48 protein-coding genes and 4 tRNA genes (2 of these 52 cut by a window edge) are annotated in these 57,671 nt (G+C 49.3%); 37 read left to right on the forward strand and 15 right to left on the reverse strand.

The features are described from left to right. Both R3187_RS11960 and R3187_RS11965 read left to right on the forward strand, forming a co-directional pair. Nucleotides 1-1,387 carry the 3' portion of an insulinase family protein gene (locus R3187_RS11960; RefSeq protein WP_318967288.1) on the forward strand. The gene continues 1,376 nt to the left of window position 1, outside the view, so the window shows 1,387 of its 2,763 coding nt (coding positions 1,377-2,763); the start codon falls outside the window, past its left edge; it ends in the stop codon at nucleotides 1,385-1,387. Nucleotides 1,388-1,622: 235 nt separating this feature from the next. Beyond that, entirely contained in the window at nucleotides 1,623-3,695 is a 2,073-nt protein-coding gene (locus R3187_RS11965) for a putative bifunctional diguanylate cyclase/phosphodiesterase (RefSeq protein ID WP_318967289.1), read from the forward strand. A gap of 43 nt (nucleotides 3,696-3,738) precedes the next feature. On the opposite strand, the gene maoP is transcribed toward R3187_RS11965, so the two are convergent. After that, complete coding sequence (maoP, locus tag R3187_RS11970; protein ID WP_318967290.1) at nucleotides 3,739-4,086, reverse strand: DUF413 domain-containing protein; 348 nt, start codon at nucleotides 4,084-4,086, stop codon at nucleotides 3,739-3,741. A 129-nt stretch (nucleotides 4,087-4,215) separates the two neighbouring features. Here maoP and hdfR point away from each other — a divergent pair, with 129 nt between their 5' ends. Continuing rightward, a complete protein-coding gene (hdfR, locus tag R3187_RS11975; protein WP_318967291.1) occupies nucleotides 4,216-5,076 on the forward strand; it encodes an HTH-type transcriptional regulator HdfR in 861 nt (286 codons plus the stop codon). Between the two features lie 7 nt (nucleotides 5,077-5,083). On the opposite strand, the gene R3187_RS11980 is transcribed toward hdfR, so the two are convergent. The 3 genes from R3187_RS11980 to fadI all read right to left on the reverse strand — a co-directional run bounded on the left by R3187_RS11980 (nucleotide 5,084) and on the right by fadI (nucleotide 8,825). After that, on the reverse strand, nucleotides 5,084-5,281 hold the full coding sequence (locus R3187_RS11980) for a hypothetical protein (RefSeq protein WP_318967292.1): 198 nt from the start codon (nucleotides 5,279-5,281) through the stop codon (nucleotides 5,084-5,086). 98 nt (nucleotides 5,282-5,379) lie between these two features. Then, a complete protein-coding gene (gene fadJ, locus R3187_RS11985; protein WP_318967293.1) occupies nucleotides 5,380-7,515 on the reverse strand; it encodes a fatty acid oxidation complex subunit alpha FadJ in 2,136 nt (711 codons plus the stop codon). Further along, on the reverse strand, nucleotides 7,515-8,825 hold the full coding sequence (gene fadI / locus R3187_RS11990) for an acetyl-CoA C-acyltransferase FadI (RefSeq protein WP_318967294.1): 1,311 nt from the start codon (nucleotides 8,823-8,825) through the stop codon (nucleotides 7,515-7,517). The genes fadJ and fadI overlap by 1 nt, the downstream gene beginning before the upstream one ends. A 210-nt stretch (nucleotides 8,826-9,035) precedes the next feature. On the opposite strand from fadI, the gene R3187_RS11995 reads away from it, so the two are divergent. From R3187_RS11995 to R3187_RS12030, 8 genes are all read left to right on the forward strand, one after another. Continuing rightward, nucleotides 9,036-9,989 (forward strand): MoxR family ATPase, encoded by a 954-nt coding sequence (locus R3187_RS11995; protein WP_318967295.1) that lies wholly within the window; start codon nucleotides 9,036-9,038, stop codon nucleotides 9,987-9,989. 8 nt (nucleotides 9,990-9,997) lie between these two features. Continuing rightward, nucleotides 9,998-10,945, forward strand: a complete 948-nt coding sequence (locus R3187_RS12000; protein WP_318967296.1) for a DUF58 domain-containing protein — start codon at nucleotides 9,998-10,000, stop codon at nucleotides 10,943-10,945. Beyond that, nucleotides 10,935-11,429, forward strand: coding sequence for a DUF4381 domain-containing protein (locus R3187_RS12005; RefSeq protein ID WP_318967297.1), 495 nt, complete (start codon nucleotides 10,935-10,937; stop codon nucleotides 11,427-11,429). The genes R3187_RS12000 and R3187_RS12005 overlap by 11 nt, the downstream gene beginning before the upstream one ends. Further along, nucleotides 11,422-12,411 (forward strand): VWA domain-containing protein, encoded by a 990-nt coding sequence (locus tag R3187_RS12010; RefSeq protein WP_318967298.1) that lies wholly within the window; start codon nucleotides 11,422-11,424, stop codon nucleotides 12,409-12,411. The genes R3187_RS12005 and R3187_RS12010 overlap by 8 nt, the downstream gene beginning before the upstream one ends. Beyond that, nucleotides 12,395-14,236: a vWA domain-containing protein gene (locus R3187_RS12015; protein WP_318967299.1), complete on the forward strand. Its 1,842-nt coding sequence runs from the start codon at nucleotides 12,395-12,397 to the stop codon at nucleotides 14,234-14,236. The genes R3187_RS12010 and R3187_RS12015 overlap by 17 nt, the downstream gene beginning before the upstream one ends. Continuing rightward, a complete protein-coding gene (locus R3187_RS12020) occupies nucleotides 14,230-15,915 on the forward strand; it encodes a BatD family protein (protein ID WP_318967300.1) in 1,686 nt (561 codons plus the stop codon). Before R3187_RS12015 ends, R3187_RS12020 begins: the two co-directional genes overlap by 7 nt. 134 nt (nucleotides 15,916-16,049) lie before the next feature. Continuing rightward, nucleotides 16,050-17,546: a sodium/proline symporter PutP gene (putP, locus tag R3187_RS12025; RefSeq protein WP_318967301.1), complete on the forward strand. Its 1,497-nt coding sequence runs from the start codon at nucleotides 16,050-16,052 to the stop codon at nucleotides 17,544-17,546. 96 nt (nucleotides 17,547-17,642) lie between these two features. Beyond that, nucleotides 17,643-18,863, forward strand: coding sequence for an EAL and HDOD domain-containing protein (locus R3187_RS12030; protein WP_318967302.1), 1,221 nt, complete (start codon nucleotides 17,643-17,645; stop codon nucleotides 18,861-18,863). A gap of 35 nt (nucleotides 18,864-18,898) precedes the next feature. On the opposite strand, the gene R3187_RS12035 is transcribed toward R3187_RS12030, so the two are convergent. Then, a complete protein-coding gene (locus R3187_RS12035; RefSeq protein ID WP_318967303.1) occupies nucleotides 18,899-19,210 on the reverse strand; it encodes a helix-hairpin-helix domain-containing protein in 312 nt (103 codons plus the stop codon). Between the two features lie 327 nt (nucleotides 19,211-19,537). Here R3187_RS12035 and R3187_RS12040 point away from each other — a divergent pair, with 327 nt between their 5' ends. The 5 genes from R3187_RS12040 (at nucleotide 19,538) to R3187_RS12060 (ending at nucleotide 23,269) form a co-directional block, all read left to right on the forward strand. Then, a complete protein-coding gene (locus tag R3187_RS12040; RefSeq protein WP_318967304.1) occupies nucleotides 19,538-19,795 on the forward strand; it encodes a PepSY domain-containing protein in 258 nt (85 codons plus the stop codon). Continuing rightward, a complete protein-coding gene (locus R3187_RS12045; RefSeq protein ID WP_318967305.1) occupies nucleotides 19,795-20,472 on the forward strand; it encodes a response regulator transcription factor in 678 nt (225 codons plus the stop codon). Before R3187_RS12040 ends, R3187_RS12045 begins: the two co-directional genes overlap by 1 nt. 2 nt (nucleotides 20,473-20,474) lie before the next feature. Then, nucleotides 20,475-21,869 (forward strand): ATP-binding protein, encoded by a 1,395-nt coding sequence (locus tag R3187_RS12050; protein ID WP_318967306.1) that lies wholly within the window; start codon nucleotides 20,475-20,477, stop codon nucleotides 21,867-21,869. Nucleotides 21,870-21,954: 85 nt separating this feature from the next. Next, nucleotides 21,955-22,320, forward strand: coding sequence for a dihydroneopterin triphosphate 2'-epimerase (folX, locus tag R3187_RS12055; protein ID WP_318967499.1), 366 nt, complete (start codon nucleotides 21,955-21,957; stop codon nucleotides 22,318-22,320). A 58-nt stretch (nucleotides 22,321-22,378) separates the two neighbouring features. Beyond that, on the forward strand, nucleotides 22,379-23,269 hold the full coding sequence (locus tag R3187_RS12060) for a TIGR01777 family oxidoreductase (RefSeq protein ID WP_318967307.1): 891 nt from the start codon (nucleotides 22,379-22,381) through the stop codon (nucleotides 23,267-23,269). A 10-nt stretch (nucleotides 23,270-23,279) separates the two neighbouring features. Here R3187_RS12060 and R3187_RS12065 read toward each other — a convergent pair whose 3' ends face one another. Then, complete coding sequence (locus R3187_RS12065; RefSeq protein ID WP_318967308.1) at nucleotides 23,280-25,766, reverse strand: ABC transporter permease; 2,487 nt, start codon at nucleotides 25,764-25,766, stop codon at nucleotides 23,280-23,282. Continuing rightward, complete coding sequence (locus R3187_RS12070) at nucleotides 25,756-26,472, reverse strand: ABC transporter ATP-binding protein (protein ID WP_318967309.1); 717 nt, start codon at nucleotides 26,470-26,472, stop codon at nucleotides 25,756-25,758. The genes R3187_RS12065 and R3187_RS12070 overlap by 11 nt, the downstream gene beginning before the upstream one ends. Here R3187_RS12070 and R3187_RS12075 point away from each other — a divergent pair. After that, nucleotides 26,471-27,061, forward strand: a complete 591-nt coding sequence (locus R3187_RS12075) for an arylesterase (protein ID WP_318967310.1) — start codon at nucleotides 26,471-26,473, stop codon at nucleotides 27,059-27,061. The two genes, R3187_RS12070 and R3187_RS12075, sit on opposite strands and share 2 nt — an antisense overlap. Nucleotides 27,062-27,108: 47 nt before the next feature. Here R3187_RS12075 and R3187_RS12080 read toward each other — a convergent pair. From R3187_RS12080 to R3187_RS12095, 4 genes are all read right to left on the reverse strand, one after another. Beyond that, nucleotides 27,109-27,184, reverse strand: a tRNA-Glu gene (locus R3187_RS12080). Between the two features lie 42 nt (nucleotides 27,185-27,226). Next, nucleotides 27,227-27,302, reverse strand: a tRNA-Glu gene (locus R3187_RS12085). A gap of 31 nt (nucleotides 27,303-27,333) precedes the next feature. After that, a tRNA-Glu gene (locus R3187_RS12090) sits at nucleotides 27,334-27,409 on the reverse strand. A gap of 13 nt (nucleotides 27,410-27,422) precedes the next feature. Next, nucleotides 27,423-27,498 (reverse strand) — tRNA-Ala (locus R3187_RS12095). A 377-nt stretch (nucleotides 27,499-27,875) separates the two neighbouring features. Here R3187_RS12095 and R3187_RS12100 point away from each other — a divergent pair. Beyond that, a complete protein-coding gene (locus R3187_RS12100; RefSeq protein ID WP_318967311.1) occupies nucleotides 27,876-28,868 on the forward strand; it encodes an XrtA/PEP-CTERM system-associated ATPase in 993 nt (330 codons plus the stop codon). A gap of 31 nt (nucleotides 28,869-28,899) precedes the next feature. Here the strand turns inward: R3187_RS12100 and R3187_RS12105 are convergent, their stop codons facing one another. The 4 genes from R3187_RS12105 to R3187_RS12120 are packed head-to-tail and all read right to left on the reverse strand — an operon-like array spanning nucleotide 28,900 to nucleotide 33,661. Beyond that, the gene (locus tag R3187_RS12105; protein WP_318967312.1) at nucleotides 28,900-30,519 is read right to left on the reverse strand and encodes a hypothetical protein; all 1,620 of its coding nucleotides are present in this window, start codon (nucleotides 30,517-30,519) and stop codon (nucleotides 28,900-28,902) included. Next, on the reverse strand, nucleotides 30,494-31,387 hold the full coding sequence (locus tag R3187_RS12110; protein WP_318967313.1) for an XrtA-associated tyrosine autokinase: 894 nt from the start codon (nucleotides 31,385-31,387) through the stop codon (nucleotides 30,494-30,496). Before R3187_RS12110 ends, R3187_RS12105 begins: the two co-directional genes overlap by 26 nt. Next, nucleotides 31,384-32,979 carry an XrtA system polysaccharide chain length determinant gene (locus R3187_RS12115; RefSeq protein ID WP_318967314.1) on the reverse strand — a complete coding sequence of 532 codons (1,596 nt, stop codon included), beginning with the start codon at nucleotides 32,977-32,979 and terminating at the stop codon, nucleotides 31,384-31,386. Before R3187_RS12115 ends, R3187_RS12110 begins: the two co-directional genes overlap by 4 nt. 46 nt (nucleotides 32,980-33,025) lie before the next feature. Next, nucleotides 33,026-33,661, reverse strand: a complete 636-nt coding sequence (locus R3187_RS12120; RefSeq protein ID WP_318967315.1) for an XrtA/PEP-CTERM system exopolysaccharide export protein — start codon at nucleotides 33,659-33,661, stop codon at nucleotides 33,026-33,028. A gap of 182 nt (nucleotides 33,662-33,843) precedes the next feature. On the opposite strand from R3187_RS12120, the gene R3187_RS12125 reads away from it, so the two are divergent. From R3187_RS12125 to R3187_RS12215, 19 genes are all read left to right on the forward strand, one after another. Beyond that, nucleotides 33,844-35,253 (forward strand): TIGR03013 family XrtA/PEP-CTERM system glycosyltransferase, encoded by a 1,410-nt coding sequence (locus tag R3187_RS12125; protein WP_318967316.1) that lies wholly within the window; start codon nucleotides 33,844-33,846, stop codon nucleotides 35,251-35,253. Nucleotides 35,254-35,258: 5 nt separating this feature from the next. Continuing rightward, entirely contained in the window at nucleotides 35,259-36,110 is an 852-nt protein-coding gene (locus R3187_RS12130; protein WP_318967317.1) for an XrtA system polysaccharide deacetylase, read from the forward strand. An 8-nt stretch (nucleotides 36,111-36,118) separates the two neighbouring features. Continuing rightward, the gene (locus R3187_RS12135; RefSeq protein ID WP_318967318.1) at nucleotides 36,119-37,147 is read left to right on the forward strand and encodes a FemAB family XrtA/PEP-CTERM system-associated protein; all 1,029 of its coding nucleotides are present in this window, start codon (nucleotides 36,119-36,121) and stop codon (nucleotides 37,145-37,147) included. Between the two features lie 4 nt (nucleotides 37,148-37,151). Continuing rightward, nucleotides 37,152-38,681, forward strand: coding sequence for an exosortase A (gene xrtA, locus R3187_RS12140; protein ID WP_318967319.1), 1,530 nt, complete (start codon nucleotides 37,152-37,154; stop codon nucleotides 38,679-38,681). After that, nucleotides 38,678-39,820, forward strand: coding sequence for a TIGR03088 family PEP-CTERM/XrtA system glycosyltransferase (locus R3187_RS12145; protein WP_318967320.1), 1,143 nt, complete (start codon nucleotides 38,678-38,680; stop codon nucleotides 39,818-39,820). Before xrtA ends, R3187_RS12145 begins: the two co-directional genes overlap by 4 nt. Nucleotides 39,821-39,824: 4 nt before the next feature. Further along, on the forward strand, nucleotides 39,825-41,723 hold the full coding sequence (locus R3187_RS12150; protein WP_318967321.1) for an XrtA/PEP-CTERM system amidotransferase: 1,899 nt from the start codon (nucleotides 39,825-39,827) through the stop codon (nucleotides 41,721-41,723). Nucleotides 41,724-41,725: 2 nt separating this feature from the next. Further along, nucleotides 41,726-43,645: an asparagine synthase (glutamine-hydrolyzing) gene (gene asnB / locus R3187_RS12155; protein ID WP_318967322.1), complete on the forward strand. Its 1,920-nt coding sequence runs from the start codon at nucleotides 41,726-41,728 to the stop codon at nucleotides 43,643-43,645. Then, complete coding sequence (locus tag R3187_RS12160; protein WP_318967323.1) at nucleotides 43,642-44,868, forward strand: TIGR03087 family PEP-CTERM/XrtA system glycosyltransferase; 1,227 nt, start codon at nucleotides 43,642-43,644, stop codon at nucleotides 44,866-44,868. The genes asnB and R3187_RS12160 overlap by 4 nt, the downstream gene beginning before the upstream one ends. After that, the gene (locus tag R3187_RS12165) at nucleotides 44,865-46,181 is read left to right on the forward strand and encodes a nucleotide sugar dehydrogenase (protein WP_318967324.1); all 1,317 of its coding nucleotides are present in this window, start codon (nucleotides 44,865-44,867) and stop codon (nucleotides 46,179-46,181) included. The genes R3187_RS12160 and R3187_RS12165 overlap by 4 nt, the downstream gene beginning before the upstream one ends. Continuing rightward, on the forward strand, nucleotides 46,178-47,164 hold the full coding sequence (locus tag R3187_RS12170) for a hypothetical protein (protein WP_318967325.1): 987 nt from the start codon (nucleotides 46,178-46,180) through the stop codon (nucleotides 47,162-47,164). The genes R3187_RS12165 and R3187_RS12170 overlap by 4 nt, the downstream gene beginning before the upstream one ends. Nucleotide 47,165: 1 nt before the next feature. Next, nucleotides 47,166-48,521 carry a TIGR04063 family PEP-CTERM/XrtA system glycosyltransferase gene (locus tag R3187_RS12175; protein WP_318967326.1) on the forward strand — a complete coding sequence of 452 codons (1,356 nt, stop codon included), beginning with the start codon at nucleotides 47,166-47,168 and terminating at the stop codon, nucleotides 48,519-48,521. Further along, nucleotides 48,508-49,623 (forward strand): glycosyltransferase family 4 protein, encoded by a 1,116-nt coding sequence (locus tag R3187_RS12180; RefSeq protein ID WP_318967327.1) that lies wholly within the window; start codon nucleotides 48,508-48,510, stop codon nucleotides 49,621-49,623. Before R3187_RS12175 ends, R3187_RS12180 begins: the two co-directional genes overlap by 14 nt. Next, the gene (locus R3187_RS12185; protein ID WP_318967328.1) at nucleotides 49,616-50,968 is read left to right on the forward strand and encodes a putative O-glycosylation ligase, exosortase A system-associated; all 1,353 of its coding nucleotides are present in this window, start codon (nucleotides 49,616-49,618) and stop codon (nucleotides 50,966-50,968) included. Before R3187_RS12180 ends, R3187_RS12185 begins: the two co-directional genes overlap by 8 nt. Next, the gene (locus R3187_RS12190; RefSeq protein WP_318967329.1) at nucleotides 50,961-52,313 is read left to right on the forward strand and encodes a phenylacetate--CoA ligase family protein; all 1,353 of its coding nucleotides are present in this window, start codon (nucleotides 50,961-50,963) and stop codon (nucleotides 52,311-52,313) included. The genes R3187_RS12185 and R3187_RS12190 overlap by 8 nt, the downstream gene beginning before the upstream one ends. Further along, on the forward strand, nucleotides 52,288-53,733 hold the full coding sequence (locus tag R3187_RS12195; RefSeq protein WP_318967330.1) for a polysaccharide lyase: 1,446 nt from the start codon (nucleotides 52,288-52,290) through the stop codon (nucleotides 53,731-53,733). Before R3187_RS12190 ends, R3187_RS12195 begins: the two co-directional genes overlap by 26 nt. A gap of 107 nt (nucleotides 53,734-53,840) precedes the next feature. Beyond that, complete coding sequence (locus tag R3187_RS12200) at nucleotides 53,841-55,376, forward strand: lipopolysaccharide biosynthesis protein (protein ID WP_318967331.1); 1,536 nt, start codon at nucleotides 53,841-53,843, stop codon at nucleotides 55,374-55,376. Further along, a complete protein-coding gene (locus R3187_RS12205) occupies nucleotides 55,373-56,272 on the forward strand; it encodes a hypothetical protein (protein WP_318967332.1) in 900 nt (299 codons plus the stop codon). Before R3187_RS12200 ends, R3187_RS12205 begins: the two co-directional genes overlap by 4 nt. Continuing rightward, the gene (locus R3187_RS12210; RefSeq protein ID WP_318967333.1) at nucleotides 56,272-57,279 is read left to right on the forward strand and encodes a polysaccharide deacetylase family protein; all 1,008 of its coding nucleotides are present in this window, start codon (nucleotides 56,272-56,274) and stop codon (nucleotides 57,277-57,279) included. Before R3187_RS12205 ends, R3187_RS12210 begins: the two co-directional genes overlap by 1 nt. Beyond that, a protein-coding gene (locus tag R3187_RS12215; protein ID WP_318967334.1) for a sugar-transfer associated ATP-grasp domain-containing protein crosses the window boundary here: on the forward strand, nucleotides 57,279-57,671 show its beginning. 708 nt of this gene lie beyond the right edge of the window; the window shows 393 of its 1,101 coding nt (coding positions 1-393); its start codon is at nucleotides 57,279-57,281; the stop codon falls past the right edge of the window. Before R3187_RS12210 ends, R3187_RS12215 begins: the two co-directional genes overlap by 1 nt.

Genomic DNA, 57,671 nt, shown 5'->3' on the forward strand with positions numbered 1-57,671 from the left:
ACTTGCAGAAACCGGTCCGATTGCTCAGATCACCCTGCCAGGTGTCAATCCCTATCTGACCGAACAACTCAGCCTGTTAAATAAAGATCAGCATATGGCTGTGCCAGAGCAGATACATTGCAGTAACCACTTAAGCGTCTGGTATAAAGCGGATACCGAATTTAATACGCCGAAAGGGCATATTTTTCTGCAACTCAGTTTACCGCAGAGCATTGCTGATAATCGCCAGCTGGCCACCAGCAGACTCTGGCTTGAGCTATTTCAGGATCATATTAATCAGCAGTTTTATACCGCCACCAATGCCGGTTTAAGCTATAACCTGCATGTACAGAAACAGGGAATAAGTATTCATACCTCGGGCCTGGCCGCCAACCAAATCCGCTTGTTGCAGAATATTCTGCTGCAAATTAACCAGGCGTCATTCTCAGAGTTGCGGTTCAATGAGCTGAAGCAGCAACTTTGCCGGCATTGGGCCAACAGCAGCAAAAGCAAACCTGTCGCCCGGTTATTCAGTCAGTTATCGGCATTGCTGCAACCGCTTAATCCGGAAATTGAAGTACTGATTGAGCAGCTGGAACAACTGAGCTTTCAGCAATTCTGTCAGTTCTCAGCACGATTGCTGGATGACGTTCATCTGGAGGCGTTGCTGATTGGTAACTGGACCCGGGACAATGCCGCGGCTCTGCAACTGATGTTGCAACAATGGCAGGCAGAGCAGCCATCGCTTGGCAGTAAAATTCAGGCAAAGACATACAGCATTGAAGATACCGGTCCGGTCTGGCTGCAAACCGACACTGACAGTACTGATCACGCATTGGTTGTCTATCTGGCAGCAAAGCATGCCAGCGCTGAACAAATGGCGTTATTTATGCTGGCAAATCATCTGATGTCGCCGCACTATTTTCATCAGTTGCGAACAGAGCAGCAAATGGGATATTTAGTCGGTACCGGTTATGTCCCCATCAACACCCTGCCGGGAATGGCATTCTATATTCAGTCGCCTAATTTTAACTGCACCACTTTGTATCAGGCTACAGTGACATTTTTCCGGGATTTTCTGCAGCAAATTGAAGCAATGCCGGAACCAATGTTCGGTGAACTTAAACAAGGTCTGACAGCGCAACTTGCTGAGCGTGATACCAGTCTGGGCTCGCGGGCAAAAAGGCTGTGGCTGGCATTAGGTCAGGACGACACCGGCTTTGATCTGACCTGCAGAATCATCAGCGCCCTGGCACAATTAGAGAAACACCATTTTATTGATCTGCTGAAACAGCTGTTAGCCAGTGACTACGATATGTTACTGTTGGCTTCTGAAGCGAACAGCGAACTTAACCATATTAAAACAATGAACCGGGCTGAACTGCGCCAGGCCATTGCTGACAGGTAAAATGATTTTGACACTTTTCCCAAACTTGGTTAACGTAGCCAGAATAACAATAAAAATGTTGTAATTTGTGGGCATACGTCGTTTCCATTGCACAAAAACTATCTGTTTACTGCTGGCTGTTCATCCATTCGGGCTCGCTGCGCTGAGTTGGGACAGCGTACAGCCTTATATCTTTTCCGCCGTGTTATTTTTTGCCTGTGCCGCCCTGCTGCTGGCGCACGCCAGCATTGTAAAGATGCGTCGCTATCACAAACGGCTGGCAAAAAGCGAAGAGCGACTGCGGCTGTCATTATGGGGCAGCGGTGACGAACTGTGGGACTGGCGAATTCTGTCCGGCGAGTTGTACCGTTCCAGCTCCTGGTTAAAACCAGTCGAATTAAAACCTGAAACACGTGATTTCCCTCCAAATAAACAACAAATTCATCCGCAGGACTTAGCCCGGGTTATTAATCTGCTAAATGACCATTTAAATGGCAGCAGCGCTTTCTTTGAGGCAACCTACCGCTTGCAAACAGCGGAAGGTCAGTATATTTGGGTGCTTGATCGCGGTAAAGTGGTCGCCTATGCCAGTAATGGCAGTCCTGCCCGGATGACCGGCACCCTGAAAAACATTCATCAGTTAAAAGAAGCCGAAGGCAGAATGCAATTGTTTGCCCGTTGCCTTGAGAATATTTCTGACGCAGTGCTGGTTTGTGATACTCAGTTTACTATTATTGAAGTGAACCCGGCTTTTAGCAGCATCACCGGCAAAGATCGCTCAGAGGTGGTGCACAGCCGGTTTGAATTATCGTTATACCCCAGCCGTTTTATGCAGGACATTCAGTTACAGCTGGCCAAACATGGCCGCTGGAGTGGCGAGATCCGCGAGCAGAAAGACAATGGTGAAATATATCAGGCCGAACTGGCCTTCGATGTGATTAAAGATGAAGAAGGCAATCCACTGCAATATGTCGGTGTGTTATCCGATATCACTGACCGCAAGCTGCGGGAGGCGGAATTAAACCGGTTAGCGAATAACGACACCCTGACCGGCTTGCCCAATCGAGCGGTATTTATGTCGAAACTGGCCAGTCTGGTTACCGTCGATGCGGTTCATGCTTTGCTGGTATTTGACTTAGACAATTTTAAGAAAATTAATGACTCACTGGGCCATGAGCTGGGCGATACGTTACTTTGTAAATTAGCACAGCGCCTGCATACTGATCCCCGCTACCAGAACAAGCTATACCGGCTTGGCGGCGATGAATTCGCGGTATTACTTAACGATACCAATGATATTCATACCATCAGCTCAATGGCGAAAGGCTTACTGGAGCAAATTAACCGGCCATTTTTTATCAGTCAGCATGAACTGGCCGTGACCAGCAGTATTGGGGTCGTGCTGTTTCCGGATGACGGCAATGACCCCCAAGCCTTGCTGCGTAATGCTGACACTGCGATGTATCACGCCAAAAATGACGGCGCCAACCGTTATCTGTTTTTCAATGACAGTATGAACAAGCAAGCCGTGAAACGGCTGCAGGTAGAAAACCTGATTCGCTATGGCTTAAAAGAAGATTATTTCAGTGTCTATTATCAGCCGAAAATGGATATTCTGACCGGCAACGTCGTGGGTATGGAAGCGTTAGTGCGGTTTATCACCCCTAAAGGCGGCCTGGTCAGTCCTGCCAGCTTTATACCGGTGGCTGAGGAAACAGGACAGATCGTAGAGATAGGTGCTGTAGTACTGCGTAAAGCCTGTGAAGACGTAAAAAAATGGCTGGCACTCGGGTTATTTCAGGGCCGGGTTGCCGTAAACCTTTCTGCCAAACAATTTATGCTACCCAATCTGTGTCAGCAGATAGATGACGTGCTGGAGCAATGCGAACTGCCCTCTTATCACCTGGAGCTGGAAATTACCGAGGGCACGGTAATGCAATCGCCCAAACTAGCGATAGATACCATGAAAAAGCTACGGGCACGTGGTATACATCTGGCGATGGATGATTTTGGTACCGGCTATTCATCATTGGCCTATTTAAAGCAATTTCCGCTTAATACCCTTAAAATAGACAAAGCTTTTATCGATGATATGGATAATGCCCGCGGCAGAAATATGGTCGACACTATAGTGACGATTGCCCATAACTTAAGTTTGAATGTGGTGGCCGAAGGGGTTGAAACCAAAGATCAACTGGATATGCTGCGCAAGTTACGTTGCGAAACCATTCAGGGCTTTTACTACAGTAAACCGCTGTCAGCCCCCGACTTTGCCGAGTTCCTGGCAGAGCAGAAACAACGGGCCCGGCTATCAGCAATCCCGGGCTAACCTTAAAACGTAACAGCCACAATAAAAAAAGCCCCGCAGGGCTTTAATCGCTATCAGTTTCGACGTAAGAAAAATCGTCGGCACCGTCAGCTATCCGTTTTTTACCAAAAACAGTATGAAATTTGCGTTTTTCATTCAGGCGCTGTTTGTATTTAATCCAGGTTTTTTCATAGGCAGAGCTTGCTTCCGCCTCGCCCCTGCACACCAGCAGAAAGCGTTGCTCTTCCTCATTTACCGGCTCACGAACACCCTGCTCCAGCTGCTGCATCGCGAAACCATGTTTTTCCAGCAGATTACCTTCTGCCAGGGTAAAGCGCCCGGACCGCGTAAAACCACGAGGGAAATTGCGGTCATCGAAAAAGCGACGGGTAGCGACAAAACTTTGCTGCATCACTTTTTTCCTCTAATGTCGTTGAATATAAAGCCAGCCTGTTTAAACTGTGCGGAGTATGGTTAACAAAATTCCAGTCGTAAAACAAATATTTTTTATTGACACGATAAATTAATTTAAGGCTCTACCTTGGATACTGAACTGCTAAAAACCTTTCTGGAAGTGCAGCGTACCCGCCATTTTGGCAAGGCGGCTGAGAACCTGTATTTAACACAATCTGCTGTAAGCTTTCGTATCAGGCAATTAGAACAACAACTTGGTGTTAATTTATTCAGCCGCTATCGCAACAATATTCAGCTTACTGCTGCCGGCGAGCGCTTATTACCGCATGCTCAGGCGATGTTGACGGCCTTGCAAAGGGCCAAACAGGAAGTAGCACTGAGCAATAAACAAGCGCAACAGCTGTCAATAGCGGCAACAGCTAATGTATGGGACAGTTTTCTGTTGCCTGGCTTTATTCAGGTGCAACAGCAATATCCTGAGCTGGCCTGGCGGGCTGAATCGCTGGGCAGAGAGCAGATCAGCCGATTGCTGCTGGAGCGTAACCTGGATTTAGCAGTGGTATTTGACCCACCGAAGGTTGATGAGATACAGGTAGAAAAGCTGGATGACATTAAACTGATTGCGGTTACCAGCAGTGACTACACCGACGCCACCACCGCTATGGCGCAACACTACATTCTGGTTGACTGGGGTACCTCATTTGATATTCAGCATGCCAAACACTTTGCCGATATGCCACCACCGGCACTTCGAACCGGCAGCGCGAAAATTGCGCTGGAAATGATGCTGCATAGCCCTGCAACCGCTTATTTACCGCAAGTGATGGTGCAGCCTTTATTACAAAGCAATCACCTCAAAAGAGTAGACAGCGCGCCACAGATGAGCAGAGAACTTTTTGCCGCGACATTGCATCAGGCAACCAATGAGCAGTTGTTGCAACAAATCATTAGCCAGCTGCGCAAACATATTAGCAGCCTGGCGGCTTAAGTTTACGCTAGGGACGAAATAAGCTGCTGTTTTTGCCGCGCGCTTTGCACAGCAGCAAACGTTTATGACTACTAAACAAAGGTAATAAAAAAGGCCCGGTAAAAAGTGCCGCCAACGCCCATTGTAACGCCTGCATACCACTGCGCAGCGCGGCAACGTAAACCCCAAGCGCAACCACCAACCAAACCACAGGGACTAATAACACCTAAAACATCCTCAAAAACTACAGAAACGCCGCAGGCGGTAATTATACCGCCTGCAGCAACTGCACACTGTTAAGCTTTCGTTGATTTTTTGCAAAAGCTAATCATAAAAGCGGCTGTTCTGCTCAGCCATCGCTAATAAACGCGGGCATGGCGCAAACCGCTCGCCGTGTTCGGCCTGGAACTGGCGCAACGTTGCCACCAGATCCGTCACGCCTAAGGTGTCAATATAGCGGAACGGTCCACCCAGGAACGGTGGGAAACCAATACCAAAAATTGCACCGATGTCGCCATCCCGGGCTGACGCTATTACGCCTTCATCCAGGCAACGCACCGCTTCATTCAGCATCTGGGCAGTGCAGCGGCTGGCAATCGCATCGCTGCTAAGTTTGCCGGCAGGCGTGACACCCAGCACGTTATAAACGCTGCTGTCGACGGTCTTGCTGCCTTTTTTCGCTGCTTTACCATACAGATAAAAACCTTTTGCTGATTTTTTACCCTTACGGCCATCTGCCAGCAAGGTATCAAATGCTGGCGGTGGCGCAAAACGCTCGCCCAGTTGCTCTGTCAGAATAGGTGATATTTTGGCGCCGACATCAATACCCACTTCATCTAATAATGTGATAGGCCCAACCGGAAAACCGAATTTCACCAGCGCTTTATCGATTTTTTCTACCGGTTCACCAGCCAGCAACAGATTCGCCGCTTCGTTCATATACAGCGCCAGGATCCGGTTGACATAAAAGCCAGCCCCGTCTTTTACTACAATAGGGGTTTTACCCTGTTTGCGGGCAAAGGCAACGGTAGTGGCTATCGTCTGTGCTGAGGTTTTGTCGTGAGCAATGACTTCAACTAACGGCATTTTATCGACCGGCGAAAAATAGTGCAGGCCAATAACGTTTTCTGGTCTGGTCGCTTTTTCGGCGATCTGACTGATAGGTAACGAGCTGGTATTGCTGGCAAAAATCGTATGCGCTGCACAGTGCTGCTCAATATCCGCGACCATTTGCTGCTTTAACGCCAGATCTTCAAATACTGCTTCAATCACTAAATCAACATCATGAAAACCACTGTAGTCGGTGGCGCCGGTTAACAATAGCAACTGCTTTTGCATTTCGGCTTTGCTGATAAAGCGGCGTTTAAATTTTTTCTGCAGCAACTCATAGCTGTATTTCAGGGCGTTGCTGATCCCCTGTTCGTTAATATCTTTAATTCGCACCGGCACTCCGGCCTTGGTGCTGCTGACATTGGCAATACCACCGCCCATCAGGCCGCCACCAAGCACCGCGACCTTGTGTACTTTTTGCGGTTGAGTATCACCGGCACCGGTTTCTTTTTTCATCTGAGTGGTGGCAAAAAACAAACTGCGCAGCGCCGCCGACTCATTCGTCATGCATAACTGACCAAAAGCTGTTGCTTCTGCCGCAAGTCCTGCGGCATAGCCACGTTCCTGCCCTTTACGCACCACATTAATAATCCGGACAGGCGCCGGATAATTGCCTTGGGTTTTCTTCAGTGTTTGTTTTAATGCCTGAGAAAACAGTAAATTTCGGCCCGGGCCGGTATTTTCCAGTAACTTAGTCCATAAGCCCTTAGCTTTTTCTGTCGCTTTGGCTTTGCCCTTTAGTGCCCGCTTTATTGCCGCGTCCAGTAAAATAGTTGCCGGCACCACTTCGTCGACCAGACCGGCTTTTTTCGCCTGCGCTGCCCGTAATTGCTTGCCGGTCAGCATCATATCCAGCGCTTTCTGGACACCCACCAATCGCGGTAAACGCTGGGTACCGCCGCTGCCAGGCAATAAGCCAAGCTGCACTTCAGGCAAACCCAGTACGGTTTTAGCCGAGTCAGTGGCAACCCTGGCATGACAGGCCATTGCCAGTTCCAGGCCGCCCCCCAGACAGGGGCCATTGATGGCTGCCACGACCGGGATTTTCAGCTGCTCTATCCGGTCAAACATTTGCTGGCCCATCCGGGCAATATCTTCAGCTTGCGCTGCTGTCTCACAGCTATCCAGCATTGAGATATCAGCGCCGGCAATAAACGAGTCTTTTTTACCACTGATAAACACCACGCCTTTAACATTGTTGTCGTTTTGCAGCGTGTTCAGAATACCGTCTATCTCCTCGGCAAATGACGCTTTAAGCACATTCATGCTCTCGCCAAGGATATCCATCGTGATAACAGCAATCTGGTCGTCCCGAACTGCCAGGCTGAAACTGCTTTGTTGTTTCGTCATTATTCAGTCTCCACAATCATGGCCGCACCCAAACCACCTGCAGCACAGGCAGTGGTTAAACCCACCCCGCCGCCACGGCGCTGCAATTCATTCAGGGTCTGCACTATTAAACGGGTGCCGGTGGCAGCAAACGGATGGCCATAGGCCAATGAGCCGCCATTAACATTAAATTTGTCCATATCAATTTCACCAATCGCTTTGCTGCGGCCAAGTTTTTCTTCAGCAAATTTTTGGCTGGCAAACATTTTAACGTTGGCCAGCGCCTGGGCAGCAAATGCCTCATGCATTTCAATCAACGTTACGTCGCCAAGGCTCATGCCGGCGCGATCCAATGCTATCGGGGTCGCATAGGAGGGGCCCATCAGCATATCTTCATGCACACCAATCGCCGAAAATGCATAGCTGCGGATAAAACCTAACGGTTTGTAACCCAGCGCTTTCGCCCGGCTTTCAGTCATCATTAATACTGCAGAGGCGCCGTCAGTCAGCGGAGTGCTGGTGGCTGCGGTCACTGTGCCATGATTACGGTCAAATACCGGCCGTAGCTTGGCGTAAGACTCCAGCTTTGAGTCCATCCGGATATTGTTATCGATATCCAGGTATTTATTGTAAGGTTCGACATGGGCGGTCATTACTTCATTCGCCATTAAGCCATTTTGCCAGGCTTTAGCCGCCAGACTGTGCGAGCGGTGCGCCATTTCATCCTGAGCCTGACGGCTGATGCCATGCGTTTTGGCCATTTGCTCGGCAGTGTCGCCCATCGACAGGCCGGTACTGTATTCCGCGACAGCCGGCGGTACCGGCATTAAATCTTTCAGGCCTAAGCGCCGTAAAATACTGAGCTTCTGACCAAAGGTTTTGGCTTTATTCATATCAACCAGCGCCCTGGCCAGTTTTTTACTGACACCAATAGGCAGTACCGAACTGGAGTCAGCCCCACCGGCAATAGCAATTTCAATAGTGCCGGCCATCATTGATTCGACAACACTGGCAACCGACTGAAAACTGGTGGCACAGGCGCGGGTGACACTGTAAGCGTCGGTATGCACATTCATGCCGGTACCCAGCACAATTTCCCGGGCAATGTTTGGCGCTTCCGGCATTTGCACCACCTGGCCATAGACCACTTGCTGCACCAGCTTGACATCAAGCTCGCTGCGGATAAGCAACTCGTTAACAACCAGTTTAGCCAGATCCAGCGCCGAAACGCCGTGTAGCTCGGTAGCTTGTTTGGCAAAAGGCGTACGTAACCCCGAGACAATCGCAATCCGATCGCCGCTACGGGTATGAAGTTTAATGGGCGCTGACATGGCTTTCCTCTTATTAAAAACGAAATCGTCGAAGCAAAACAGGTCTGACCTGTAAAGATAATCTGATTGTAACGACAGTTGCTGTTAATTAAAACACTTGTTTTAATGCAAACTGAACCTTATTTAGGTTATAACGTCATAGCCTAGCTGTTTTTAAAGCTAACTGTGTAGAAAACAACCAAAACTTTCAACCAAAAGACTTATATCATTATGGTAAACGCGTTTTCCGCCTTAAAAACCTATCTCGACAGTCAGGTCTTAGGCCAGCCTGAGCTTACTGAAGGTATTTTGCTGGCTCTGCTGGCCAATGGTCATTTACTGGTGGAAGGCCCGCCAGGTCTGGCTAAAACCCGGGCAGTCAATGCGTTGGCCCACGGCGTAGAAGCCGATTTTCACCGGGTTCAGTTTACCCCGGACTTGTTGCCTGCGGATTTAACCGGTACTGATATCTACCGGCCGGAAACCGGCCAGTTTGAATTTCAATCAGGCCCGCTGTTCCATCATATTATCCTGGCAGACGAAATTAACCGGGCACCGGCCAAAGTGCAATCAGCGCTGCTGGAAGCCATGGCTGAAAAACAAATTACCGTTGGTCGCACCACTTACAAATTACCGGAATTATTTCTGGTGATGGCAACCCAGAATCCGCTGGAGCAGGAAGGAACCTATCCGTTACCGGAAGCCCAGCTCGACCGCTTTTTACTGCACCTGAAAGTCGACTATCCGAATGCCGAAACTGAGCGTCAGATCCTCAGGCTAACCCGTGATGAAGCGATGAATAAAGCGCTGGTTCAGCCGGCTGCCATCAGCCAGCAGGATATTTTCAGTGCCCGCCAGGCGACGTTACAGTTGCACCTGGCTGAGAGCCTGGAAGACTATATCGTGCAGTTAATTATGGCTACCCGTAATGGCGCAGCATACAGTGCCCGGCTGGCCTCCTGGGTGAGCTATGGTGCCAGTCCGCGGGCCACTATTGCGCTGGAGCGTTGTGCAAGGGCCAAGGCCTGGCTGGCAGATCGTGATTTTGTTACCCCCGATGACATTCAGGCCGTGTTTCATAATGTATTACGCCACCGGTTAATCTTAACCTACACGGCAGAGGCAGAAGGTATTAGCACCGATGACGTGCTGACTGAAATCCTTAATTGTGTTCCCGTACCCTGATTAACGCTATGAGCAACGCGTTTTCAGCCAGCCAATGGCTTAACCAGTTAAATGCCGACGGCAGCTCTGTCAGACTGCCGGAATTATTATGGTATCAGCGCCACACCAGGGTGCTGAGCCTGAAACCCACTATCAGTATCCAGAGTAAACTGGCCGGTACCTATCTGGCACGTAGCAAAGGCCGCGGCATGGAGTTTGACGAAGTCAGGCATTATCAACCAGGTGATGATGTCCGGACTATCGACTGGCGGGTCACGGCGCGCAGCGGCAAAGTGCATACCAAATTATTTCGCGAAGAAAAAGAACGACCGGTTTTTATTGTCACCGACTTAACTGACAGTATGCGCTTTGGCAGCAACTTATTATTTAAATCTGTGCAGGCGGCCCATCTGGCCGCTGTCATCGCCTGGCATGTGAAACAGCACGGTGACAAACTCGGTGGTCTGGTCTTTAGTAACCTGCAACATCGGGAATTAAAGCCGCAGGGCCGCAGTCATGGCGTACTACGGTATCTGCAGGCATTGCAGCAATGCCATCAAAGTTCGGCAAATACTAATGGTTTAACCTTATCGCAGGCGCTTGGCCAACAACGCCGGCTAAGCCGCCCGGGCAGTCTGGTGTATATTTTGTCAGATTTTGCCGGGCTCGACGAACAAGCCCTGCGTCATATCAGGGCAATCAGCCAGCATAATGAGGTCACCTGCTGTCAGATCAGTGATCCGCTGGAGCGGGCGCTGCCATCATCTGCCCGGGGCACCGCAGCAGTGCGCAATCAGCAGCTGGTTGTCACGGCAGAGCTGGCCGACGCTGGTTTGCGCCAACGTTACCAGCGACAGCAGCAGCAACAGCAAACTAAACTGGAAACGGCATTACAGCAGGTCGGCTGTAAGTATTTAGATATCAGTGCCGGCATACCTGTGATCAGTCAGTTGGAGCAAATTCATCATGGCCGCTAAGCAGCAGTTACTAGAGCAGCTGGCAGATATCAGTGAGCCAGCCTATCAGCTCTCGTGGCAAATACCGCCGGGCGCTTACATTTTACTGGTTGTTGTCTTTGTAGCACTGGCATACGCCGGCCTGGTATTTTACCGGCGCTGGTGTTATCTGGCAGCAAAACGCCAGGCATTGACGTTACTCAAGCAAACGCAACCTGAGGCAGCAAACCAAATCAATCAGTTGTTAAAGCGGGTCATTAAACATTATGTGCCGGCACACCCGGTACTGACAGCCAGTACGTTACAGTGGCAGCATTTTTTACAGCGGCAACTGCCCGATACCCCCCTGCCGCCGCTTGACACCCTGCTGTACCAGGCCGGACCTGATACTGAGCAAAACCCACAGTTTTATCAGTTTGCCAAACGCTGGCTGCAACAGCTGAAGCCAGCAACCTTGCTCAACAGCCAGAGTCAGGTTTTGACCCGGGAGGTAGCCGATGTTTGAATTGAGCTATCCCTGGCTGCTGCTGCTGATAATTTTGCCGCTATTTTTAAAAAAGCGTAAACAAGACAGTGGCAGCGCCCTTACCCTGCCTGCTCTGGCAAGATTGGCTGGTAAACAACAACAACGCCCCGGCTGGAAACGCCATGTTGCCACCTTACCGCAGGCCTTAATCTGGTTAATGCTGGTGCTGGCGGCCTGTCAGCCGCGCTGGCTCGGCGAGCCCATCACCCTGCCGCAGCAAGGTCGCGACCTGATGCTGGCGATTGATTTATCCGGCTCGATGGATATGAATGACATGGTGCTGGACGGTCAGAGTATGAACCGGCTAGCCGCGGTAAAACTGGTGGTCGGTGACTTTATCGAACAGCGCAAGGGCGACCGCCTTGGTCTTATTTTATTCGCCGATGCGGCTTACCAGCAAACACCACTGACCTATGATCTGGCGACCGTTCAATCCTTTTTAGATGACAGTCAGCTGAAGCTGGTTGGTCAGAGAACGGCAATTGGCGAAGCCATTGGTCTGGCGGTAAAACGTTTAAATAAATATGAAACCAGTAATAAAGTGCTGATCCTGTTAAGTGATGGTGCTAACAACGCCGGCAATATTCAGCCGCTGGAAGCCTTGCAGCTTGCCAAAGCTGCCGGCATTAAGGTGTATACCGTCGGCGTGGGCGCCGAGCAGATGGTGCAGCAAACCATTTTTGGCCGGCGTACCGTCAACCCGTCTCAGGATTTAGATGAGCAATTGTTAAACCATATTGCCAGCGAAAGCGGCGGAAGGTATTTCCGGGCCCGCAACCTGGCGGAACTTGCGCAAATATATCGTTTACTGGATCAACTGGAGCCGATAAGCCGCGACAATCTGACTTACCGGCCGCAGCACAGCCTGCTGCACTGGCCACTGGCTGTGGCACTGTTGCTATCATTTGCGCTGGCTTTGCGGCGGATTAACTGGCGGAGGTTATATGAACCTGCTGGCTGATTTTCATTTACTGCGCCCCTGGTGGCTGCTGGCATTACTGCCGGTGTTGATCCTGTGGCTGCTTATTTTACGCTACCGGCAACAAAGCAGTGCCTGGCAGCGGGTTATTGCCCCGCATCTGCAACCACTGATGCTAAGTGGCAAGCTGTTATTGCAACGCAACCCGCTGGCACTGCCTGTTCTGCTACTATGCTGGCTGCTGACAGTGCTGGCTCTGGCTGGCCCAAGCTGGCAAAAACAACCGCAACCGGCGTTTAGCTTAAATAAAGCCACAGTGCTTGTCGTTGATATGTCAATGTCAATGCGGGCAACTGATATGTCGCCTGACAGATTCAGTCAGCAACGTTTTAAAGCACTCGATTTTATTGATGAACTGGCAGAAGGCGAACTGGCCTTAATTAGTTTTGCCGGCGATGCGTTCGTCATATCACCATTGACCCCGGATTTTAATAATGTCCGGTTGTTGCTCAATGAGCTCAGACCGGAATTAATGCCGGTACAGGGTTCAAATATCACGGCAGCATTGGAACAGGCAGATGATCTGCTGCGTCAGGCCGGTCATAGCCAGGGCGATATTGTGCTGTTTACTGATGGTTTTGCTTCTGCCGATTACGCAGCAATAATGCAGCGACTTGATAACTGGCCGCACCGGCTGTCAGTGCTGGCTTTTGGCACCGAACAAGGTGCGCCGGTGCAACTTGAAAACGGTCAGCTGCTGAAAGACGCTCGCGGTGCGGTGGTTATTCCGAAAGTGCCGTTAGCACAACTGGCCGCGCTGGCTCGCAAAGGCCGGGGCAGCTTTGCTGTCGCAAGCAGTGATAACGATGATATCGCCGGGTTGCTCGCCAATATTAACAGTCAGTTTCAGCAAAACGCTGAGCAAACCGAGCAGTTTGCCGGCGATTTGTGGCAGGACAATGCAGTTTATCTGGTCTGGTTACTGTTACCCTTAGCGCTATATCTGGCCAAACGCGCGCCGGTACTGGTGCTGTTACCACTTTGCTATTTACCGGATGCGAACGCCAATATCTGGCGCGATCTGTGGCAGACACCTGCTGAGCAGGCCATAACCGATTATCAGCAGCAGGACTATCAAAGTGCCAGACAGAAGTTTAATGATCCGCTATGGCAGGGAAATGCAGCGTACCGTCTCGGTGACTATGCCGGCGCTGCCCAGGCATTCAGTGAGGCTGCAACACAGCAACCCAGCGCCGATGCCTACGCCAATCTGGGTAACAGTCTGGCAATGCAGCAAAAATATGATGAGGCTCTGACCAGCTACCAGCAGGCATTGGTGCTTGATCCTGAACATAGCCAGGCAAAGCAGAATGCTGAACTGCTGAAACAGCTGCAGCAGCAACAACAAAATCAGCAGCAACAACAGGGTGAACAGCAGGAAGGTGAACAGCAGGACGGCGAACAACAAGCAGCTGATAGTAGCGACAGCTCAACAGATTCGGCCGGTGACAGTGAAGATCAGGGCCAAAGTGGCACAGAGCAGCAGGATGATGCCACTGAGCAAACAGCACAAAACGCCGCTTCACAGCAACAGGATCCGGAACAATCAGAACCGACTCCGACTGAGCAGCAGCGTGCAGCGGCAGAGCAGGAGCAGCAGGAACAACAGCAGCTGGATGATAGTGAAATGCAGCAAGCGGTGCGGGAAATGTGGCCTAACGCCAACCAGGAAGAGCAGCAGCAACTGGACAATTTATTACGTAAAGTGCAGGACGACCCGGGGCTATTACTGCGCAACCGGATGAGCCTTGAATATCAGAAACGCCGCCAATACGCTTTACCCAAAGGAGCAGAACAAGAATGGTAGGAAGAGGTCTGTCATTATCAGTAGTGCTGCTGAGTGTGCTGCTTGGTGCACTGCTCAGCGCACCGGTATTTGCTGTCAGCCAGCTTCAGGCACGTCTGGACAAAAATCCGGTTATGCTTGGAGAAAGTGTGCTGCTCGAGGTTACCGCAGACAGCAGGCTGCCGGCGAGCAGTATTAATTTCAGGGTGCTGGACAATAACTTTACGGTGATGGTGCCCTCGGTTAATCAAAGTACCAGAGTAGTGAACGGTGATGTCAGTCATAGCACTACCTGGACCGTAACGTTGCTGCCCAAAGCCAGTGGTACTTTCTCCATTCCGGCTTTTACCATTGATAAAGTCAGTAGCAACCCTATCAGTATTGAAGTGCTGCCAGTGCAACAAGGCTCAGGCAACCTGCGCGATGTATTCTTACAAAGTAAACTCAGCAGTAACGAGCTGATGGTGCAGCAGATGGTGTACTACGACGTCACTATTTATTTCAGCGGTGATATTCAGCGTGGCAGCTTGTCTGAGCCGCAACTGGATGATGCGCTGATCCAGCAGGTTGGTCAGGATCAGGAAGGAACTGAGCTTATTGACGGCGAACGTTACCGCTCTATTAGCCGCCGCTACGCCATTACACCGCAACGCAGTGGTGATTATACCATTGCGCCGCCGACGTTTACCGGTGACGTTATTGACCGGGAAAGTGCCCGCCAGAGCTATTTTGCCCGCAGCCGGACCGTAGTCCGGGAGGCAGAGCCACTGCCAATAACGGTGCAGCCCCCGCCCGCGGGTTACAGCGGTGACTGGCTGGTCGCCGCTCTGGTAACCCTGAATGAAGAGTGGCAACCAGAACAGACGCAGCTGGTGCAGGGCGAGCCTGTCACCCGTATCATTACCTTGTCAGCGGTAGATGTCGCTGCCAACCAGTTGCCGGAGCTTAATGTTGCGCTGCCCGATGGCTTCAGAGTGTATCAGGAGCAACCCCAGGTAAAAGGGGCAGAACGATCCGGCCGTTTAGTGGCACAAAAAGTGATTACCTCTGCCATTATTGCCAATACTGTCGGCGAGTTTACCTTACCCGAGGTTAAAATATCCTGGTGGAACAGTCAGACCAATCAACTTGATCAGACGGTTTTGCCCGGGCGGACTGTGCAGGTGTTGCCAAACCCTGACAAACCCAGTACCCCGGCCATTACCAATGCACCGGTGAATGCCTTACCCGGCACAACCCCCTTGCTCCAGCCTGCATCACCCTGGGGTTGGAACTATACCAGCTCAGCGCTGTTATTTGGCTGGCTGCTGAGCCTGGCGGTATTAATCTGGCGCCTGCGCCTGCTTGGTCAACGTCAAACGCTGAAGCAAACTCAGAGCCAACACCCTAATTTACCAGCTTTTAACAGCAAGGCGTTACGCACTGCCTGTCGTAATAACGACAAAACGGCAGCCCGGGAGCAGTTACTGCTATGGGCCCGGCATTATAACATTCTCAGCCAGGGTTCATTAACTGCCCTGAGCCAGCAGGTTGCAGCAGGTGCGTTCAGGGAGCAGCTAATCAGGCTTAATGCAGCCCTGTATAGCGACAGCGCAGCAGACTGGAACGGTGAAGCATTATGGCAGGCCTGGTCAGACTATAAACCCGGTACCATTCAGCCTGAAAACACCCAGCCATTACCGCCACTGTATCCGCAATAGCGGCTAGCCAGCAGGCACCAGAACTTACCCTATCCAAACGCCGGTTATCACCGGCGTTTTTAATCAGGCATAAAGCGCTGGTAAGCCAGGGTTCATCTTGTTAGCATAAAAACAAATAATAAGGAGTCTATGTTTTGGAAACTGCAACTATTTTTGCTTTGGGTATTTATTTTGCGGCCATGATTGGTATTGGTTTGTATGCATACCGCAATACCGACGAGAGTGTTTCGGGCTATATGTTAGGTGGCCGCAAGTTGGGCCCTGGCGTGACGGCCCTGTCAGCCGGCGCGTCGGATATGAGTGGCTGGATGCTGATGGGTTTGCCGGGCGCTATGTACCTGACCGGTTTAAGCAGTGCCTGGATAGCTGTTGGCTTGCTGATCGGCGCCTACATTAATTATCTTGTAGTGGCGCCAAGGCTTCGGGTTTATACCGAAGTGGCTCATGATGCGATTACCATTCCTGACTACTTTGAAAAGCGCTTTGAAGATAAAACCCGGTTATTACGGGTAGTGTCATCGTTAGTTATTGTGGTGTTCTTTACCTTGTACACCTCTTCCGGTGTTGTTGGCGGAGGCAAGCTGTTTGAAAGCTCGTTTAACTTAAGTTATGAACTCGGTCTTTATGTCACAGCAGGTGTAGTCGTTATTTACACGTTGATTGGCGGCTTTATGGCGGTCAGTATGACCGACTTCGTCCAGGGCTGTATTATGTTTGTATCACTGGTACTGGTGCCGGTGGTAGCCCTTGACCACCTTGGTGGTTTTACTGAGGTGAAGCAGGTTGTTGAAACTATCGATCCGCAGCTGATTAACTGGGTCGGCGCCTCATCGCTGATTGCGATTGTCTCAGCGCTGTCCTGGGGACTGGGCTATTTTGGTCAGCCACATATCATCGTCCGTTTTATGGCAATCCGCTCTGTAAAAGATATTAAAACGGCCCGCCGCATTGGTATGAGCTGGATGCTGGTCACCATTGTCGGTGCCCTGATGACGGGTTTTGTCGGCATTGCTTATGTCGCACAAACTAAGATGACCCTCAGCGACCCTGAGACCATCTTTATTGTATTCTCACAGTTTTTGTTTCATCCGTTTATTGCCGGTTTCTTACTCGCTGCCATTTTAGCCGCGATTATGAGTACCATCTCTTCGCAATTACTGGTGACATCCAGCTCGTTAACCGAAGATTTCTATAAAGCCTTTGTTAAACGTGATGCCACCCAACGTGAACTGGTGCTGGTGGGCCGGCTGTCGGTACTAGCTGTTGCATTAGTTGCCATCGCGCTGGCGTACGACCGGGACAGCTCAGTGTTGCAACTGGTCAGTAATGCCTGGGCTGGCTTTGGTGCAGCATTCGGGCCATTGATTATTTTGAGCCTGTACTGGAAAAGAATGACCTTTGCCGGAGCATTAAGCGGCATCATTGTCGGCGCATTGACGGTATTAATCTGGATTTATGCCCCCATTACCATTAATGGCGCCAGCTTAAGCAGCGTGTTGTATGAAATTGTACCGGGCTTTGTTCTGAGCACCCTGGCAATCGTTATTGTCAGTAAATTCAGCCGGGGCCCTGCCCCGGGTGTGCTGGCAATGTTCAGCAAAATGCAGCAACAACTGGCTGCGCAGAGATAGCAGACCTGATCCCCACAACGTAATAAAAAAATTCTATCGCGTTGTGGGGAAAATTTGCTAAATTAGTTTTAACAACCCACTTGAGATACCTGCAATATGTATTTTTATGCTGCCCGCCAACCCATTCTCGATCGAAATAAAGTACTGTTTGCTTATGAATTACTATTCCGGGATGGCCTGAGTAATGTGTTTCCCGAAATTGATGGCGAAGAAGCGACTTCAAGAATGATCGAAGGCAGCCAGTTTAGTTTTGGCTTAGAGGACTTCCTGGGTGACAAGCCGGGGTTTATTAATTTCACGCTGGAGTCGCTGCTAAAAAAATACCCGAGTATGTTACCGAAAGAGCAGGTTGTCGTCGAAATTCTCGAAACCGTGCAGCCAGGAAAACGACTGTTAGCTGAATGCCAGCATCTGAAAGAAATGGGTTATACGCTGGCACTGGATGACTATATCCACCAACCAGTCTGGCGGCATTTTTATCCGTTTATTGATATTATTAAAATTGATTTTCGAAGCACTGACATCGAAACCATCAAAGTGATCCAGCAGGCAATAGAAGATTTTCCACATATTAAACTGCTGGCAGAGAAAGTTGAAACCAATGAAGAGTTCCAGCAGGCACTGGATATGGGCTTCTGTTACTTTCAGGGATTCTTTTTCTCCCAACCTGAAATGATGCAAACCAAAGCCTTGTCACCGGCCCAGATGACGCTGGCGGAATTACTGTACGAGACCTCCAAAGCAGAGCTGGACCTGGTAAAAATCACCAATATATTTCAGCGTGACGTCAGTTTGTCATACAAATTATTACGCTACAGTAATTCTTCCATTTTTAAACGCAGAACTGAAATTGAAACGATCAAACAAGCATTGGTTGTGCTGGGCCAGGTTGAACTTAAAAAGTTTCTGTCATTACTGTTTACTGCACAAATCAGCAGCGATAAACCTGCTGAGCTGATGCGCATGTCGATGACCCGCGCCCGCTTTGCTGAAGCATTAGCTACTATTGATGGTAAAGTTGACACCGGCAAGGCCTTTTTAACCGGTTTAATGTCGCTGATGGACGCCATCTTAGATGAACCCATTGCCAGCGTGATGGAAAAGCTGCCACTGGCCAAAGAAATTAAAGATGCCCTGGTTGACAACAGTGGAGTGCTTGCTGAGTATCTGACACTGATAAAGCATTATGAAGCGGCTCAGTGGCAACAGGCAAATCTGGCAATGAATCAGCTTGGTATTGCAGCCGATAAAGTGCCAGACGCTTATCATACTGCCGTGCAGTGGGCAAATGAGCAAATGAAAGCCTTAGGTGATTAAACCTAAGGCCGAACCGTCGGTGTTTCAACTAACCATTAATCAAAGCTGACATACTGGCCAATTTTTGCGGCCAGTTTATCGCCTATTCCTTTAACTTCTGTCAGCTGCTTCTGGCTGGTAATCGGGCCATTTTGCTGAATATGCGCCAGTATTGCCTGGGCTTTGGCTTTACCAATTCCCGGCACGGCCTCCAGTTGCTCGGCACTGGCTTTATTCAGATTTAATTTCTGCTGTTGCTGCGCAGTTGCCGTTTGTTTATTCACAGTGGCACCCGGTTTAGCTGCCAGGGTTTGGTTTGCAGTTAACGTCAGGCCGGTTAACAACAACGCTATTACGATATTTTTCATGGTTTCTTCCTTAATGTTTGACGGTTGCATCCCTGCAAAACTATGGGTAAAAATTAAGCCACTACAAACTGTTCAGATTGGCCCGTTAAACAGTGACCTGGCATAACCCAGAGAAGCAACATTATTAATACCAATCAAATATAAATTAGGCGATATTTTTACTTTTGCAATATTTATTTAACTTTATTTGAATTTAATGCAGGTGTCTCTATTCAGCGACAATTAATGCTGCGTGACATAGTCTAAGCGTCAATTGTATTACTAAGTTGATTGTTGCGTGCCAGATTGTTAGGTAACATACAACGGATACCGAATGTGGAGAATCAGATGTTGCGTTCATTGCTGTTGCTGGTTTTGCTGGCTGGGTTAAGCCTGACACCTGACGCTATAGCACTTGGTAACAAACAACCCGATATTACAAAAGAGCAGGCAGCCACCCTTGCTCAACAACGTTATCCGGGAAAAATTTTAAAGGTTCAGACCGAAAGCCGGCATTATCGGATACGGATAATTCAGGCTGATGGCAGAGTAATTACGGTACGGGTCGATAATCGCACCGGCCGGGTTGAAAGGGATGATAAATAATGCGGGTACTCGTTGTTGAAGATGAAACGTTATTAGCAGAAAAAATTAAACAGCAGCTGATACAGCAACAGTTCAGTGTTGATATTGCTCAGGATGGCGATGATGGCTGGTTTAAACTGGCTGAATACCCCTATGATTTAGCAGTAATTGATCTGGGCCTGCCGAAAATGGACGGCTTAACTCTTATCCGTAAAGCCAGACAAAAAGAAATTAAAACCCCGATCATTATTTTAACGGCCCGTGGCAGCTGGCAGGAAAAAGTGGAAGGTCTGGACGCCGGTGCAGATGATTACTTAACCAAGCCTTTCCATGGCGAAGAACTGTTGGCACGATGTAATGCATTAATCCGCCGGGCGGCTGGCCAACCTGATCCAACGCTTAGTGCAGGACCGGTGTCACTTAACAGCAGAACGCAGCAAGTCTGGGTTAATGATGCTGAAATCAGCCTGACGGCTTACGAATATAAAGTGCTGGAGTATTTCATGATGAATCCCAGCAAAGTCATTTCTAAAACCGAATTAACCGAGCACATTTATGATCAGGATTTTGATCTGGACAGCAATGTTATCGAGGTTTTTGTATTACGTTTACGCAAAAAGCTCGATCCGGACGGCGATTTGAAGCCGATTGAGACATTACGGGGTCGCGGTTATCGCTTTAATCTGACAATCAGTTAGATATGACTTTGTCACTTAAGCTGCGTCAGGGCCTGGTAAGCATCGTTCTGCTGCTGCTATTGTTACCCAGTTCCTTTATTGCCATCGACCAGGCTTTTTTTACTCAATTGCTGACCAACGCTGAGCAAAAGCTTGAAGTACATATGTACGCTATTTTGTCAGACCTGAAAATTCAGGATGGTAAAGTTGAGTTAGGCAACACGACCTTGTCACCGGATTTTTTCCGGCCTGACTCAGGTTTAAGTGCTTATATTACCAGCCGTGACATCAATCCTGCTGCCACAAATACCAGCAACACAGCGACTGACAACTCTGCTGATGCCAGTTCGGGTGATAACGGTTCAGCCAGCAGTATTGTCTGGCAATCAGACTCCTCGCTAAGTCAGCAATTCAATCCACCTGATACCACGCTTGTGCCGGGTGAACACCTGTTTTACTCTTATGTCAGCGGTTCTGAGCAATATTGGCTGCTGAGCATCGCACTGTTATTTGACTCAGGGGAGCAAACCCGTCCCCTGACCATTCATATTGTGCAAACAGACACCAATTTAACGGCACCCTATCTGAGTTTTCGTAATACTCTGCTTCGCTGGTTTATCTGGATTGGCGCAGCGTTGGTGTTGTTCAGCGTGCTGGCTTACTACTGGACGACCAAACCGCTAAGTAAACTTGACCAGGAAATCCGTAAGTTAGAGGGCGGTGAACAGGACCATCTTAACGGCCGCTATCCGGCCGAGCTGACCAACATTAAAGAAGATTTAAATTTACTACTGGCTAATCAGAACCGGCAGAAACAACGTTATCGCAACCACCTCAGCGACCTGGCCCATGCTCTGAAAACCCCGGTAGCGGTATTAAATACGTCAGTGTTGAGCCAGCAACCTGAATTAAAAGAACAGCTTGATCGGATCAGTGCCATGATTGAGCATCAGCTGAAAAGAGCCAGCAGCTCCGGTCAGGATATCTGGAAAAAGCAATTTGAAATACTGCCCCATGTTGAAAAGCTGTGTAATGCCCTGCAGAAAATTTATCGCGATAAAAATCTTGATATCCAGATAGATTGTCCGGCACATGCGACCTTTCGTGGTGATGAAACAGATTTAATGGAAATACTGGGTAACTTACTTGATAATGCCTGCAAAGCGTGTAAACAGCAGGTGAAACTGACAGTAAGTCAGAATCCGGTTAATTTGATTATTGAAGACGACGGCCCGGGTATTGCCAGAGATGCCAGAAAGAAACTATTTACCCGCGGCACCCGGCTCGACACCTATAAGGATGGACATGGCGTCGGCTTATCGATTGTTGCCGAGCTGGTGACATCATACTCCGGTGGTATGCAAATTACTGATAGCCCGTTAGGTGGCGCCAGATTCGAACTTATTTTTCCGGAATAGACCTTTTAATCGTTAAGCATCAAACAAACACTGATCGCCCCAGCTGCCCCCGCCGTAAAGCGTTTAAATATTCTGAGGATACAGCATTATGGAACTTAACCCGGCAACAATTAAAATTAAAAACCTGCGTTTACGGACCTTTATCGGTATTAAAGATGATGAAATTAACAATAAACAAGACGTCATCATTAACGCAAAGATCCAGTACAGCGCCAATAATGCTGCCAACAGCGACGACATGAGTAATGCCCTTAACTATCGCACTATTACCAAGCAAATTATTGAATTGGTTGAAATGAACCGGTTCAGTTTACTGGAGAAACTAACGGCTGATGTATTAGCGCTGGCCAGTGCTCACCCTGCCGTCCATTTTGCAGAAGTGGAGATAGACAAGCCACATGCCCTGCGGTTCGCTGACTCGGTATCCCTTACCTTATCAGTTAACAAATAATAAGTCGGCGACAACCCGCTATACTTAGCGGCAAGTCGTTGATAAACAGGAGCACCACATGCGTATTTTTGTCACCGGTGGAACAGGTCTGATTGGTTCTGCCCTGCTTAAATACTGGCGTGAACAGCATCAGATCACAGTGTTAACCCGTCAACCTGTCACCAGGCTGCAACAGAACGGGGCTGTGACCTATGTTAATAAATTGCAGGATGTTGATTTTAATCAGTTTGATGCAGTCGTTAATCTGGCTGGTGAGCCTATTGCCGATAAAAGATGGACTGACAAACAAAAGCAACGGATTTGCCACAGCCGCTGGCAGCTGACTGAACAGCTAAGTGAATGCATCCAGACAGCCACGACACCGCCTTCTTGTCTGATTAGTGGCTCTGCCGTGGGTTATTATGGCCGCCAGGGCGCCGAATTTATCACAGAAGAACACAGCGCTTTTTATCCTGAGTTCAGTCATGATATTTGTGCCCGCTGGGAAAACCTGGCACTGCGGGCCGGCAGTGAAAAAACCAGGGTGTGCCTGCTACGCACCGGTATAGTATTGTCTGACGATGGCGGTGCATTGGCAAAAATGCTGCCGGCATTCAAGTTTGGCCTGGGCGGCCCAATTGGCAACGGTCAGCAGTATATGTCGTGGATCCATATTGATGACATCGTTAAACTGATCGACTTTCTGTTGCATTCCCCAACCCTGCAAGGGCCCTTTAATGCTGTCGCGCCAAAACCTGTAACCAATAAGCAATTCAGCCAGGCTCTGGCCGAACGGCTGAACCGGCCAGCTAAATTGACCATGCCAGCCTTTATGTTACGACTGCTGTTTGGTGAAATGGCAGATATCTTGTTGTACGGGCAACGGGTGGTGCCACAGCAAGCGATAGACGCGGGCTTTACCTTTCAATATCCAAAACTGCCAGCAGCACTGGCAGATCTGGATTTATAGAAATGCCGTTTTAATTCTGAATGACCCGCCGGATAAGCACAGCGCCGGGTATTTGCAATAAACGCCGTAACTGCCACCAGCCCAGTAAACTTACTGCTACAATGCCAATCACAGGCCCCATCCACCATAACGCAAAATGAAACTGAAATGGCATTTCAAACACCCGTTGTTGTAGTAGCATCAACAATAACTCGGCCAGAATAGTCGCAAATAGTCCGGCCAGGGCTCCCAGAAAAGCAAACTCCAGCAGCAGCGCATTGCGCAAAAAGGCGTACTTAGCACCAAGCGTTCTCAGTATCGCCAGCTCTTGTTCCCGTTGCTCTAACGTGGCCTGCACCTGAGCAACCAATACCAGTGCGGCGGCCAGGGCAATAATCAGCAAAATAAAACTCAGAGCAATAGTCACCTGAGCAATAATATCGTTTACCTGATTAATGATGGCGTCGACACTGATCACCGTTACGGTAGGCATTTGCCGGGCCAACTGATTAATTAGCTTGCCACTGCCCTGCTCCAGATAAAAAGCCGTAATGTAGGTTGCCGGAAACGTAGCCAGCACATCAGGGCTCAATATCATATAGAAGTTAGGTTGCAAACTGTTCCAGTCAACCTGACGGATACTGGTTACTGTTGCAGCCACCTGCTGGCCACCAATGGAAAAGGCAAGCTGGTCGCCCAGGCTCAGTTGTAACCGCTCGGCAATTTCCTGTTCAACCGATACTTCAGCCTCGGGCTTATCACCAAACCACTCGCCTTCAATAATTTTATTATTAGCCGGTAGTTGCGCCAGCCAGGTCAGATTAAGTTCACGGCCAACACCAACCCGTTGCTCGCTGCGGTCTTCTTTAGAGGCCTCTTGCTGCAGTTGTTCACTGTTAATACTGACCAACCGTCCGCGCACAACCGGATAAAATGGTTCTGGCTGCAAGTTATTGGCCGCGGTAAATGCGCTGACCTTAGCCCGCTGCTCAGCACTGACATTAACTAAAAAATGATTAGGCGCGCCTTCCGGGATCTGTTGCTGCCACTGACCAATCAGCTCTGCCCTTAAAAAATACAGTAGTAAGGTCAGAAAAATAGCCAGACTAAAGGTAATAAGCTGAAAACTGTTGGGCCATAACCTGCGGCGCAAATTAGCTAATGCCAGCCGGCCGGCGCTGCTTTGCCCCGCTGCAACCGGCCGGGCAAGCTTAACCATTACAGCAGCAAACCCGAGCATAATGGCCGCAAACACGCCACAAAGTAAAAACAGACCGAAACTTATCAGCAATTCACCACTGAACAACCACATTAAGCCCCAGATAGCCCCAGCACCGAATAACAGCTGCCACTTATCGAGTTTGATGGCTGCTGCCGGTTGCTTTAACACTTCAATAGCCGGCGTTTTGGCCAGTTGCCACAGCGGCCTGGCAGCAAATAACAAGGCGCAGATAAAACAGGTTAAGGTGCCAAGTAGCAAAGGCCTGATACTGAAAGCGGTGCGGTAATCGCTGATATAGTGACTAATCCCAAGCTCAGCAGCAAATATAGCCAGCTGACCACCCACTAAGCCGAGCACAAGGCTGAATAACACCACCAGCAATAAATGACTGCCATACAACAATCTGGCTCTGGCCGTGGTTGCGCCAAGGGCTTTAATAATCGCCACCGCCTGAGTATGCCGTTGGCTGTAGCGACTGGCCGCGACAGCAGCAGCACAAGCCGCTAAGACGATACCTAACAGACCGGCTAACAGTAAAAAGCGCTCTGCCCGCTCCAGCGCACTGCCAATTGCCGATTCGCGATCAAGATTGCGCCAGCGCTGATGAACTGTCAGTCTTGGGTCCAGGGTAGCTTTAAGGTTTTCCAGCGCGGTTTCATTGCCGGCAAACAGATACCGGTAACTAATCCGGCTACCCGGCTGAACGATATTGGTCGCGGCGACATCATCCAGATGCATAATTACCCGGGGCGACCCGCCGAAAACACTGAGTGGTGCATCAGGCTCATTGACAATAACACCGGCAACAACCAGTTTTGTATCCCCAAGTTCAATCTTATCGCCAGGCTTAACCTGCAGCAAATCCAGCAATCTGGCTTCAAACCAGACTTCCCCCGGGGTTAATTGCCCCGGCGGCCCAGCCATAATGCTGGCCGAGCGGTGCAGAATCAACTCACCCCGCAGCGGATAGCTGTCGCTGACAGCTTTAACGGTAGCCAGTTGCATTTGTTCGCCGACAAATAACATAGAATCAAATTGCATTTGCCGGGCGCTGGCTATATCAAGCTCTGTGGCAACATTAAAAAAGCTTTCATCAAATGGCTGACTCGATCCCAGCACCCTGTCTGCTGCAGTAAACTGAGCACTGCGTTGCTGCAACGCGCTTTTCACACTTTGGGTAATGCCGCTTAAACTGACCACAGAGCCCACAGCCAGAAACAATGCAAAGGCGATAACCCATAACTCACCCCGTCTTAACTCACGCCAGAACAAGCGACCTGCAATACTAGCCCACATTCGCTGCATCCTCTGATACTGAGTCAGCTGCAACAAAACGCCCTGAGCGCATCTGATGCTGATACTGACAACGTTGCGCCAGCTCCGTATTATGAGTCACCAACACCAGCGTTGTCCCCTGGCTGTCATTCAGTTCAAATAGCAAGTCTTCAATCATTTTGCCGGTTACTGCATCCAGATTGGCGGATGGCTCATCAGCAAACAAAATTGCCGGTCGGGTAATAAAAGCCCGGGCAATTGCTACCCGCTGCTGCTCCCCACCCGATAACTGCGAAGGGAAAAAGTCTGCCCTTGCGCTTAATCCCACCTGCTCCAGCAGTTCCAGACCACGCTGGCGAGCGCTTTTGTCTCCCGACAGTTCAGCCGGCAGGGTGACATTTTCCAGTGCAGTTAAACTGGGTAACAGTAAAAAAGACTGAAAAACAAAACCTACATCCCGGGCCCTGACGCCGGCGCGCTCATCTTCCGATAGCTGATGCAATGGCTGGCCTGCCATATAAATTTCACCTTCACTGGGTGTATCCAGGCCGGCCAGCAGACTAAGCAAGGTTGATTTACCCGAACCGGAAGCGCCGACTATCGCCACCGTTTCCCCACGATTGATTGTAAGGCTGATATCATGCAGGATAGTCAGTGATCCCTCCGGGACCTTGACACGTTTAGCAAGGTTTGTTGCTGTTATATGTAATTCAGGTGTTTTAGTCATGCGCATCATCTTTTTGTTGTTGATCAGTTTAGTCAGTCAGGTCAGCTATGCTGACAAATTACTTATCTTAGGTGACAGTCTCAGTGCTGCATACGGTATGCAGCAGCAACAGGGCTGGCCAGCGCTGCTGCAGCAAAATACAGACTGGCAGCTTATTAATGCCAGTATCAGTGGCGAAACCACCTCAGGCGGGCTGGCGCGGCTGCCAGCGCTGCTGGCAGAGCATCAGCCAGACGTTGTGCTTATTGCGCTAGGCGGCAATGACGGTCTGCGCGGCTTTTCGGTAGAGCTTATCCAGGCAAACCTTAATAAAATCATTACTCTGGTCAGGCAGCATAATGCCGAGCCGCTGCTAATGCAAATACGGATCCCACCGAACTACGGACCACGCTACGTCAGACAATTTACCGCACTTTATCCGCAGCTAGCCGAAAAACATGACATTAGCCTATGGCCGTTCTTTATGGACAGCATTGCGATTAACAGTGATTTAATGATGGCAGATGGCATTCACCCCAATGTGGCAGCCCAACTGATAATAAGCGAATTTATGGCAGATTTGCTGAACGAGCTACAGATTAAAGAATAAAAGAAAGGCGATAGAAAAAATAATTCAGGAGATAATTCAGAATTGGATGGCGTCCCCTAGGGGATTCGAACCCCTGTTACCGCCGTGAAAGGGCGGTGTCCTAGGCCTCTAGACGAAGGGGACATAACAGAACAGTAACACAACATTGTAAAACAGTGACTAAAGTGGCGTCCCCTAGGGGATTCGAACCCCTGTTACCGCCGTGAAAGGGCGGTGTCCTAGGCCTCTAGACGAAGGGGACGCTGTGTTCAGTCAAAGTGTGCAGATTTAAGTGGCGTCCCCTAGGGGATTCGAACCCCTGTTACCGCCGTGAAAGGGCGGTGTCCTAGGCCTCTAGACGAAGGGGACGCACTGGAAATCTTGGTGGAGCTAAGCGGGATCGAACCGCTGACCTCTTGCATGCCATGCAAGCGCTCTCCCAGCTGAGCTATAGCCCCACACTTTATATTCAACAATTTCGCCGTAACGTTATCGCTGAACACGGGGCGCATTCTAGGGTGACACCGTAAATGTGTCAACAGTTTTTTCTGGCCAAAATGTTGTTCGGCCATTTTTTAAACTTGTTGCTGAAATTTCAAGCGTTCAACGTACTGGCATGCTGATTTTCCAATAACTTACCCTACCCTGCGTTCTTTTTGCAGCCATCCGGTTCCGGTAGCGAAAACCCGCTGTAGTCAGCACAAATCGCGGCACAATTATCGTTTTTGGCTCTGAATTTGTATACACTGCAATTACTGCCAGATTTGTTGCGCGGTATTTAACAATCAAGGTTTACGATTCTGATACCCGCTCACATATTAATAAGGACATTACCATGTACGAATCCTACTATGGATTGAAAGAACGCCCTTTTCAGCTTACCCCAAACCCTAACTGGTTTTTTGCCAGTAAACTGCACAAACGCGCTCTGGCCTATCTGCAATATGGATTAACTCAAGGTGAAGGCTTTATCGTTATTACCGGTGATGTTGGTACAGGCAAGACAACTATAGCCAATCAGTTGCTTAACCAATTGAATCAGGATGAAATTATTGCCAAGCAAATTGTCACCTCCAAATTGGCACCTGATGATTTAATCCGAATGATCGCATCCAGCTTCAATCTGGTCGTGAATGAGCACAACAAAGCCAGCTATCTTGATGCGATATACAGCTATCTGAAGCGGCTGCATGCCCAGCATCGTCGTGCTTTGTTAATAGTAGATGAGGCACAAAATCTGCCATTGGAATCAATTGAAGAATTACGGATGCTATCTAACTTTCAGGTAAACGGTAAACCGCTGCTTCAAAGCTTTCTACTGGGACAAAACGAATTAAATCCGATTATTCAGGCGCCTAATATGGAACAATTTCGCCAGCGTATTATTGCCTCGTCAAATCTGACGGCACTGCAAACTGACGAGACCCGTGCCTACATTGAATTTCGCCTGAATCAAGCCGGTGCCAGAGCAAACTTAATAGAAGACGCGTGCTACCCGGATATTCAGCAATTTAGTCGTGGTATTCCAAGAAAAATCAATTTGTTAATGGACCGGGTAATGCTATATGGCTATCTGGAGGAGCTTACCACCATCCAGCAACAGGATGTGCAGGCCGTGATCAGTGAATTGTCGCAGGAAGTTGCCAATCAGGTTGTGGCACAGCCAGTTGCTGAAGCTAAACCAGCAGAGCAGCAGGCATCGATGCTGACAGAAATAAATGCCATGCTGGATAGCTCATTAGAGCAGAAAGTAAAGCTGGCAAAAGAACTTGATCAGCTACTTAAAAAGCAGAAACAAATCTTAGACACTCAGCACAAAGAAAACTAATCGTTATTAATTCTGCCAGATTGGCTAACTGCTAAAAAGTATAAATATAAGTTAGCCAAACTCTGTTTTCACTGCCGTTAAAGCTATCAATGCTGGAATTGCGCTCAGTTCTGCGCAGGGACAATGACATTTCGGCATGCTCTGACAACGTTAAGTCGTACCCGACCGACATCAGAATATTATCGTCTTTGCGGTTAGCGAACAGGTAATCAATCTGATAAACCCGCAGTGCAGCGTTAATGCTGCTGCGCTCAGTAAAACGCCAGCCGCTGCGTAAACTCATGCTCTTATTACGTTGTTCGTCATTGCGCTCAACATAGTCAATATCAGCGGCATTCAGCAGCAGGTTAACCGATAAGCGCCGCTTACTATAGCCAAGCGCCAGGCTGGCTGAGCGTCGCAATACCAGCTCCTGGTCCAGCTCCAGACCGACATCAAAGACCTGCTGGTATGACTCACCGGGTTGCGGTGTATAATTGGCATTGGGTGGCCGATAGCAATCGGTAAACTCAACGGCAGACTCAGGACAGACAAAGATACCTAAATCAGTCAGTTCACGATCAAGCGAAGTCTGGGTCTGCACGGTATCCGTTACATTCAGGCGGACAGTTAACGCCCGGATATTATACTGGCCGGCGATACTGGCTGTGCGGCCAAAATACCGGCGATCGTAGGCGCCTTCTATTGAAGTACGCCTGCTCGGTGCCAGATAAAACTCAGTGGCCCAATAGGTATTGTTTTCATCTTCCTCTTCAAATCGTTTGGTCGTTGAGCGGTTAACTGACACATTTATCCAGGACACCCGCCCTAATTTAAGCTCAACACCACCACCATAGGAGGAAAATTCGTTCTGATAAAAGTTATTGTTGTCAGTATATTCGTAGCTGCCGCGGCCAATCAGTGATAATCGGGAAGAAAGTGGTACTCCAAATGTCGCCTGCGCTGCTCTGTTGTCGTAATCCTGAATCTGCTGGCGCCGGGTTTTGCCAACAGCGCCCTCAAGCCGCCAGAACGTTGTTCTTGAACGGTCGCGACTGGCCAGCAACACTCCGGCGCGATAACTGTCACTGTCAAATGCCGGCAAGCCATCATCATTTTCAGGCTCGTCGTATTCACTGTGATTATACTCAAGCCGCAGCACAGCGTTTAAATCACTGTAAGAGGCTGTAGCCAGGTTTAAGAAGCTGCCATAAGACGTTGCTTCGCTCAGCTCGTCCCCGCTGGTAATTTTATCGTTAAAAATGCCACTCCGGGTATTACGCACCTGATAACTGTTGCTGGCATTCACTCCCCAGGTCAGACGTTCGTCTAGTAACGACAAAATATTACTAAAACTGAACTCATCATAGCTGCGGTTTTTACGCTGGCTGTCTTCATAAAATAACGATTCACGTTGCCAGCTAAAACGGGTTTGCAGCACTTTTGAGGTAAGAGAAAAATCGATTGAAGGAGACAACGCTATCGCCACCCCTTCATCAGTACCAGCAGTATCAAATTCGTTAATCTGATACGCATAACTGCTGGCGCGGATCTGCGGGGTTATCTCTGTTTCTACCGCCAGTGCCGGCCAGGCGATGATTGCCGCTGTTAATGCCAGGCCAGTGGCAGTTGCCACGGGGCGCGGCTTAACTTGCGCCATAGTAATAGCCATAACCATAACCTTTTCCCTGGTTTCGGTGTGCTTTATTAATCAGGAAACCCACTGCCATTTCTTGTGGTAATAACGACACTGACTGTTCAATCTCAGCCAGCCGGGTCCGGTTTTCCTCCACTACCACTACCGCCTGGCCGCACATAGCCGCCATTACAGCGGTTTCATTAACCCCCAGCAACGGTGGCGCATCAAAAATAACAATACGATCTGAGTAGCGGGTGGCAAACTCATTAACCAGTTGCGACATTCGCTCGCTGGCCAGCAGTTCTGTCGATAAGTGATGCGGTGAACCGGCGGTAATAATTTTCAGCCGTTCAACATTAGTGCTCAGCAAAATATCAGGCACCGTAACATCCGTTGATTGCAGGTAATCAGTCAGGCCTAAATTGTGGCTGATATTCAGGGTTTTACTGACATTAGGCCGCAGCACATCAGCATCAACCAACAACACGGTCTTATCCTGCTCTAACGCAATACTCAGGGCCAGATTAATAGAAGAGAAGGTTTTACCTTCTCCTGGTCTGGAACTGCTGACCAGGATCAGATTAGGATGCTGCAGCGTTTTACTTAATACACCAAAAGCATTATTAATCAGCTTGCGCTTAATAACACGATACTCTTCATTTATTAATCGCCGTTCTTTCGACAGCGAGACAAAATTGTTTCTCTCCAGCATCGCCAAATCCAGCTGCACAGTATGCGATGACGCATAAGCATCCTGGCTGGCTGACGTGTTCTCTGCCTGCCGTTGCACTGCACTCGTCTCATTCGCCAGCAGCTGTTCTGACTGTTGCTGCCCGTTAGTTTCGGTCCGGCCCGTATTATCTCGAGTTAGCTTGGTTACTGCTTTTTCAATAGTACTCATCGGATTACCCTTAACAACAACTCGGCTGACCGGCCAAACAGCATTTCATTACTCAGCAAGGCTAAGTAACACAACAACAAAGCACCACTTAAAGCAGTAAAATAAACGAAATGAAGCCTGACCTGCTTTAAAATTGCGTTTTTCTCGGTGTGAGATACCACGCCAAACACCGGAAAATCTGTAATACTTTGCAGTTGTGATGCCCGCGATAACACAGGTGAAATCAGACTACGTAAAAATGCCATTGCCACACCCGCCGCAACACCAAGGAACAAGACGGCGGTATAGTACAGGCCGCGCGGCGGCCCTGAAGGCGTGAGCGGCACTCTGGGTGGTTCAATAATATTAAACTGCACATCCTGCTCAGTCGCTTCAGCACGACGTGACAATTCAGCCTGTTCCCGCTTGCCCAGCAGGGCTTCATACTTTGATTTAGTAATCTGATAATCCCGGTTTAAACCGGTAAATTCAGCCTCTATTTCCGGAATAAGGTTTAGTTTGCTTTCCAGCTCATCCACCCGGTCAGCATAGGCCTGCACCCGAACCCGGGTCGAGGCGACTTCAGTTTCCAGCCGGGCAACATTGATCCTCAGTTCCTGATAAACCGGGTTCTGATTATAACTGCTGGTGCTTCTTCCCTCCGGCGAACTGCTGGCAACTAACTTCAACTCCTCTTCCCGCTGCGATTTCAAACGTTCAAGCAGCCTCTTGGTTTCCTGTACATCCGGATGATTTTCAGTGTAACGGATCAACAGCCCGTCTAACTGGGCAGATAACGTCCGGATCCGTTCATCATACTGGGTGGCAACACCACCACCGCCGCCACCGGCGAATGGCATCACTCCGAAAACAGGTTCTTCACCGGTTAGCTGACTTCGGGCAGAAGCCAGCCGGGTTTCCTGCTCGCGCAGCTCAAGCCTCGCGGCTTCAAGCTGGCGCTTTTGCTGAGTTAACTGGCTGTAATAGTCGCTTTCGTTACCCTGTAACATCGCCATCCGGTTCTTTTTAAAATCGGACAACCTTAACTCAGCTTCTACCAGCCGGTTTTCGTATTCTGCAATTTCACTGTTCAGAAAGCTTTCTGCAGCCTGAGAATCAGCCCGGCTTGAACCCAGACGGTTTTCAACGAAAGTATTTAAGGTTTCCTGCACCACACTCAATGCCCGTTGCGGTACCGGATTGCTATATGAAATGACATATATATTTTCGCGGCCAGAGCTGGAAATTTTAATATTCTTTTGCAGCGAGTCAATTAAGGCTTCAAATTGCTTCTCGTCCTTTGCCTGAATATCCAGATCAGTCGCTCTGGCAATTTTTTCCAGATTTGGCCGGCTTAGCAAGGTTCTGGCCATTAGCTGAATTTCCTGATCAGTATTACTTCTCAGCGCCAGACCGCGCAACAATGGCTCAAGAAAGGTCCGGGTTTCAACAAACAGCCTGGCATTAGCTTCATAGGTAGGAGGCAGGCTGTAGACATAAAACCAACCCACCGGGCATAGCAGCCAGGCTGTTATCACGATATAACGCCGGCGTAGCCAGATCCCCTGTAAATAGGTATGAACCAGCTCTATTGCCTGTTGCAACTCTCTCATTTATCCTCCGTGAACAACATATCCATTACAGCCAGCCGCGCAACGACTAGAACCATGCTTCCGGGATAATCACAATATCGCCGGGCAGAATATCGACATTAGCACTGATATTGCCATCCCGGATTAAATCGTCCAGCCTCAGCTCATACGTTACCTGGCCACCACTGCTGGTGCGAACCAGTTTAGCACCATTACCATCGGCAAATTCGGTTAATCCGCCAACGGCTATCATCAGGTCCAGCACCGTCATATATTCCCGATAACTGACAGCCTGAGGATTAGCCGCTTCACCAATCACCCTGACCTGTTCGCTATAGGGACCAACGAAATTAGTAACCGAAACAGTTACTACCGGGTCACGAATGTACTTACCCAGTATTTCTTCCATCTCGCGGGCTACCTGAGTCGGTGTTTTGCCGCTTACCGGCACATCTTCAACCAGCGAAGTCGAAATTTTGCCATCGGGCCTGACAATAAAACTGCCGGATAACTCAGGGTTACGCCAGACAAAAATACTGAGGCTGTCATTGGGGCCAACCAGATACTGATAATTGGATACTGAAGTGGTCAGAGATTCCTGCACGGTGGCGCGGGGGAGTTGCCGGCTACTGGAACAAGCGGTGATAGTACTTAGTGAAACCAGCACCAATACCAGTGCCGCTAAGAGTCGGTTTGCAATCATAAAACGCGTCCTTTTGTTTGCTGCCGGATTAATATAACGCAAAACTTTACTCTTGTGCTGCATTTTTTGAAAATTAAATTTATATGTTGCCCTAGAAAAAACACGTTAATTAGGCTAAATTAACTTCCACAGTGCAGAAGTTGGAACGTCTGCACAAGCAACAAACGAACAAGGAAGTCGTTATGGGCACGTATCGCCGACATGGAAAAAGTACCATCGCTGACAAACTGTTCCTGATTAGCGAAGTTGCGCTGTTATGTTTGTCAAGTTTAGTTGCCAGCTATTTGTACAACAAGCTGTACACCCACATCTCTCTGGATTACCGGTTAATTAATGCGGCACTTTTTGCAGCAGCAGTAATGCTCTGTGCGCTGTCAGTTGGCCTGTACGATCAGAAATTACGCGAAAGCCATGGTGGTATTGTTAAACGGGTATTAATCACCCTGCTGTTCAGTGCCTTACTGCTTGAGGGGATTGTATTTAATCTGGCCCCTTCGCTGCATATCAGCAGCTTGTATCTCGCCGTTGCCTCTGTCATTGCGCTATTCAGTCTGACGGCGTTCAGAGCATTATTTCATTACAATGATATCACCCGGATAAGCCGACGCAGGGTGCTGGTATTAGGCGCGGGTGAACGAGCTTCTATAATTGAACGCAGAATGCGACGCAGTGTCGACAAACGCTTTTTTGAAATTGTCGGCTTCGCCCACATTGACGGCGACAAGTCCGCCAGTATCCCAACAGAAAAACTGATTACCTTTGATTACAAAGACAACCTGTTTCAATATGTCATTGATAACGGCATAGACCAGTTGGTGATAGCCTGTGATGAGCGGCGCAACATGCTGCCGGTTGAACATTTGTTCAAATGCAAAAGCCGCGGCATTGAAGTAATAGAGATACTTGATTTTATTGAACGGGAAACCGGCCAGATTGCAGTTAATCTTATTTATCCCAGCTGGATAATTTACGGCAACGGGCTGGACCTGAATCAGCGCTTTAAAACCAATCTGGATTACAAACTAAACCTGGTGCTGGCGTTAGTGCTGCTTGCAGTCACCTGGCCGATAATGTTGCTTACTGCTCTGCTTATTTATCTTGAAGATGGCCGGAAAACCGGCACGTCCGTGTTCTACCGTCAGGTCAGAGTGGGCTTTGATGGCAAACCTTTTTATATTCTGAAGTTTCGCAGCATGAAACCTGACGCCGAGAAAAACGGCGCACGCTGGGCCAGTGCTGATGACGATCGGGTAACCCGGGTTGGTAAATATATTCGTAAATACCGGATTGACGAGCTGCCACAATTAATGAATGTATTAAAAGGCGAGATGGGGTTTGTCGGCCCACGACCTGAACGGCCGGAATTTGTTACCGAACTGGTTAAAGATATCCCTTATTACAGTCAGCGCCACAATGTAAAACCCGGCCTGACCGGCTGGGCTCAGCTTAAATATCCTTATGGTGCAACAGCCGAAGATGCGCAGGAAAAACTGAAATTTGACCTGTATTACATCAAACATCGTAGTTTATTACTCGACCTGACGATCCTGATCCGCACCGTTGAAATTGTATTATTCGGCAAGGGGCGATAACAATAATGACCAAACGTAGTTCCGTAGTCAGTGCCCTTACTGTGGATGTTGAAGATTATTTTCATGTAGCCGCCTTTGAGCGCAGTATCACGCCAACTGACTGGGACAGTATGCCAGCCAGAGTAGAAAAAAATACAGCCCGGCTGTTAGAGTTGTTCGACACCCATCAGGCAAAGGCGACGTTTTTTATGCTGGGTTGGGTGGCTGAGCGTTTTCCTGCGCTGGTTCGGGACATTCAACAGCGGGGACATGAAGTTGCAAGTCATGGCTACAATCACAGTAAAGCCACCAGTCAGAGTCCCGATGAATTTCTTGATGATGTCAGCCGGGCAAAAAGCCTGCTTGAAGATCTTACCGGTCACGCTGTAACCGGTTACCGGGCGCCAAGTTTCTCAATTGGTAAGCAAAGTGAATGGGCGTTCGCTGCTCTAAAGCAAGCCGGCTATCAGTACAGCTCCAGTACCTATCCGGTAATTCATGATTTATATGGCACCCCGGACTGGCCGCAACAACCCTATTTACGCAGTGAAGGAATTTGGGAGTGTCCAATGCCGGTACTGTCGATGCTGGGCCGGCAACTGCCTATTGCCGGTGGCGGTTATTTCCGGCTGCTGCCTTACTGGTTAAGCCGTCGTCTTATTTCCCGTTATGTGAAGCAAAAAGACATTCCTTATATGTTTTACTGCCACCCGTGGGAGATTGACCCGACGCAGCCGCGGATATCAGAGGCACCACTGAAGTCTCGTTTTCGGCATTATGTTAATTTAAGCAAAATGGAAGCAAAGATAGGGTGTTTACTGCAGGATTTTAATTGGCGTTCAGTAAACGAAGTATACCAACCTTATTTCAAAAGCTAAGGATTAGCATGTATCAGGTATCAGGCTTAGCGCTGAATGACGAGCGCATTGCAGAGTGGGACAATTTTGTAAAAAACAGCACTGATGGCAGCTTTTTTCACCTGGCCGGCTGGCAGCAGGTGCTGTCAGATCTTGGTCACCAGGGTTTTTATCTGTACGCCACCCTTGAGCAGCAGATAGTTGGCGTGTTACCGCTGGCCAGAGTAAAAAGCCGTTTATTCGGTGATGCCCTGGTATCAACGCCTTTCTGTGTCTATGGGGGTGCTGTTGGTTCAGATGAGGTAAAACGCCTGCTGGAACAAAGCGCAATAACCCTGGCCAATGAACTGGGGGTCGATCATCTGGAGTTACGTTATCGCCATCCTCAGGACAACCAGTTAACGACCCGCGTCCAGCATGCCACTTTTCAGTGTCCGCTCGCCGACAATGATGCTGATATTCTGGCCGGGGTCAAAAAGAAACAGCGGGCAGTCATTCGCCAGTCGCTGAATCAGCAGCTGAGTTATACCCTCGACGCCGAATTAGATTACTTTTATCAAACCTATTCAGAAAGTGTCAGAAACCTTGGCACGCCGGTCTTCAGTAAGGCTTATTTTCAATCGCTGCTCAGGGTATTTGGTGATGATGCTGAGATCCTGACGGTACGAAAAGATGGCAAAGCTGTGTCCAGTGTACTGAGCTTTTATTATAACCAGCAGGTTCTGCCCTATTATGGCGGGGGTGTCAGTGCCGCGCGCGAACTGAAAAGCAACGACTTTATGTATTATCAGTTAATGTGTCATGCCCGCGCGGACCGCGATTGTCATAGTTATGACTTTGGTCGCAGTAAACTTGACTCCGGCGCCTATAGTTACAAAAAACACTGGGGAATGGTGCCGGAAGAGCTGCATTATCAGTATCAGTTAATTAATGGCAGTGCCCTGCCTAACCTCAGCCCGAACAATCCAAAATATCAGTTATTTATTAAGCTCTGGCAAAAGCTGCCGCTGCCAGTCAGTCAGTGGCTGGGACCAAAAATTTCACGGTATCTGGGGTAGCATTATGAATACACTTAGCATACCTGCATTTTCAAGCGCCGCACGTTCTTATGTTATTGCGCTAGCGCTACTTTTACTGACCTGGCTGCTATGCTTCGGTGCCACCTTGTGGTCAATGATCGAGATTTGGCTGCGATCTGATACATACGCCCACGGTATACTCATTTTTCCAATCAGTCTGTTCTTAATCTGGCGCAAACGTCAGCACATTGCCGCCACCCCACTCCAGTCGTCTTTTATTGCTTTACCCTTTTTATTCGCCCTGGTAGCCGTCTGGTATTTTGCCAATGCTGTAGCGGTAAATGTAGTCAGTCAGCTCGCAGTGGTGCTGATGCTGCCGGTGTTAGTCTGGCTTTGCTGTGGCTGGCAACTATTAAAGCTATTGCGCTTTCCGTTGTGCTATCTGCTGTTTGCCGTTCCGATGGGCGAAAACCTGGTGCCATGGTTGCAGGATATTACAGCTGATATTACCGTGGCGGCGCTGCAGCTTACTCAGATCCCGGTGTACCGGGATGGTTTATATTTAACTACGCCGACCGGTTTATTCCTGGTGGCAGAAGCCTGCTCCGGCATTCGATATCTGATAGCCTCTGTTGCCCTGGGCACACTGTATGCCTACCTGACATACACCAGCAGAATTAAACAACTGGTGTTTTGTCTGGCGGCCGTCATTGTCCCCATTCTGGCCAACGGTGTGCGGGCCTATGGCATTGTTCTTATCGCCTCGCTGACTGACATGAAACATGCAGTTGGAGTGGATCACCTTATTTATGGTTGGCTGTTCTTTGGTCTCATCATTTTTATTATGTTTTATATTGGTGGTTTTTTTGCCGATAAAAAACAACAGCATGCAGAGACAGGTGTGGCTGCTATTAAACCGCTGCCGCCGGTGCTGCTGCTAAGCAGCGTCAGTATCATGTTGATGCCACTGCTGCTTAATCTGCTGTTACCGCCGCTGGCTCAGCAGCCGGCTTTCAGTACCAGACAACTTGAACAGAGTCTGACACCGGTCAGCGACGCAAGCTCGCTTCCTCAATTTAGCGGCAGCTCAGCGCAGTTGGCCGGAGTCTGGCAACATCAAAACCGTGATATCTGGTTTTACGCCGCGTTTTACCAGCATACCGACGATCAGAAACTGGTCAGCTGGCACAATCAGCCGTATTTGTCGTCAAACTGGACCCCAGCCAGTAGCCAGCGCCAGCAGCTGCAATTCGGTGAACGCCGTCTGAGCGTGCAGCAAGTTGACCTGCGCGCCGCCAATGGCAAAAAACGTTTACTCTGGTACTGGTACGGCAGCGGTAATTACTGGTCCGCCGACCCTTATCTGATTACCGCGATGCAGGCGCTTGGCAAAGTGCTGCACTTTAGTCAGCACGGCAGTTTTTACGCCTTGAGTGTCTACTATGATGACAATCCTGAGCAGGCCGGCAAATTATTAAACAGCGTTTTGGCTGAGCAGTTTGCTGTACTTACCGCGGCCAATTCAGCAGAGCCCGCGCAACTGAGCCTGGCAAAACAGGACCCGCAACCATGACCGTGCATATTTGCCATCTGCTGTGGAGTTTCAGAACCGGCGGTCTGGAAAATGGCGTGGTTAATTTAATTAATCAGCTGGAGCCTGCTGAATTCCGGCACAGTATTGTCTGCTTAACAGATTACGACCAGGCTTTTTTCTCCCGGGTCCAGCGTGACAATGTGCAAATTTATTGCCTGAATAAACGCCCGGGCCATGATCTGGCGTCATTCTGGCGCTGTTTTCGCTTACTGCGCCAGCTTAAGCCGGATATCTGTCATAGCCGCAACCTGGCGGCAATGGAGTATCAGGCGGCCGCCTTTTTTGCCCGCGTGCCTTTTCGGGTGCATGGTGAACATGGCTGGGATTTAACAGATCTGGCTGGTGAGAATAAAAAGTACACCCTGTTAAAGCGGGTGTTTAAACCTCTGATCCACCACTATATCAGCCTGTCCCGGGAAGGCCGCGACTATCTGCATAACGTTATTAAAGTGCCATCTGAGCGGCTTAGTCAGATTTGCAATGGCGTTGATACCAAACGCTTTCAGCCGGCGCCGCGTCTGACCAGCACCCTACCCGAGGCAATAAAGACGTCTGACCGGCTGGTCTTTGGCTCTGTTGGCCGGATTGCAGATGTTAAAAATCAACAATTACTGGTCGCCGCTTACTTCGAGTTGTGCCAGCAGCACGACAGCTTTAAACAGCAAACGGCGCTGGTTATCATCGGCGATGGTCCGGCCAGGCCACAGTTACAGCAACAACTGGCTGCCGCCGGCTTGCATCAGCAATGCTGGCTGCCTGGTGATCGCAGCGATATTGCCACTATTTTGCCGGGATTGTCTGTTTTTGTGCTGCCCTCACTGGCTGAAGGCATTTCCAACACTATTCTCGAAGCGATGGCTTGTGCCCTGCCCGTGATTGCCAGTAATGTCGGCGGCAATGCCGAACTGGTTGAATCCGGCTACACAGGCTGGTTATTTGCCAGTAATAATAAGGCACAGTTAAAACACGTTTTGCTGCAGTGTCAGCAAGCGTCTGATGAGTTGCAGCAAATGGGCAACCATGCCAGAGCTGCAGCAGAGCAGAAATTTAGTCTCGATACCATGGTAGCCGCCTACCGGCGTTTATATCTTGGCCAAAGTCAACAACAGGAAGGTTAAACAGATGTGCGGTATTGCCGGAATTTTACAGCTAAACAACAGCAATCAGGTTAACCAGAGCGTCCTGAAACAAATGAATACCGTGCAATCGCACCGCGGGCCGGACGATGATGGTTATCACTTTGAAGAAGGTGTTGGGCTGGCACATCGCCGTTTATCCATTATTGATATCGCTGGCAGTCATCAACCGCTGTTTAACGAAACCGGCGATGTTGCCGTGGTTTTTAACGGCGAAATATATAATTTTGCTGAACTGACAACAGAGCTTAAAGCCCGTGGCCATATTTTCTCTACCCATGGCGATACAGAAACCATCGTCCATGCCTGGGAAGAATGGGGTGTGGACTGCGTTCAGCATTTTCGTGGCATGTTTGCCTTCGCCATCTGGGATCGCAACAAACAGCAGCTGTTCCTGGCACGCGACAGAATGGGGATCAAACCCTTATTTTACAGCCTGCTGCCTGATGGTCAGTTGCTGTTCGGTTCAGAGTTAAAAGTACTGACCGCCCACCCGCAATTTGATAAAGGCCTGTATTACCAGGGAATAGAGGACTATTTCACCTTTGGCTACATTCCAGAGCCGCATACTATTTATGCCAATGCCTTTAAAATGAATCCCGGCCACTACCTGTTAATCGATAAAAGCAGACCGACGGCACTTAACCAAACCCAGTACTGGGATATCGACTTCAGCCAGGCCGTATTAACCGAACAGCAGGTAAAATCAGAGTTGCTTGACCGGTTAAAAGAAGCGGTCGATATCCGGCTTATCGCTGAAGTACCGCTGGGCGCCTTTTTGTCCGGTGGGGTCGACTCCAGCGCGATAGTGGCGCTGATGGCTCAGTTACAGCAAGATAAAGCGGTGAATACCTGCTCTATTGGTTTTGACGATCAGCAATTTGATGAAAGCGACTACGCCAGTCAGGTAGCGCGGCAATATCAGACCAACCATCGCAGTGGCATGGTTGACCGTGATGATTTTTCGCTGATTGATAAATTAGCCGCACTGTACGATGAACCTTATGCCGACAGCTCAGCAATGCCAACCTACCGGGTATGTCAGTTAGCCCGCAAGCATGTCACGGTCGCATTGTCCGGCGATGGTGGCGATGAGCTGTTTGGTGGCTACCGGCGCTATCGCTATCAGTTACATGAAGAGAAAATGCGCGGCATTATGCCACAGGCTATCCGTGAGCCGCTGTTTGGTACTCTGGGCAAAGTCTATCCGAAAATGGACTGGGCGCCGCGGTTTGTCAGGGCTAAAACCACTTTCCAGTCGCTGGCAATGAATGCCGTGTCCGGCTACTGCAATACCATGTCAATTATGCGGGCCGATGCCAGAGCTGCGCTGTTTTCACCACAGCTGAAGCAAAAACTCGGTGGCTATCAGTCAGTAGAAGTATTTAAACGCCACGCCGCTAATGCCAAAACCGATGACCCGCTAAAGTTAGTGCAATATCTGGATATGAAAACCTATCTGGTGGGCGATATTCTGACCAAAGTAGACCGGGCCAGTATGGCACACTCACTGGAAGTGCGGGTGCCGCTGCTGGACCACAAATATGTGGAATGGGCCACCCGGTTGCCCAGTGCAATGAACATCCGCGGCAATGAAGGTAAAGCCGCCTTTAAACAGGCGCTGGAACCGCATTTGCCCCATGATATTCTGTACCGCAAAAAAATGGGATTTGCCGTACCACTGGCCGGCTGGTTTCGGGGCCCACTGAAACAAACCCTGCAACAGGCATTAAATTCTGAGGCGCTGGCCGATTCAGGCCTGTTTAATCAGCATTATATTCAGCAGCTGTATCAACAGCATGTTTCGGGCAAACGCGACCACAGCTCGGCACTTTGGACTTTGCTGATGTTTTCCCAGTTTTATCGCCAGCAGTTGGGGCAGTAATTATGTGTGGTATTCACGGCGTTGTCGCCTTAAAACGTCCCCGGCAATTTCCGGCGCAGTGGCTGGATATGATGGGTGACATTACCGCCCATCGCGGCCCTGATGACAGTGGCAGCTATCTTAACAACAATATTGCGCTCGGCATGCGCCGGTTGTCGGTCATTGATTTAAGCGGTGGTCAGCAACCTATCAGCAACGATGATGGCAGCCTGGTATTAGTCTGTAACGGTGAAATCTATAACTACCGTGAGCTCAGGGCACAGCTGGCTGACAGCTACCATTTTAAAACCCAGTCAGATGTTGAAGTTATTCTGGCGTTATATCAGCAATATGGTGTGGACTGTCTGCAACATTTAAACGGCATGTTTGCTTTTGCGCTGTGGGACAATAACCGCCAGCAACTGCTGTTAGCGCGCGATAGGTTGGGTATCAAACCGCTGTATCTGTGCCAGCACGATGGCTATCTGGCCTTTTCCACAGAAAGCAAAGCTATCCTGGCGTTGCCCGGCATTGACGCAGCGGTTTGCCCGCAGGCGCTTGAGCAGTATCTGCAGTTAGGTTATGTGCCAGCCCCCTACTCTATGTTTAAGGGTATTCAGAAGCTTGAAGTGGCCAGCTATCTGCTGATCAATGATAAAGGCATCCAGCAGCATCAGTACTGGCAACCCGATTTTGCCCAGACCGAGCAACTTTCTGAACAAAGCTGGGCCCGGAAAATCCGCACCCAGCTGGAAAGCTCTGTGGCCATGCAAATGGTCAGTGACGTACCGATTGGCGCGTTTTTATCCGGAGGGGTCGATTCCAGCGCAGTGGTTGCGCTGATGTCCAAACACAGCAAGGGCCCGGTCCAAACCTATGCTATTGGTTTTGATACCGGCGATGCTGCTAACTTCTATAACGAGTTACCCTATGCCCGGGCAGTGGCCGAACAGTTTGGTACAGAACACCGGGAAATACTGGTAAAACCCGACGTGGTCAGTCTGTTGCCCAAGTTACTGTGGCATATGGACGAGCCTATCGCCGACAGTGCCTTTATTACCACCTATCTGGTATCGGAATTTGCTCACCAGGACGTCACCGTTATTTTATCCGGCGTTGGCGGCGATGAGCTGTTCGGCGGCTACCGCCGCTACCTCGGTGAGCACTATTTGCAGAAGTACCAGCGGCTGCCTGCCTGGTTGCGGCAAAAACTACTGGTGCCGTTAGCGGGCAAACTGCCCAGTGATCGGCACTCCAAGCTACTTAACACCCTGCGCCTGACCAAAGCCTTTATTCAGTCAGCAGAGCTGGATGATGCCGAACGCTATCAGCGTTATATGCAGGTATTCAGTCAGCAGCAAACCAGCCAGCTGTTAAACAGCGAGATGCCAATGAGTATGATTAAACAGCACTATCAGTTCAGCCACGCTGAACAGGGGCTGTGGCGAATGTTTGATACTGATCGGCAAAGCCAGCTGCCTGACGATTTATTACTGTTAACCGATAAAATGACCATGGCCACATCTTTGGAATGCCGGGTACCCTTTCTTGATCACGAAATGGTCGAGCTGGCGGTAAAAATTCCGCAAAGTCTGACCATGAAAAATGGCCGCCTGAAACATTTATTAAAAGAGTCACTCAGTGACATCTTACCCGCCAGCATCCTGGACCGGCCAAAGCGTGGCTTTGGAGCACCATTAGGCGCCTGGCTGAAGCAGGAATTAGCGGCCATGTTGCGGTTATTCGTTAACCGTGAAACGATAGAAAGCCGCGGTTTACTGAACTGGCCCATTATTGAACAAACGCTTAATCAGCACTTCAGCCAACAGGAAGATCATACCGATCATCTGCTGGCGCTGATGAATCTGGAAATCTGGTGTCGGTTGTACTTAGACAAACAAAGTGCCGAGCAAATATCAGAGACAATCAGGACGTCGTTATGAAAATACTATATGTCTGCCATCGCTTTCCGTTCCCACCGAAGCGTGGCGGTAAAATCCGCCCTTTTAATATGATCCGCCATTTCAGTGAGCAAGGTCATCAGGTTTATGTCGCTTCACTGGCCCGTAATCCGGCAGAGGCTGCCGACGGTGAAGGCATCAAAGAGCACTGTCATCATTATTATGCGGCAGTGGTAAGTGAGCCGGTGCAGTTTGCCAGGATGATCCTGCGCCTGCCGCTGCTAACCCCATCATCAATGGGCTACTTCTTCAGCCAGGATTTACACAATCATATTCAGGGGTTACTGGCCGAGCATAAGTTTGATCTGATTTTTGTCCATTGCTCATCGGTTGCCCAATATGTCAGCGGGGTTGAAGACACCCCCAAACTGCTGGATTATGGCGATATGGACTCACAAAAGTGGTTAGCCTACCGGGCTTTTAAGCCGTTTCCGCTCAGTCTGGGGTATTTGCTGGAAGGCCAGAAAATGCTGCGGGCAGAAAAACGGCTGGCCCGAAAATTCGACTTATGCAGCTGCACCACCAAGGCGGAACTGGCTACCTTACAAAGCTACAACACCCAGGTCCCCACAGCCTGGTTCCCTAACGGGGTAGATACCGATTATTTCAGCCCCGGCACGGCGCCATACGAGCACCATAGCATCTCGTTTATTGGCAGGATGGATTACTATCCTAATCAGGAAGCTATGCTGCAGTTCTGCCGGCAAACGCTGCCACTTATTCGTGAGCAAATTCCCGATGTTAAGCTTTATATCGTCGGAGCCGAGCCCAGTGCGGCTATCCGGGCGCTGGCCAACCTGCCTGGCGTCATTGTTACCGGCTCGGTAGCCGATGTCAGGCCTTATATCATTAATACTGCAGCCATGGTGGCGCCACTGAATATAGCCAGAGGTACCCAGAATAAAATTCTGGAGGCGATGGCAATGGGTGTGCCCGTAGTTAGCAGCAGTCAGGCAGCCGGCGGCATTGACGCTATTGTTAATCAACACTTTTTAATTGCTGATACGCCGACAGAATACGCCAACGCCCTGGTAAAACTGATGCGCAATCCATCATACCGGCTGCAACTGGCGGAGGCAGGCCGGCAACGGATGCTAACCCATCACCAGTGGCACTTATCAATGCAACAATTAGACAGCATAGTGCAACAATGTATAAACTTGCATCAGGAAAAACAGCTGACACAAAGGGAAGTGCAAATATGAATATCAGTATTTTTGGTTTAGGTTATGTTGGTGCCGTATCTCTGGCGTGTCTGGCGCGTGATGGCAACCAGGTTATTGGCGTCGATATTGACCCGGTAAAGCTGGAACTGATAAAAAGCGGTCAGTCACCGGTTATTGAAGAAGGCATGCCCGAGTTAATGGCAGCAATGGCCGCCAGCGGCCGGGTCAGCGTGTCACAAGATGTGCAACAGGCTATCGATGACAGTGACGTCTCGTTTATTTGTGTTGGCACACCGTCGCAGGCTAATGGCAGCCAGGATCAGAGCGCGGTGCTGCGCTTAGCTGAGCAACTGGGCAAAGCTCTGGCCTCTAAAACCAGCCGGCATACTATTGTATTTCGTTCTACTTTATTGCCCGGCACAGTCGAGGGCAGTTTAAGAAGTTTGTTAGAGCAGCACTCCGGCAAACAGGATGGTGTTGATTTTGATATCTGTTTTCAGCCGGAGTTTCTGCGTGAAGGCAGTTCGATAAAAGACTACGACAATCCGCCTTTTACTATTGTTGGCGCCAACAACGAGGCGGCCCATCAGCAGATGCAAAAACTGTTTGGTCACTTACCAGGCCAGTATCACCGTACCGATGTGAAAACAGCAGAAACCGTAAAATACTTCTGTAATATTTTCCACGCCTTGAAAATAACCTTTGCCAATGAAGTTGCCCGGTTATGTGAAGGTCTGACCGTTGACCCGTTTAAAGTAATGGACTTAGTCTGTGCCGATAAACAACTGAATATTTCGCCGGCTTACTTAAAACCCGGCTTTGCCTTTGGCGGCTCCTGCCTGCCTAAAGATTTGCGGGCCATGCAATATGTTGCCAAACAGGCAGACATTGAAATTCCGATGTTATCCCAAGTGTTGTCATCAAATCAGGTGCATCTGCAGCAGGCCTATAAGAAGATCCTGACGCTGGGCTCACGGGATATCGGCATGATAGGTCTGAGCTTTAAATCAGGCACCGATGACTTACGGGAAAGCCCGCTGGTTGACTTAGCCGAGCATCTTATCGGCAAAGGGATGCTGTTAAGTATTTTTGACCCGGAAGTGAATCTGTCACGGCTGCTCGGTGCCAATAAACGGTTTATTGAAGAATCCATTCCGCACATTGGCCAGCTGATGACCAGCGACATTGAACAGCTGCTTGCCAATAATAAGGTAATAGTACTGGGACTAAACGACAAACATATCGTTGAACAGGTATTAGCCGGGCTGACCGCAGAGCACATTCTGGTCGATCTGGTTCATCTGAAACAAATTTCCGACGTTCGTGGCCGTTATATCGGATTATGCTGGTGAACAGACTCATCAGCTGGCGCAGCGCTCTGGTAATAACCGCGATGATGCTACTGCCGGTTATTTTACTGGTCAGCAACTTTCATTCAGGTACCGAGCTGGTGCGGCTGCGCAATGCCATGGTGTTTAACGTTATCAGCGCACAACAGAGCCAGTGGCCGGGCGATCAGTTTCCGGACTCCTTTAAACAAGAGCAGGCACAGCTGCCTGCTGCTATTGCCCGGGTCATTATCACACCTGATGCGACAGCCAATCCGCTGACGTTAATGCTAGAGCAGGCCGCGGTATTAAATCTGGATCAGCGCCGTCGTGGCGGCGCTATTCAGGCCGATGTCAGCACCACCCTGGCACAAATTCAGCAACAGCAGGGCTATTGCGCCGACTATACCGAAATTATCAATGTATTTGGTCACGCCCTGGCTATTCCGGTACGGGAGTGGGCCCTGGCATTTGATGGCTTTGGCGGTCATGGCCATGCCATTAACGAGATTTGGGATCAACAGGCACAGCGCTGGATAATGCTGGATGTGTTTAACGGTTTTTATCCGGTCAATCAGCAACAGCAACCGATGTCAGTACTGGAATTTAAACAGCAACTTATTGCTGATCGCAGTCAGATCCAGCTGGTCCGGTTATCGGCTAAAACATTCGGCTTTAAAGACGACGCCATGGCGCTTGATTACTATTACAAGGGCCGGCATCAGTTTTATCTGTGGTGGGCCAATAACAATATCAGTTACGACGAACACAGTCTTATTAAGCTTGCTGGCAGCGTTTCGCCTCATCTGGAACAAATGGTGGCCATCATCAGCGGCCAGTTTCCGCAATTGATGGCGATAGCTGAGCCGGACAATCTGCATTTGATAAATAATATGCAGCGGCTGAAATTTATGCTCTGGGTATTATTTTACTATGAGCTGATACTGGCGCTGTTATTACTGGCAATGCTGATTACACTTTTTACCCGACGCTCAAGGAAGGCATAGCATGTCGCAACAAAGTATGATGCAAACCCAAGTTGCACAGCAAAGCACGGTGCAACAAGAAATTGCCCAGCCCGTTACCCCACAGGATGTTACGCCGCAAAACGTTACTCCACAGAACCTGACGCCACAAAATATTGCGCAACCGCCACAGTTACAGGTTTTGCATGTTTTTGACCATTCAGTGCCGCTGCACAGTGGTTATGCTTTTCGCAGTCTGGCGATTTTACAGCAGCAACGGCGGCTGAACATCAGTACCCGTCAACTGACCAGTAGCAAACATTATTTAGCAGGGCCAGTAGAAGAACAGGTGGCCGGTTTAACCTTTCAGCGCACTCAGCCTGGTTTACTGGCTAAACTGCCGGTGCTGAGCCAGCTTGACGTTATCAGCCAGCTGGAACGACAACTGACCAAGATGGTGCAGCAGCAAAAGCCGGATATTATTCATGCGCATTCACCTTCCCTCAACGCACTGGCGGCGGCCAAAGTTGCCAAACGCTTTAATATTCCGCTGGTGTATGAAATGCGCGCATCCTGGGAGGATGCTGCGGTAAGTCATGGCAGCTGCAAAGAGGGCGATTTGCGTTACCGGATTGGCCAGTATCTGGAAAAAAAAGCGCTTAAAAGTGCTGACTATGTGGTCACCATCTGTCAGGGTTTAGCAGACCAGATTGAACAATGGGGCGTGCCCCGGCATCGAATCAGCGTGGTCGCTAATGCGGTCGATATCAGTGCCTTTAATCCGGTTGTCAGCAAAGATGCGGAACTTGAGCAAAGCCTGAATTTACAGGGTAAAACAGTACTGGGTTTTCTGGGCTCGTTTTACCGCTATGAAGGGCTGCATATTCTGCTGGAAGCATTTGCCCGCCTTCAGCCACAGCATCCGGATCTCAGGTTGTTGCTGGTAGGCGGTGGCTTACAGGAAGCAGCGCTGAAAGCGCAGGCAAAAGATCTGAATATCAGTGACTATATTATTTTTACCGGCCGGGTTGATCATCACACCATAAGCCGCTATTACAGCCTGGTAGATATGTTTATCTACCCGCGCCAGGCCATTCGGTTAACCGAAATGGTCACACCGTTAAAACCGCTGGAAGCCATGGCCCAGCAAGGGCTGGTGGTTGCCTCTGATATCGGCGGCCACCGCGAGCTTATCCGCCATAACGACACCGGCATTTTGTTTGAGCCAGACAATTCGGCTCAGTTAGCTAAGGTATTAGACGAGCTGCTGAATAACCGTGCCGACTGGCCAAGAATAAAACAAAATGGCCGCAACTTTGTCGAGCAGGAGCGAACCTGGCAGCATACTGTCGCCGCCATTTTGCCGGTTTATCAGCAGGTGTTAAGTGAGCGACACTAACCCATACAGAAATGGCGATACGCCGCTTACTATCACGCTGGTGGGGCCAATTCCGCCCCCGGCGGGCGGCATGGCCATGCAAACTGCTCAGTTATTGCGCTTACTGACGGAAACTCAGCAGCTCAATGTAAAGCTGATTGCAGTAAACCCGCCCTACCGGCCACAGTGGGTTGCTAAAATTCCGCTGCTCAGGGCAATTTTCCGGTTGGTGCCCTATTTCTGGCAGTTGCATCAGGCCTGCAAGCAAACCGATGTAATGCACCTGATGGCTAATTCTGGCTGGGCCTGGCACTTGTTTGCCGCACCGGCTATCTGGATCGCTTACTGGCATAAAGTGCCGGTTATCGTCAATTATCGCGGCGGCCTGGCGGCAGACTTTTTGAAAAAACAACAGCGCTGGGTGCTGCCAACATTACGCCGGGCCAGTGTTATAGTGACACCAAGTGCCTTTTTGCAAGGCGTATTTGCTCAGTACCAGCTAAAATGCCGGATCATTGCCAATATTGTTGATACCGCTATTTTTCACGGCTCACTAAAACCCAGCCTGGCGCATGCGCCGCATCTGGTGGTAACCCGTAATCTGGAAGCCATTTACGACATCGCCACTGCCATCCGGGCTTTTGCCATTATTAACAAGCAACTGCCAGACTCCCGGCTCAGCATTGCCGGTAGCGGCCCCGAGCTACCGGCCCTGCAGGCGCTGGTTAACCTGTTACAGCTAAGCAATCAGGTCAGCTTTTGCGGTAAGTTGGACCGGCAACAAATGGCTGAGCTTTATACCAACGCCGATATTATGCTTAACCCCAGCACGGCTGACAATATGCCCAACTCATTGCTGGAGGCCATGGCAGCCAGTGTACTGGTGGTGTCTACTGATGTTGGTGGTATTCCGTTTATGGTAGAGCATCAGCGTGATGCATTACTGGTACCGCCAGCAGCACCTGAGCCAATGGCCGCGGCCGTATTAAGCCTGGTTGCTCAGCCGGAACTGGCTGAACAACTTGCAACAAATGCCAGAGCCAAAGTAAGCCAGTATCAGCCGGCGCAGGTACTACCCTGCTGGTTAAGTTTGTACCATGAGAGCGAGCAAGCAAATGCGTGACATAGTACTGTTTCTTATTATTGTTGGTTGTATACCGTTTATTTTGCGCCGGCCTTTTATCGGCGTACTGGTCTGGTGCTGGATAAGCTATATGGTGCCGCATCGGCTCGGCTGGGGTTTTATCCAGACGCTGCCAGTGGCATCAGTAATTGGTTTGGTTTTTTTAGTCAGTTATTTATTCAGTAAAGAGCCGAAAAAGATCCCGCTTAGCAGCCCCATTGTCTTTCTGCTGCTGTTTAATATCTGGATGGTGATCACCTTTATCATGAGTGTGAAAGACCCTTATGTGATTTCGCAGTTTGAAAAAATCATGAAAATTCAGTTTATGACGTTAGTTGTTCTGGCAATGCTTACCACCCGGCAACGAATTGAACTGGCATTATGGGTAGTGGCACTCAGTATCGGCTTTTATGGCGTAAAGGGCGGCATTTATACCATCGCCACGGCTGGCGGGGGCCGGGTGTGGGGCCCCACTGGCGGCTTCTTTTTCGGCAATAACGAATTGGCACTGACCCTGCTAATGATTTTACCCATTTTATTTTATTTACGTCATCTGGTGCCCGACAATAAACGCTTACTCAGACTGGGCTTACTGGCAGCGATGGGGTTAATCGTGCTTGCTGCGCTAGGCACCCAAAGTCGTGGCGGCCTGGTGGCCTGCGTTGCGGTTGGTTTTTTCCTCTGGTTAAAAGGCCCGAATAAACTGGCCATTGCGCTGGTTATTCTTATCGCCGCGCCGGTTGTCTATCAGTTTATGCCCGATCGCTGGCATGATCGGATGGCGACCATAATTGAGCCTGATCGGGAAAGCTATGACGGTTCGGTTAAAGGCCGGTTTAACGCCTGGGAAATGGCGTTTAATATGGCGAAAGACCGGCCTTTTGGCGGCGGTTTAAATGGCTTTAAGGCTGAAAACTTTTACCTGTATGCCCCGGAGCCTGAGCGCAAACATGACTCCCATAGCATCTACTTTCAAGTAATGGGCCACCATGGCTTTATTGGCTTTTTCTTATGGTTTGCTATTTACCTCAGCACCTGGCGCAGTGCCAAAAAGACCATTAAGTTAACTAATAAACGTGATGACTTAAAATGGGCGGCATTGCTGGCTAAGATGCTGCAGTGCAGTTTAATTGCCTATGCCGCCGGCGGCGCCTTTCTCGGCTTAGCGTATTTCGATTTGCCCTATCATCTGGTGATTACCATGGTTGCACTTAATGTGGTAGTTAACCGGCAACTGGCAACAGAGGCGGCAGAGAAAAAGCAGCAAAAAGTCCGCCAGTTCGCTGATAGCCGCCCTCATCATCCGGACAGTTTAAAAGCTGCACTCAGAGGCAGCCATGACTAGTTTATATACTCAGTTGGTTAGCAAAGTATTATTCCGGCTGCACGAGCGGCTAAAAAACCACAGCACCTATGCCATGCTGGCCAGGCTGGAGCGCAGCCAGTGGTTAACTGTCAGCCAAATTGAAGACATCCAACAACGCAGACTACAGGCTTTTATTAACGATATCAGTCAGCATTCGCCCTATTATCAGCAGCTGTTTAAAACACTGGGCATTGCTGCCAGCGATATCCGCTCGGTTGCTGATTTAAACAAACTGCCCTTGTTAACCAAGCAGCTAATTACCGATAATCAACAGGCGCTGTGCAGCGAGGCGCAGCATACGCTACAGCGCTATAATACCGGTGGCTCCAGCGGCGTACCGCTGATTTTCTATATGGGCAAAGCACGGATCAGCCATGACGTAGCGGCCAAACTCAGGGCCACCCGCTGGTGGGGGGTGGATATTGGCGATCCGGAAGTGGTGTTATGGGGCTCGCCGATTGAGCTCGGTAAACAGGACCGGATTAAACAAGTCCGTGACATGCTGTTTCGCTCATACCTGCTGCCGGCATTTGAGTTTACCCCGGCCCATATCGACGCTTACCTGCAACAATTGCAACAGCTGAAACCGAAAATGCTGTTTGGTTACCCGTCGGTTATTCACCAGTTAGCACTGGCGGCGGAAGCACGGCAACTGTCGCTGGCTGAGCTTGGCGTTAAAGTGGTATTTGTTACCTCGGAAATGCTGTTTGAGCATCAGCGTGCGGTTATTGAGCGGGTATTTAATTGCCCGGTTGCCAATGGCTATGGTGCCCGCGATGCCGGTTTTATAGCTCATCAGTGTCCGGCCGGCAGTTTGCATATCAGTGCCGAAGATATTATCGTGGAAATTATCGATGACAATGGCCAGGTGTTGCCAGCGGGGCAAACCGGTGAAATTGTGATAACCCACTTACAAACCCAGGCCTTTCCCTTTGTCCGCTATCGTACCGGCGATATGGGCCAGCTTAGCAACACTCCTTGCAGTTGTGGCCGGGGCCTGCCGGTACTGGCCCACGTCAGCGGTCGTACTACAGACTTTATGCTGACTACAGCTGGCGATAAGCTACATGCGTTATCGCTGATTTATGTGCTGCGGGATTTAAAAGAGATCAGACAATTTAAAATTATCCAGCATAGCCTGACCGACGTTGAAGTTCAGCTGGTAGCAGTTGCCCCGCTTGATTCTTTATTAGCTGCAGATATTGTCAGCCAGTTTAAGCAACGCCTGGGCAGTGACAGCACTATCACCTTAAAGCAGCTGGACGCCATTGCCAGCCTGCCTAATGGAAAACATCGTTATGTTGAATCAAAAATCGATAGTTAAACTTGCCCGCCTGCTGGTTCTGTGTCTGCTACCTGTTGCAGCTATTAATGCGGCGCCTCTGTCTCCTGAGCAAATCACTGCTGTTGACTGGCATGAAGGCGATAAGCAACTTGCCGGTGCCAGTCGCAGTTACAGCTACGCAGCGGCCTATATTAGCTGGCCAGGCCCGCAAATGGGAGTCTGGATAGATAAAAACATGCAGTTTCTTGGCGAGCACCCCTTTGACCAGCAACGGATCAGCCGGGCCCAAACAAACAAACTGGTCAGCTGGCAGGTTACCGGCCTGGTGCAGCATATTGTCAGCACAAAACAGCCCGCTATCGACCTTATCCTCCGGGGTCAGGATACTCAGGGAACCAGTCTTTTTCATAGCAAAGAATCCGCTGAAAACAAAGGGCCAACCCTAACTATTTCCACCTCTGCAGGAAGAAGCATTACCCTGACCGCTAACATGGACACGTACCTGGACGAAAGCACGTTTCGCTCGTTAGGCCATAGTAAAACCCTCAAAGCCGGTACCAGTAATCTCAGTTTGCTGCGCTTTACTATCCCTGCCCTAACAGCTGATGAACAAATCACCGCTGCAGAGCTCAAACTTATCGTAAAAAAACAATTTGGTACCAGCAATATTGGCGTTTTCTGGCTAGCCCAGCCGCTGACAACAACCAAGGTGCTTGCTCCTTTTCCAACCCAGAAAATTGTTTTTCAGGAAGATTTTTCAAACCGGAACTGGGCTGCAAACTGGAGCAGTCTGGACCGGCGCAGCCTTGCTGAACAGGCAAAAGCACCACAGCGACCCGATAATATTGCGCTAAAAGTTGAATTTAATCCCGAACAGAATCTGGCACTAAACTTAATACTGCTGCTTAAATCAACATTAGCGCAAGAGCCCGAAGCGTTATATTTTCAGTATGATTTGTATCTGGCAGACAACTGGCTGGCCACTAAAGGTGGTGGCAAGTTTCCCGGGTTAGCAGGCACGTACAATAAAGCAGGCTGGGGCGGCCGCTCTGCCGATGGTAGCAACGGCTGGTCGGCCCGCGGTCAGTTTGGTGATACCATCAAAAGCGACGATAAATTTAATAACAGTACCCCGCTTGGGTTTTATGCTTATTACCCGGATAATGGTCAGAATCATGGTGCGGCTATGTACTGGGACACCGGTAATAATCCAATAAAACCAGGCAAATGGTACCAAATTACCCAGTACGTTAAGCTGAATACGCCCGGCAAACAAGATGGCGTGCTAAAAGCCTGGGTTGACCAGAAGCAGGTGTTTGCGCGCACAGATATTCGCTTTCGGGACACCAGCGATCTTAAAATAGAGCGGTTATGGCTGAATTTTTATCATGGTGGCACGGCCAAACCTGTCCAGCTTATGGAACTGTATATCGATAATGTGATACTGGCGACAGAATAAATATATTAGCGCTGGATCACCGTCAGAATCTGTCTGAGTGCTGGCTATTCAAGCGCTTTATTGGTATAAATACACGGTAATTTACTCAATAAAATGGACTTTTTGTAATGCCCTCCCCTCCAGGCCAGGACAGCCCAGAGCAGCAAAAACAGACCCGGAATAACCATACCCATAATAAGGTGTATTCCGGCTCGGTGTTTATGCTGATTACCCGTTTAAGCATTAAATCGATTGGCTTAATCAGCTCAATATTTCTGGCCCGCTTACTAACCCCGGAAGACTTTGGCATAGTCGCTATTACCATCGCAATTTATGCCTTTATTGAGCTATTTGGCGCGCTGGCATTGGGCACTGCGTTAATTCAGCAGAAAGACAATACCCCTGACGATTATAACAGTGCCTGGACATTTAACGTCCTATTCGGTTTCGCTGCGGCAATTTGCCTGGCGCTAATTGCTCCGCTGGTAGCCAGCTACTATGCTGATCCCAGGCTACAGAATGTGCTGTACGTGCTGGCTTTTGTCAGCCTATTGTCCGGCTTTCATAACATCGGGGTAATTAACTTTCAGCGCGATTTAAATTTTCGTAAAGAGCTCCAGTTACAACTGGTGCCTAAAGTCATCAGTTTTGTTATAACGCTTAGCCTCGCTTTTATACTCCGTAATTACTGGGCCTTGGTGTTGGGTGTGCTTTGTAATCAGCTGGTAGTCACCACCTATAGTTTTATCATGCATCCGCACCGGCCGCGGATATGTTTTAGCTCATTTAACAAGCTGTTTAAATTCTCCCGCTGGCTGCTACTGAATAATGTCGTGTATTTTATCAATGATAAAGTCAGTCAGTTAATTGTCGGTAAAGCATTGTCACCTACTGCTCTGGGCTATCTGTCACTGGGTAAAGAAATTGGCCAGTTGCCTACCAGCCATATAGCTATTCCGATTAATAAGGCTACTTTCCCGGTATATTCCCGCTTTCAGGATAACCCGGTCGAACTGAAAAAAGCGTATTTAAATACTGTCGCTTTAACCGCCAGTCTTACTATCCCGTCTTCTATTGGTATCGCAATGGTGGCACCGTTGTTGGTAAGTGTATTGCTAGGCGAGCAATGGGTAAGCATGATCCCGCTGCTGCAATTACTAGCCTTAGCCAATATGTTTTTTAGCATCACCTCTAACAACAGTTATATTTATCTGGCTTCCGGCAAACCCCATATTTCGTTCTTTATAAATTTTTCCAGATTAGCCGTATTTTTTGCGCTGTTTATTCCACTGCTGGAATACAATGGTTTAATTGGTATCGGCCAGGCCAGGTTGGGCTCTACCCTGCTGATGGTGCTGATTGTTCAGGCTATTGTTATCCGTTTTTTAAAGCTGCCGGTGCGCGACCTGTTAGTGGCGTTTATCCGGCCGGTATTAGCAGGGCTGATAATGGCTATAGCTGTCTGGGCTGTCCAATCGTCGGTGCAGCTGAGCATTGCGCTGCTACAGCTATTGCTGGAAACCCTGAGCGGCGTGCTGAGTTACGGTCTGGTTTCGTTGATTATCTGGCATATACAGGGCTATCCGGAGGGTTTTGAGCATAATATTTTCAGCCGGCTGCGCTTAAAGAACTTTCCCCCACGCAGCGGCGGCCCCTTGCCATGACAGCGTCGCTGGCATCTCTTCAACAAGCAGCGCAGCAGCAAGTCAGTACCCTGCTGCACAGCACTATCAGCAGTGCAGCGTTGCAACAGCTGCAATGTCAGTGTTATGCGACGGCACCTTATCAATCTTATAATCAGCGGTCTGATTTACATAACAGCTTAGCTACGCTGCCCGCACAATTTGGCTGCAGCAAAACTGAGCTGGTCAGATTGCTGATGTTAAGCTTAGTGGCAGAATTCTCATTGCAACAACTACCGCTGACTATCAGCAGCGAGATTAGCGATAACTACCAGCGAAGTTTGCAGCGTATTGTTAAGCTGTGGTGCAGCGCCGACAACGCCAGCCTGCCAAAAACAGATGACAAGTTTCTGAAAGATATCGGCTTATTAACTGGTGCGCTGCTGCCCTGTGCTGAGCGGGTGGTTGAACCGTTTTCCGCTATCCAGCGCTCATTACTTTTCTGCAATGGTGTGACTCAGGCAGCAGGTTTTATTCGTGCGTTAATCGCTGCCCAAGGCAATAAGCCAGTGTGCCGGCTGCATATTCATTTGTCAGAAATAAATCAGTTAACCGCCGCTGGCTGGCGCCAGACCTGCCAGCAAGTTGCTCAGTTACTACTGCTTAATCGACAACTAAAAGGCGTAGTTGGCGCTTGTTGGTTTTATGATCCGGCTATTGCCGCTGTCAGCCCCAAACTAGCTTTTATCAACGAACTGCTTAGCGAAATGCAGGCCAGCTGGTTTTTCTCACATAGCGAAGGTGACAAAAGCGGTGCATTTAGTCGCTCGGCCAGCCGTAAACAGGCCTTTGAAAATGGCCAGTATCAGCCAAAAAACTATGTTATTTTTATTCCCAGAAACCAGCTGCTTGCCTGGTATAAAAGGCAACCTACCTGATGAAAACTGTGATTTTGACCTTGTGTCAATGGTTTGGTCTGTTTAGCCTGGCGAAAAAAATGACTGCCAGACGGCCACGCATTTTGTGTTATCACGGCATATCGGTAGATGACGAATATCAGTTCTCACCTGGGGTGTTTATGCGAAGCAGCACCTTTGCCAGACGGATGGCGCTGCTGGCTAAATGGGGCTACAAGCCAGTATCGCTGGATGAACTGTACCGGCAAAACCAGGCCGGACAGTATGGCAAAAATACCCTGGTTGTTACCATTGATGATGGCTGGGCTGCCATTGAGCACGGCATGCTACCGGCACTTAAAAAGTATAACTTCAACGCCACTTTATATCTTTCCAGTTACTTTGTTATTAATCAGCGGCCGGTGTTTAAACTATCCTGTTACTATTTGTTCTGGAAGTATCAAGGGCCTTTTACGCTGGCAGCTAACAGCTGTTTAACGCCTTATACCAGGCTACAGCAGTTAACTGTTAACGACGTGCTCGCTCTGGCGGCAGAACTTGGTTCAGCCTACGAGCAGCCCATTTTAGCAGAGCTTGCTGCTTATTTTGGGGAAGACCTTGCCAGCTGGCAACATAGCGGTAAATTAATGTTTCTTACCCCGGAAAAAGTTACCGCCCTGGCGGCGCGGGGTCTGGCAATTGAACTGCATACCCATCGCCATAAGTTCTCTGAACTTAATTTAACGGATGCACAAACCGAGTTGATTAACAATCAGCGCTATATAACGCAATTAACCGGTAAAAAAGCGCAACATTTTTGTTTTCCGCGTGGAGAATATCAGCAACAGCAGCTAGATTTGCTGACACAACAACAGCTGAAAACCGCCACAACCACCGAAAATGAGCTGGTAAGCAAACACGATCATTTACTGACCCTGCCAAGATTGGTCGACAATGATAAAGTAAGCGATCTGGAATTTGAAGCTGAACTGACAGGTGTAATGACATTATTGCGTTCAGCGACGTCCCTGTTGAAACGAGGCGGATAATGATAGCAGGCTATCTCAGCAGATTAAAAGACACCCTGGCCATGCTAAAAAAAGAAGCGCAACTGGCCGGCTTGTCATTTCCAGAAATGCTATGGCAAACCAGCAAGTTTTGCCTGAAAACCAGGCTGGGCCCCCGTTATTTTGTGGTGGCAGGTATGGCCAGAAAGAACTTTAAAGAAGCCGATAAATGGCTGCATATTTCTGCCCGCGAGTATTACAACGCCTTAGATAAACTTAACCCACCGCTTTATCGCAAACTAACTCAAAGTAAATTATCGGAAAAAGCGTTATATCAGCTGCTACATATTCCTACCGCACCAATGCTTGGCTATTTTCATCCTGTTATCGGGGTGACCAACAGCGGCGAGACCCTGCAAACAGCTGATGCACTG

Source organism: Arsukibacterium sp. (assembly GCF_033721375.1).
Taxonomy (GTDB): domain Bacteria; phylum Pseudomonadota; class Gammaproteobacteria; order Enterobacterales; family Alteromonadaceae; genus Alishewanella.

Excerpts from the sequence above, each read along its gene's own strand:
- R3187_RS11965 (WP_318967289.1), top strand. The coding sequence starts at position 1,623 with ATGCGTCGCTATCACAAACGGCTGGCAAAAAGCGAAGAGCGACTGCGG.
- maoP (WP_318967290.1), bottom strand. The coding sequence starts at position 4,086 with ATGCAGCAAAGTTTTGTCGCTACCCGTCGCTTTTTCGATGACCGCAAT.
- fadJ (WP_318967293.1), bottom strand. The coding sequence starts at position 7,515 with ATGACGAAACAACAAAGCAGTTTCAGCCTGGCAGTTCGGGACGACCAG.
- fadI (WP_318967294.1), bottom strand. The coding sequence starts at position 8,825 with ATGTCAGCGCCCATTAAACTTCATACCCGTAGCGGCGATCGGATTGCG.
- R3187_RS11995 (WP_318967295.1), top strand. The coding sequence starts at position 9,036 with ATGGTAAACGCGTTTTCCGCCTTAAAAACCTATCTCGACAGTCAGGTC.
- R3187_RS12000 (WP_318967296.1), top strand. The coding sequence starts at position 9,998 with ATGAGCAACGCGTTTTCAGCCAGCCAATGGCTTAACCAGTTAAATGCC.
- R3187_RS12005 (WP_318967297.1), top strand. The coding sequence starts at position 10,935 with ATGGCCGCTAAGCAGCAGTTACTAGAGCAGCTGGCAGATATCAGTGAG.
- R3187_RS12010 (WP_318967298.1), top strand. The coding sequence starts at position 11,422 with ATGTTTGAATTGAGCTATCCCTGGCTGCTGCTGCTGATAATTTTGCCG.
- R3187_RS12015 (WP_318967299.1), top strand. The coding sequence starts at position 12,395 with ATGAACCTGCTGGCTGATTTTCATTTACTGCGCCCCTGGTGGCTGCTG.
- R3187_RS12020 (WP_318967300.1), top strand. The coding sequence starts at position 14,230 with ATGGTAGGAAGAGGTCTGTCATTATCAGTAGTGCTGCTGAGTGTGCTG.
- R3187_RS12030 (WP_318967302.1), top strand. The coding sequence starts at position 17,643 with ATGTATTTTTATGCTGCCCGCCAACCCATTCTCGATCGAAATAAAGTA.
- R3187_RS12035 (WP_318967303.1), bottom strand. The coding sequence starts at position 19,210 with ATGAAAAATATCGTAATAGCGTTGTTGTTAACCGGCCTGACGTTAACT.
- R3187_RS12040 (WP_318967304.1), top strand. The coding sequence starts at position 19,538 with ATGTTGCGTTCATTGCTGTTGCTGGTTTTGCTGGCTGGGTTAAGCCTG.
- R3187_RS12045 (WP_318967305.1), top strand. The coding sequence starts at position 19,795 with ATGCGGGTACTCGTTGTTGAAGATGAAACGTTATTAGCAGAAAAAATT.
- R3187_RS12050 (WP_318967306.1), top strand. The coding sequence starts at position 20,475 with ATGACTTTGTCACTTAAGCTGCGTCAGGGCCTGGTAAGCATCGTTCTG.
- R3187_RS12060 (WP_318967307.1), top strand. The coding sequence starts at position 22,379 with ATGCGTATTTTTGTCACCGGTGGAACAGGTCTGATTGGTTCTGCCCTG.
- R3187_RS12065 (WP_318967308.1), bottom strand. The coding sequence starts at position 25,766 with ATGTGGGCTAGTATTGCAGGTCGCTTGTTCTGGCGTGAGTTAAGACGG.
- R3187_RS12075 (WP_318967310.1), top strand. The coding sequence starts at position 26,471 with ATGCGCATCATCTTTTTGTTGTTGATCAGTTTAGTCAGTCAGGTCAGC.
- R3187_RS12070 (WP_318967309.1), bottom strand. The coding sequence starts at position 26,472 with ATGACTAAAACACCTGAATTACATATAACAGCAACAAACCTTGCTAAA.
- R3187_RS12100 (WP_318967311.1), top strand. The coding sequence starts at position 27,876 with ATGTACGAATCCTACTATGGATTGAAAGAACGCCCTTTTCAGCTTACC.
- R3187_RS12105 (WP_318967312.1), bottom strand. The coding sequence starts at position 30,519 with ATGGCTATTACTATGGCGCAAGTTAAGCCGCGCCCCGTGGCAACTGCC.
- R3187_RS12110 (WP_318967313.1), bottom strand. The coding sequence starts at position 31,387 with ATGAGTACTATTGAAAAAGCAGTAACCAAGCTAACTCGAGATAATACG.
- R3187_RS12115 (WP_318967314.1), bottom strand. The coding sequence starts at position 32,979 with ATGAGAGAGTTGCAACAGGCAATAGAGCTGGTTCATACCTATTTACAG.
- R3187_RS12120 (WP_318967315.1), bottom strand. The coding sequence starts at position 33,661 with ATGATTGCAAACCGACTCTTAGCGGCACTGGTATTGGTGCTGGTTTCA.
- R3187_RS12125 (WP_318967316.1), top strand. The coding sequence starts at position 33,844 with ATGGGCACGTATCGCCGACATGGAAAAAGTACCATCGCTGACAAACTG.
- R3187_RS12130 (WP_318967317.1), top strand. The coding sequence starts at position 35,259 with ATGACCAAACGTAGTTCCGTAGTCAGTGCCCTTACTGTGGATGTTGAA.
- R3187_RS12135 (WP_318967318.1), top strand. The coding sequence starts at position 36,119 with ATGTATCAGGTATCAGGCTTAGCGCTGAATGACGAGCGCATTGCAGAG.
- xrtA (WP_318967319.1), top strand. The coding sequence starts at position 37,152 with ATGAATACACTTAGCATACCTGCATTTTCAAGCGCCGCACGTTCTTAT.
- R3187_RS12145 (WP_318967320.1), top strand. The coding sequence starts at position 38,678 with ATGACCGTGCATATTTGCCATCTGCTGTGGAGTTTCAGAACCGGCGGT.
- R3187_RS12150 (WP_318967321.1), top strand. The coding sequence starts at position 39,825 with ATGTGCGGTATTGCCGGAATTTTACAGCTAAACAACAGCAATCAGGTT.
- asnB (WP_318967322.1), top strand. The coding sequence starts at position 41,726 with ATGTGTGGTATTCACGGCGTTGTCGCCTTAAAACGTCCCCGGCAATTT.
- R3187_RS12160 (WP_318967323.1), top strand. The coding sequence starts at position 43,642 with ATGAAAATACTATATGTCTGCCATCGCTTTCCGTTCCCACCGAAGCGT.
- R3187_RS12165 (WP_318967324.1), top strand. The coding sequence starts at position 44,865 with ATGAATATCAGTATTTTTGGTTTAGGTTATGTTGGTGCCGTATCTCTG.
- R3187_RS12175 (WP_318967326.1), top strand. The coding sequence starts at position 47,166 with ATGTCGCAACAAAGTATGATGCAAACCCAAGTTGCACAGCAAAGCACG.
- R3187_RS12185 (WP_318967328.1), top strand. The coding sequence starts at position 49,616 with ATGCGTGACATAGTACTGTTTCTTATTATTGTTGGTTGTATACCGTTT.
- R3187_RS12190 (WP_318967329.1), top strand. The coding sequence starts at position 50,961 with ATGACTAGTTTATATACTCAGTTGGTTAGCAAAGTATTATTCCGGCTG.
- R3187_RS12195 (WP_318967330.1), top strand. The coding sequence starts at position 52,288 with ATGTTGAATCAAAAATCGATAGTTAAACTTGCCCGCCTGCTGGTTCTG.
- R3187_RS12200 (WP_318967331.1), top strand. The coding sequence starts at position 53,841 with ATGCCCTCCCCTCCAGGCCAGGACAGCCCAGAGCAGCAAAAACAGACC.
- R3187_RS12205 (WP_318967332.1), top strand. The coding sequence starts at position 55,373 with ATGACAGCGTCGCTGGCATCTCTTCAACAAGCAGCGCAGCAGCAAGTC.
- R3187_RS12210 (WP_318967333.1), top strand. The coding sequence starts at position 56,272 with ATGAAAACTGTGATTTTGACCTTGTGTCAATGGTTTGGTCTGTTTAGC.